The organism is Mycoplasma milvi (assembly GCF_048284715.1).
Lineage (GTDB): Bacteria > Bacillota_I > Bacilli_A > Mycoplasmatales > Metamycoplasmataceae > Mycoplasmopsis.
This window is the reverse complement of sequence record NZ_JBLWAH010000004.1, coordinates 1-57,671: the sequence shown is the minus strand read 5'-3', so window position 1 is coordinate 57,671 and position 57,671 is coordinate 1. Positions and strand designations below refer to the sequence as shown.

The following is a 57,671-nucleotide window of genomic DNA, read 5'->3' as shown; positions in this document are numbered from 1 at the left end:
GTACCTGATTTATATAATTTTTATAATTATCATCTTATGTTGTTAGATGATGAAAACGAAAACTTGGCCAAAAAAAGAATCAAGAATTTGCATCTATTTTTGTCAAAGGCATCAAAATTGAACACAAAATTTTTCTTTACCTTAGACTTTCATAGTATTGCATCTTTTTCAGACGTACTAAGCAGAGTTGATCTTAATAGCTTCGAAGTTAAAGAAAATATTGATAATCACTCGTCCCTAAAATATAATGATTTACTCTACACGCAAGTTATAAAAATTAAAAAAGATAATTCTGATAATGAACTATATAACCACATAAATAAAATTTATGCTAATTTATCAAAATATGTCGAAATTGAAGGCTTCTTTATTAGCAATTTATTTGATTTTTGTCAAAACAAACAAAACCAAGTATCTTCAGATGACTACAAATTTCTTGTAAGTACCTTTCAAAAAGTTATGAACACCATGCATATTGATATAAACATTTATGAATCAAATAATAAAGCTGCTTTATACTTACACAAGAGATTGCAACCATTAGAAGTTTATGCTGATGTAGTTTTAGCACCTCAATTTAGCGAAATCATAAAAAATATTGAGTCATTATATAAGAAAAATTTAAATGTGGTGTTTAACGCAAATAAGTTTTTATCAACACGAACTGGATCTTTATCTTATAAAGATACTCAAGTACGTATAATTCTTGAAAATCTCTCTGTCTCTTCAAAAAATTATTGTTATTATTTTGCATTTGAAAATAAAGAAGATGAATGAAAAGTAAACTTATTTGACTATCTATTATTGCAAGATAATATAAATAGTTATTTCATTTCAACTCTTTATAAGCGTAATGATATATTACATTATAATCGACCAGGTAATTTATCAAAAATAGTAACTTATTGTTTTAAAGCTAATACCTATAAGTATATTAGCACTAGCGACTCTGAATTCAAATTCAGCTTTAGATATCAAAATATTAGACAGCACATTAAAATCATGTGAAAAAAAATCCATAAGGAGGTTCATTCTTATGGATATAAATGAAATAAAATTAAATAATTTGAAGCGAGAACTCTATGTTCTCGTTATTTTTTTATCTTAAGTAAAATATTCAGATAAGTTCGTTGAATTCTGCTTCTAGTATATCTTTTTGAAATGCAGGCATCAATAAAACTGTAATAGTTATTATTTAATTCCACTTGTTTTTTAAACAGATTTTCAATGCCTTCATCTACAAGTTTATATTGAGCTAATTTACTTGCTGTTTGATTTTTTATTATTTTTTTAAATTTAGGATAAGTAACTGAAATATCTCTTTTCGAGTCATAAACTAACTGCATTGGAGTATAAGCTGAAATATCTTCATGTTGCTTGAGCATCTCTCTAATTTTAGAAGCACTAGCAAACGATGATCTTACCTCTTGCGCATGAAATTCTATTGTTCTCTCCATGCTAATAGGTTGAATTGGAAAATCGTTATCAATAATAGTTTTAACATATTCAAGTCCAAGAATATCATTTGGCATTTGTATATTTTGACCCATTAGTTCCTGAATTGCTAAGTTGTTTGCTTTTGGATAACTATTACCACCTGATTTTAAATATTTTTTTACTAAAGTATTATATTCAGGTCGATTTGACTTAATTGCTTTAGCAATACTAATTAATCTTTCAACATCATTGGTTTCTGATCCGAAAACTAAATAATCAATCTTTTGTTTTGCCAATAATTTAACACCTGATTGAGCAAAAATATGTGCTGCTTGAATTACATCTTTATCTTCCATCTTCACAACTTTATTTACTCCAAAAGCTTTTGCAGCTTTTTTACGTGAGCTAAAACTAGCGCAAGTAATTTCTCCTCTTTGAGTAAATTTATTTGACATAGCCACTATAATATAGGCATTTGGAATGTTATTTTTGATTCAATTAATTTGATAAATATGTCCATTATGAAATGGATTATATTCTGCAATTATTCCTACACGATTTTTCTTATTTTTTTTCACAAATAAATTATAATTAGATTACTTAAAATAAGTATGATATTTTTACAAAATTAATAACTATTTTTACTAATTAAATATTTTTAAATTTTAATTTTTATAATATAATAAATTAGCTTATTAATTAATACATACTTCAAAGGGGGTAAAATGGCTATTGTTCCAAAACGTAAAACGTCTAAACAACGTAAACACAAAAGAAACACTCACTCAGCTTTAGATACACCTAACCTTGTATCTTGCAAAAACTGCAGTCAAAAAATTGAACAACATGTTGTATGTCAATTTTGTGGATTTTACAAAGGTAAAAAAGTTGAAGGCTATGTTGCATTAAACGACAGAAATAAATAATAACTTTTTATTAATTAATCATTCTTATAAATAATTAAAGCACTGGAAATAGTGCTTTTTTGTTTACTTTTAGTTCTTTTCACCTTAAAAATAATTTAAATAATGAGAGATAAAAAGAAAGGTAAATAATGAAACTATATATTATTGGAGAAATTGTTTATAAAAACAAGAATAACATCATACTGGAATCACGTTCAGAAGGATATCTAATGACTGTAGCTGACGAGTCTAGATATGAAGTTGGACAAAAAGCTAAAATCTATTTATATGAACATAAAACAGAATATAATGAATGCACATATGCATTTAAAGATTTTAAAGAACGTTTATTGTTCATTGACTTAGTATCTGTTGAAAAGATCGGGCCTAAGATTGCAATGATTTTACTTGACAAAGGTTGAGAATACATTGCTCGTTTAATTGCACACAGCAATTATCAAGAATTGGCTTCTATTCAATTTATTAACGAAAAACTAGCAAATCTAATCTGTGTGCAATTATCTGAAAAATGATCAAAAATCATTTCAAATGCAGATAACAAGAAAGCTGAAAAATCACAACTACGTGAAGAATTAAATAAGACATTACAACAATTAGGCTTCCAAAAGAGTCAAATTGATTTAGCAATGAAAAAACTTAAATTCACAGATAACATAGATAATATGATTGAAGAAAGCATTAAACTCATAGCTAACGAAAGCAATGACGTATCTAGACTTGAGGCCTAATAAATTTAGTGAATTTATTGGGCAACATAAATTAGTCAAAACACTTCAAGCTATGATGCGAAGTGCTAAAATTCAAAACAAAATTCTAGATCATATATTACTTTATGGATCAACCGGGATGGGTAAAACTACATTAGCAACCTTGATTGCAAAAGAAAACCAATCTCGTATTCACTATATTCAAGGTGCTAATATTGAAAAGAAAGCTGACTTAATCAGTGTGCTTTCAGTCATTAACGAAGGTGATGTTGTATTCATTGATGAGATTCATAGTATAAATAAAAATGTTATTGAATTCTTATATGGTGCAATGGAAGATTTTGTTTTTGACTTAATAGTAGGTGCAGATGGCAACTCGCGCGCAGTAAGAATGAGAATTAAACCCTTTACATTAATTGGCGCTACAACTAAATTAAATGAAATCTCTCAACCACTTAAAGATCGCTTCGGTTTTGTTGGTAGAATTGTTAACTATACTCCTGAAGATATCTTTAAAATCCTAAGCATATCTAAAAATAAACTAGCCATTGATGTAACAGATGATATTTTAAAAATTGTTGCAAGTTACTCGCGCAGTACGCCTCGACTTGCTAATCACTTACTTGAACGAATAAATGATTTTGCTTTAGCACATAATAAAGGTCTAATTAATAAAAGAATAGTTAAGAAAACCTTTAAATATCTTGATCTTTATGAGTTTGGGTTAACTAAAGACCATATTGAGTACTTAGAAGTACTTAAAGAAGGATTTGAAGAGAAATATGTTGCTTTAGATACAATTACAGGCTTACTTTTACATACTAAGGAAAGCATAGTAAATGAAATTGAACCTCCTTTACTATTGTTAAAATTAGTTGAAAAAAGTTCCAAAGGCAGACGGATAACTTCTGAAGGAATTGACTATTTAATTAGGCAAAATTTATACTAAAATTTATAAAAAAGTCAAATATTGCTATATTTACTAGGTAATATTTGACTTTTTATAATTTTGAGAAATAAGATAAAAGAATATAATATAAAGAATTATGGGAATATTTAAATTACATGCAAATTATCAGCCAACAGGTGATCAACCTAAGGCAATTAAACAACTTGTTGATGGAATTAAGCATCATGACCGTGAACAAGTGCTTCAAGGGGTAACGGGTTCTGGAAAAACTTTTACAATAGCTAATGTAATCAAAGAATTTGATCGCCCAGTTATTGTTTTATCACATACAAAAACACTAGCTTCACAGCTATATAGTGAGCTAAAAAGTTTCTTTCCTGAAAATGCTGTAGAGTATTTTATTTCATATTTTGATTACTATAGACCAGAAGCATATATTCCTGCAACTGATGTTTATATTGATAAAGACTCAAAAACGAATGAACAAATCGAAATTCTTCGTCTCAGTGCTATTAATTCATTGCTTACTAGAAAAGATGTAATTATTGTGGCTAGTGTTAGTGCTATTTATGGTGCTCTTAATCCAGAAGTCTATAAGGATTCTTTCTTTAGATTCTACATACACCAGCCTATTTCTATTAAGGATTTTATTAATAAACTAATTCAGATTAAATATGATAGAAATGATACTGTTCAGGAAGCCGGTGACTTCACTGTTAAAGGTGATGCTATTTTTGTGCGCCCTGCTGATAATGAAGAAATAACTGTTAGAATAACCTTCTTTGGTGATGAAATTGAAGAAATAGCTGTTGTGGATCCACTAACAAAAGAAGTACAACAAAAACCTAAGATTTATGTACTTTCACCCGGTAATGCTTATGCAACAGAAAATTCAATTTATGATGTAATTATTCCTAAAATTCAAGCAGAATTAGAAAAAAGTATTGCCCAATTCCAAAAGGAGGGCAAAATATTAGAAGCTTCTCGCCTATCTCAAAGAATTCAAAATGACATGGATGATATGAAAGAATTTGGGATCTGTAAGGGCATTGAAAACTACTCAATGTACCTAGATGGTAGGGATTTTGGTCAAAGACCTTATACCATACTAGACTATTTCCCTAAGGATGCATTAATGTTTATTGATGAGTCACACAAATTAGTCCCACAAGTTGGTGGTATGTATGCTGGAGATCGAAGCAGAAAAGAAAACCTTGTAAATTATGGTTTTAGATTACCTTCAGCCCTAGAAAACAGACCTCTCAATTTTGAAGAATGAGAAGATAATTTTGATTTTTATAAAATTTATATTTCGGCCACACCTAGAGATTATGAATTAAATAAATCTGAAGGTAAAGTAGCTAAACTCTTTGTTCGTCCAACTGGGCTAGTTGACCCTGAAATTATTGTAAAGCCTACTCACAATCAAATTGAAGACATTTATGACACTTTAATTAAACAAAGAGAAACTAATTCACGTACATTGATTCTTACCTGATCTAAGAAGCAAGCTGAAACCTTATCAGCTTACTTACTTGAAAAAGGCATTAAGTCTGCTTACTTACACTCAGATTTTAATACATTTGTCAGAAATGAAATTTTAAGAAAACTTCGTAAAGGTACTTACGAAGTGGTTGTTGCTATCAACCTATTGCGTGAAGGTATGGATATTCCAGAAGTTTCTAAAGTTCTTGTTTTAGATGCCGATAAAGAAGGATTTATGCGTAATGCAGAAAGCTTAATCCAAATCACTGGACGGGCAGCAAGAAACGTCAATGGACAAGCTATTTTCTACGCAGATAAAATTACTCCAAGTATGCAAAAGTGCATTGAAGATAACTTAGAAAAGCGTACAATGCAACTAGAATACAATAAGATACACAATATTACACCTAAAACAATTATTAAGCCTATTCCCGAACCTATTCAAGGTCATGATATCAGCAACGCAATTGAAGCTATTATAACTAAGAGCCAAGCTAAGGGACGAGTAAGTAAAAAAGAAAAACAACAAGCTATTGATGAAATTCGCAAGCAAATGGAACAAGCTGCAAAAGAATTAGATTATGAACGTGCTATTGAATTGCGTGATATCTTGCTTGAATTGCAAGTAGATGAAAAACATAAAATTGAGGAGGAACAAAATGAGTAAAGAAGATAAATTAATTATTCAAGGGGCTAGAGAAAATAACTTAAAAAACGTAAATTTAACTATTCCTAAAAATCAACTAATAGTATTTACAGGACTAAGTGGTAGTGGTAAAAGTTCATTAGCTTTTAATACTATTTATGAAGAAGGGCGTCGTAGATATGTTGACTCTCTTTCATCATATGCTCGTATGTTTTTGGGAGGAACTAAAAAACCAGATGTAGATAAAATCGAAGGACTTTCTCCTTCTATTTCAATTGAACAAAAAACTGTACATAATAATCCAAGATCTACAGTTGGAACTGTAACTGAAATTTATGACTATTTCAGATTACTATTTGCTCGTATTGGTAAACCATTTTGTCCAAATCATAATATTGAAATTAATTCTCAAACTACAAAAGATATATTAAATTCAATTTATCAATTGCCTGAAAACTCAAAGCTAATTATTTATGCCCCACTAGTTGAGGGCGAAAAAGGAACCCATGCTAACTTGCTTGAAAAGTTACACAAAGATGGTTTTATTAGAGTTAAAATTGATGGTCAATTTTATTTACTAGATGATCAAATTGAACTTGCAAAAAATAATAAGCATGATATTGATTTAGTTATAACTCGTGTTGTGCTTAATGAAGAAAATTATGTCAGAATTGCTGAAGCTATTGACATAGCAGCAGAACATTCAAATGGATTAATCAAAATTGAAGATGTAGAAAATAATAAAATTTATTCATTTTCAAAAACACACTCATGTATATATAAAGACTTTAACATGCCTAAAATTGAAACTAGATTGTTTTCTTTCAACGCTCCTTACGGAATGTGTGAAAACTGTAAGGGCCTAGGTTTAGAGTTTAAAGCAGACTTTGATGCTATAGTTCCTGAACCTTGAAGAACAATTAATGAAGGCGCCATTAAATACTTTGAAAACACTATTAATACAGCAAATTTAGAATGACAAGAATTTGACCAACTCTTATTACACTATCACATAGATAAAAATACTCCAATTGATGAATTAACACAACAAGAACGTGACATTATTATGTATGGTTCAACTGAACCAATTGCTTATGCCTTAAAATCATCTTCAAACAACATAATTCGCCGTGATCGTCAAATTGAAGGTATAGTTACTAAAATTGAAAAACTTTACTATGAAACTTCTTCAGATCGTAGACGTGATTATTTAAATAAATACATGGGTTCTTTCACTTGTTCAGTTTGTTCAGGTTCTCGTTTAAACCAAGCAGCAAGAGCTGTACGTATTGATAATAAAAATATTTACGAATATACATTAATGTCAGTTGAACAATGTTTAGAAAGCGTTCAAAGTTTAGTAGGTAAATTAAGTGAACAAGAAATACAAATTTCAAACCTCATTACAAAAGAACTAATTGATCGTCTTTCATTCTTAAAAAACGTAGGATTGGATTATTTAACTCTTAACCGTAGTGCTGAAACACTAAGTGGAGGAGAAGCACAAAGAATTAGACTAGCAACTCAAATAGGTTCCAACTTAACAGGAGTATTATATGTGCTAGATGAGCCTTCTATTGGTCTACACCAAAAAGATAATTTAAAGCTTATTAATACACTTAGAAAAATGGTTGATATTGGTAACACACTAATTGTGGTTGAACATGATGAAGACACAATGTATTCAGCTGATTATATTGTTGATATTGGTCCTGAAGCCGGAATTCATGGTGGACAAGTTGTTGCTCAAGGACATTTGGAAGATATTATTTCAAATCCTAATTCAATTACCGGAAAATACCTATCTCATGAATGAAATATCCCAGTACCACTTAGTCGTAGAAAAGGCAATAAAACTGAAATTACAATTAAAGGGGCTAGAGAAAATAACTTAAAAAATATTGATGTTACTATACCTCTAGGTATGCTAGTTGGAATTACTGGAGTTTCTGGTTCTGGTAAAAGTACACTAATAAATGAAATCTTTGTTCGTGGTATTCAATATTCTTTAGGCCTACTGGATGGAATTAATCATAAAAAAGCTAAATTTAGTTCAATTCAAGGTTTAAGTAATATTGATAAAGTTATAGCTGTAAATCAATCTCCAATCGGAAGAACCCCAAGATCAAATCCAGCTACATATACTGGTGTTTTTGATGATATTCGTGACATTTTCGAAAATATTGAAGAATCTCGGGCACGTGGTTATACTAAATCACGTTTCAGTTTTAATGTGCCAGGCGGAAGATGTGAAAAATGTAGTGGTGATGGATTCATTAAAATCGAAATGCACTTTCTACCAGACGTTTTTGTACCATGTGATCAATGTGATGGTAAAAGATATAATCGTGAAACTCTTGAAATTAAATATCATAATAAAAACATTTCACAAATTTTAGATATGTCTGTTGAAGAAGCCTTTGAATTCTTTAAGCACAAGACAAAAATCACCGAAAAATTACAAATCTTAATTGATGTCGGGCTTGGATATATTCAACTTGGGCAAATGTCAACCACATTAAGTGGAGGAGAGGCACAAAGAGTTAAACTAGCGACTTATTTACAAAAGAAACCTACAGGTAAGACTGTCTACGTGCTTGATGAACCAACAACTGGTTTGCATACACATGATGTTAAAAAATTAATCACTATTTTAAATCGAATTGTGGATAATGGTGATACAGTAGTTGTTATTGAACATAATTTAGATGTAATCAAATCTTGCGACTATTTAATCGACCTAGGTCCAGATGGTGGAATTCATGGAGGACAAGTTGTTGCTCAAGGTACACCAGAACAAGTTGCTCAAAGTCCAAAAAGCTATACTGGAGAATTCTTAGCTAAAATTTTAAAAAATTAATTATCTTATTAAAAATAAGATAATAACTATATATAATTTAATAGATTTTATTTAAGGAAGTTTATGAGTAAAGATAAAAAGAAAATGAACGTCAAAAAAATTATTGAGTTTTTTGGCCTAAATATAGTTAATGGCAAAGATGTCGAACTTGAATATAATGATATTTATTTACCAGCAATTAAACGTGTTGGTTTAGAATTAGCAGAACACTTTGAAAATGATCGTATTTCTAAGAACGTTATTGCTTGAGGTACAGCGGAATCAACTTGATTTAGTTTGATAGGCAAGACCAAGTCTTATGAATCATTAGAATGAGTATTTTCTCGCAAGCCACCTATTGTCATTCTTTCAAAGGGATTTAACAAGCCAGCTATTAACTGAGTAATAGATGTTGCAAACAAATACAAAATACCTGTGGCATTGGCTCGCATGTCAACTTCATATATTTCAACCAACATTGGTTCATATTTAAATAATTATTTCGGTGAAGTTACACAAGTACATGGAACATTAGTTCTAATCGGTGGTACTGGGGTTCTTATCACTGGTGAATCTGGGATTGGAAAATCAGAAGCTGCATTACAATTAGTACAACAAGGTAGTGTGCTTATTTCAGATGATGCTGTGTTAATTAAAGACAATGGTAACATTTTTATTGGTTCTTCACCAGAAATGACTCGTAACTTCCTTGAAATTAGAGGGATTGGTCTAGTTGATATAACCCAACTATATGGAGTATCTTCAGTAGCTAAATCTTCAATTATTGATTTAGTTATTGAATTAGTGCGTCAAGAAGGCAAAAATGACTTTGATCGCTTAGGTACAGATTATTTAGAATATCCAATCTTTGGTAGATCAATTAAGAAAATGCAAATTCCAATTAAAGAAGGTGGCTCAGCTGCTTCCCTAATTAAAGCTGCTGTCAATACATATTTAGCTAGAAATGCTGGTATGAACGTAGTTGACATGTTATATGAAAGAGCAGAAAAGGAGAATAATGAATAGTAATTTACCTTCATTTTTACCTACAGCTGCAATCAGAGAAGGAACCCCTACAATCTTATTTAACATAGGTTCTTATCAAATGCACCTGTATTCTTTAATGATAATGTTTGGATTTTTATTTGCTATCCTTACAGTATTATTTTATTGGTATAAAGAACAATGAGATTTAAATATCTTATTTGTAGTTATCATCATCACAGTTCCTGCTGGAATCTTTGGAGGACGTCTTGGATTCATTATTGAACGTTTAATTTATGATCCAAGTAATCCCTTCCCTAACTCGCATTGATATGCTATTTGAGAAGGGGGCCTAAGTATTCAAGGGGGAGTTATTCTAGCTGCTCTTCTAGATATTGCTTACTTATATACAAAACGCCAATATGTTGATTTAAGAAAAGCTTTTAGCTACATTCTACCTGCTGTTTTAGTCGGGCAATTTGTTGGTCGTTTTGGTAACTATGCTAACCACGAAGTTTATGGAAGAATTGACTGAAGTGGTTATAGCGTAACATCTTTAGGTTCTACTTTTGCCTCAAACATGTATATTTCAGACGCTACAACTGATGCACTAGGACTTGAAGGAGCTTACAGATATCCACTCTTCTTATATGAAGGATTAGCTAACTTAGTTGGTTATATTCTTCTTTGTTGGGTATTTAACTATTTTGGTGTCTTTAAACCTGGGGCAACTGGGGCATTATACTTATTATGATATGGTGTAACTCGTGCAGCTATGGAACCTTTAAGAGAAGAATCATATAATCTTTACTCATATGTAGCATTAGTATTTATTATTTTAGGGGTAATTCTATTTATCTACTTCCAATTCTTCAGTTTAGTTAAATACAATAAAACTTTTGCTAAATATAAATGAACATATGAAATTAAAAATAAAGAACAATATAACAATTATGTATATAGAACAAGCTTTAAATACTTAGTATGTCAATTAAAAACAAAATTAGTTAATAAATAAAAACGCATTTATTTAAATGCTTTTTTTATAAGAAACAAAAAAGGAGTATATATGAATGAATCATATGATTTAGTAATTATTGGAGGCGGACCTGCTGGTTTAAATGCAGCTCTATACGCCTCTAGAGCAAACCTTTCTGTGGCTTTTGTTGAAAAAAGCACCCCAGGTGGGAAGCTTTCTGCCACAAGCAAGGTTGAAAACTGAATAGGTACAGAAATGATAGAAGGATGACAATTAGCTCAAGAATTCTTTGATCACTCACAAAAATATGGAGCTAAATACATCTATGGCGATGTAGTAGAAGTTAAAAACATAGATACTACTCACAAAGAAATTTATCTAGCTAGTGGACAAATGATACAAGCTAAAACTATCTTAATTGCTACCGGCATGAAAAATAAGGTACCAACCTTTATTAAGAACATAGATAAATTTATGAATAGAGGTGTTAGCTTTTGTGCCATCTGTGATGGTCCATTATTTGGAAAAAATCCAACTATGGTACTGGGGGCTGGAAACTCAGCTGTTGAAGAATCAGCTTATCTTTCAAGCATAGCTTCAGAAGTACACTTAGTAATAAAAGGTGGCGACTTTACAGCTGAAAGACGTCTTGTGCAAGACTTATATAAATTACCTAATGTTAAAATTCATCGTTTCTCACAAGTACTTGAGCTTAGAGGAGAAGATACAGTAGAAAGTGCTCTTATCAAGGACGAGGATGGAAATGAACAAGAAATTAAAATTTCTTCTTTCTTCCCATACATTGGTATGGAATCTACTGCCTGATTTTTACAAGATTTAGACATTCTTGATTCTAAAGGTTTTATTATAACTGATGAAAACATGCAAACTAAAGTTCCTGGCATCTTTGCTGCTGGAGATATTAGAGTTAAGGAAATACGTCAAATTGTAACAGCTGCAAGTGATGGTGCTATTGCAGCTAAGAAAATTGTTGACCTCGTAAATACTGAAAAATAAGGACTTTTTCTTTATTAAATACTGTAGGATAAAAACGCAATTTACCACTCTTTTAGACAAGTAAAAAGTGATATTTATTCAATATAAATGTCACTTTTTACTTGAGAACAATACTTTGTAACTAATTAAAATTTCTTGTATTGTTCTTTATATTTCTCCCATCATGTTCAATATTAATGATAATTCATTCATTTTTCCAATATATTTTTAAATTGTTCAAAAATGTTTTGTTTCTTTTGTCGAGAGTTTCAAGCTTTTTTGGCTGCTGATGTTTAAATATGTGAACTTTTTTATTTAATTTGTATTTTAATAATGTTTGGATTTTATGTATCTCTGTTTTTGAATTGATATAAATCTTATGCATTAACTACATACTCTTGGTGATGACAAAATAAATCTTATTTCTCACTATTGAAAAAATAAATTGCAAAGTGGCCTTATGGGCTACTTTTTGTATAATTTAACTAAGGAATAAAAATGAACAAAAAAGATTTAATAGCTAGATTATTAGGAATGATGGGAAAAGTCCTTTCTAACAAGATCGAAAGTGACAAAATCCAACTCCGTAGTGAAATAAGTTACAAATACTTAAATGGCTTGGAGCTAGATATAAATGAACTAACTAAACAACATTCGCCTAATGTTATATCACTTGATAAGCCTATACGTTATGTTGCATTAGGTGATTCAATTTCAGCAGGATTTGATGGTTTTATTGATAAAGATTACCCGGGACAATTTGTTGATGGTAAAGTTGTTAATGGTTGCTCACTTGGATCATATTTTGCTGAAATATTGGCTAAAACAAATAATTTAGTACATTTTGCAAATTATGCAGTTTCAGGTACCAGTATTACAGATTGAATAAAATATTTAGAAGATGATGAAAGTAAAATTGAACCAAATAATATTGTTCAAGATGCACTCGAAAGAGAAGGATATTCCCATAAGCAAGTTCTTTTAGACATTAAGCAAGCTAATTTAATTACCATTACAATAGGAGCTATGGACTTCTTTTATTTAGTATTTTGATACATTTTTAATAACAAAACTCAAGAACTCTTAGATAGTATTGAGTCTCAAGATGGATATGAACTCTTTAGCAATTATTTAAAAGATGGCTATGATAGCATTATGGATATAGCAACAAATTCGCTACAAGAATTTATCAACCGCATCAAAGAATTAGCAGCTTCAGATGCAAATATTAACATTATTGCTTATCCTGTACCATTTCTAATGCTACAAAACGCTCTACAAGAACATATCTTTAAGCTTGATAATATTTCCTCTTCAGGGACTAACGTGCTTGAAAGTCTAATTGGGCTTTTAAATAATAACTTAAAGACAATTAGCTATCGCTCAGGACTTAACTATGTTTCACTTTATAATAATGATTATTGACATGCGCATGCTAGTCAAATGAGTGCTATCTATTATGACATTCACCCAACTTATATTGCTTATAAAAAGATGGCTATGGATTTGTACATTAAACTATCTACACAACAAGTGACAATTCACAATTTAACGGAATATGACTTTAATAAAACTTATTGGCTATCAGATTATAGATTTTACCAATATCAACTTGAACAATATCCTAACTTATTAGATATTTTTGGACCTAGCACACAGGATTATTTAGACAATATTAATGAGTTTGATAAAAACATGATTCCACGTAGAAATTATAAAAATTATCCTTTACGTCTATCTCAATTTACAGGTTGAATCCTAGCTAGCTCAACTAAAATTTCACGTAACATATTTAATACTGATTTATACGCTAAATTAGATCCTGATAAACTACTAATTAAATATATTGAACAATATACAAATATAGATAGTTTAATTAATCAAATTATGCAATCGGGAATTAAATCAGACCTACTCTCTGATGCACTTAATAATCTGCAAGAAGGCTTAGATAATTTAATTCATACACAAACCATTACTAGTGATGATATATTAAAAGTTGTTTTTAGCATTTTTAGAAATAAAAATTTAATTCTCAAAGTCATTTATACATTGCTTAATTCAAGTCTAGTACAGTATGATAAGGAACAATTTATTAAAATTAATAAGGTTATTATTTATAACCTGGCCACCTATATTTCTCCAAAAGTAATTAACCTAATATCTAACTTAGCTATTTCAACATCCAAAGAATTTAATTGAAATTATGAAGCAGAAATAGCTCAATTGAAAAAAGAATTAAAAGAAGAACCACAAATTAATGTATTTACCAATGATATTCCAACCTTGATTCTGATTGTGCTAGAGCAACTAATAAGACACAGTAATCAATTAACATCATATGATAAATTACTGTATGTATTAACTAATAGTTCTAGCAATAAACACTATATGCGTTTATACACAGATTTATCATGATATATTTTAAAATGAATAAGATTATGATTTGCACAAAAACCTTTAAAGAAAATCACATTTACCTTGACTAATAAATGAGTACTCAATAGCACAAATGATAAAATTACTAGCATAGAATTTAATGAGCTATTTGAAAATGTTTTACACCTGATGCTGACTGATGAAAACTTATTAAAAGCTTTAACATTTATTAACTCTACTATTAAAGTTGTTTTTAAAGAGATCTTATGTAGTAAGGACTATCAACAATTTATCTCTAGTCTCAAACGTAAGCTTTTACATAATCATAAAATTAGAAGATACTTATTATTTATCTTTACCAAACTCAATTGGAAAGATAAGAAATCATTACTGAAAATTTTAAGATACATCAAATAACATCATCCAGTTAGTTTTGACTGGATTTTTGATTTATTTAAAAAATAGCCTGAAAAAAACTGTAAAATTCAAGTGAATTAAATTAAAGAGGTTTTAAATGAACAAAAAAGAAACTGTTATTTTTGGAATGAAAAATGCCCAAAAATTAGCACAAACAATTTCAGATCTAATCGAAATTCCACTATCTGAAATTAACCGTACAGTTTATGCTGACGGAGAAGTTATGATTGGGGCTGCTGACACTGTTAGAGACAAAGATGTTTTTATTATTGCTAGCACATCACGTCCTGTAAATGACAATATAATGGAATTATTATTATTTATTGATTCACTTAAACGTGCTAGTGCTAGAACTATTAATGTTTGTTTAAGTTACTACGGATATGCACGTCAAGATAGAAAAGTCAGTGGAAGACAACCAATTGGAGCTAAACTAGTAGCTGACTTATTACAAACTGCTGGTGTTACAAAATTAACTTGTGTCGACTTGCACAACCCTTCTATTCAAGGGTTCTTTGATATACCAGTTGATGACTTAAGGGGTCAATATCCTCTTGCCATGGCTCTTAAAAAGCTCAATACATCCTTTACAGTTGTTTCTCCAGACCATGGTGGAACAGTTAGAGCAAGAAAACTTGCTGAACTAATTGCAAATACAGTAAAAATTTGTATTATTGACAAAAGACGTACTGGTGTTAACCAAACAGAAGTTATGGGAATTATTGGTAACATAGAAGGTCAAAATGCTGTTATTGTTGATGATATCATAGATACCGGTGGTACAATCATTAAAGCAGCAGATACTTTAAAAGAACATGGTGCTAAACGTATCATTGTTATGGCAACTCATGGTATTTTCACTAAAGGATTTGATGTGTTTGAAAATAATCCTAATATAGAAAAAGTTATAGTTACTGATAGTATTGACAATGCTGAATTAGTTGAAAAATACACTAAGCTAGAAATTGTTTCACTTGGAGACTTTTTAGGAAGAGTAATTAATGCAACACTAGAAGGCAGTTCAATTACTAGTGTATATCAACAAATGAAAGAAGAAATAAATAAATATGGACAAAATGACTAAAAAAGAAAAAGTCCAACAATTATGTAATGAACATGGTTGGGAATTTACATTGTTTGAGCAATATGTAAATTTAATTGAAGAAAAAAATAAAGTTATGAATCTAACTGGGTTTACAGGAGATCGCTTGTGAGAAGAAGGAATCTTAGAATCACTTTATTTTATGGAAGAAATTACTAAAGGGCTACATAATGGACAAATTTTAGATATTGGTGCAGGAGCTGGTTTTCCATCAATACCTTATGTTCTTACTAAACCTGATAATCATGTAACTATCTATGAACCAATTGGAAAAAGAGTTAACTTTTTAAATGAAGTAATCAGCAAACTTAATTTACAAGACTATGTCACAGTCTTAAAAATGCGTTCAGAAGAACAAGAACAGAAGAATTTATTTGACCTTGTTACAGCTCGTGCTGTAGCTGACGTTAGAGCGCTATTAATGTCTTCATTCCATTTAGTAAAAGTTAAAGGTAATATGGCACTTCTAAAAGGAATAAAAGTTCATGATGAATTAAAAGAAGCTAGTGAAATTTTAAGCAAACTCGACTACACCATAGATTTAAAAGAATTCATTAAGCCTGATGTGAAACGCGATAATTTCATTCTTACAATTAAAAAACATCGTTCAACACCAAAAGAATTTCCTTATTTATGAAAAGATATAAAGAAAAAATAGAGGCTATCCTCTATTTTTTGTATTATTTTAAGCCATATTTACTTTGTTTACAAATTTTTCATTTGAAGTATCATTTACATTAGCAATAGTTTCTACTATAGCTTTGCGATCCTTACGATCAAGATCCGGAATTATAACTCTTAAATTAAGGCGTAAATCACCTTGTGATCCTTTATATCTAACACCTTTTTGAGGAATTTTAATAGTTTTCTCATCAGTGTAGCTCTTTTTCAGTTTGATTGAGACATCTCCTCAAGGAGTTGGAACTTTCGCACTATTTTCAAGCATTATATCAATAAATGAAACTGGAAAATCTAGTTCTAGATCAAGTCCTTCTCTGTGATAATATGGGTGTTCTTTTACTTGAACATGAATCATCATATCGCCAGGTTCTCCACCATTAGTTCCGGGAGCACCATATCCAGCAAGTTTTAATGTTAATCCAGAATCAGCGCCCTCAGGAACTTTTATTGTAACAGTCTTTTGAACTTTTAAGTATTTTTCCCCACGGCAGTGAGTACATTTATTTTTAATTATTTTTCCGGTTCCTGAACATGAACGACATGGTTCTTGAACCATTTGTTGCCCGAAGAAACCATTTACAACTTTTGTTGTGTAGCCTTGTCCCTTACAGTCATTACATGTTGTGATATCACTTGCACTTTCAGCACCACTTCCACCACAATGTAAGCATAAATCTCATTTATCAAGCTTTTGTTTTAATGTTGTTCCATGAATTGCATCCATGAATGAAACATTTAACACTGAATTATAATTGTCTCCTTTTTGTTTCATTGTGTAGGAAGAAGCTCTGCTTCTTCTTCCACCACCAAAGCCACCAAAAATGTTTTCAAAAATATCTTGAAAATCACCAGCATTAAATCCACCTGATTGATATTGACCATTGAATCCATTCGCTCCTGCATATCCTTTACCATTGGCTGCATCTGCACCATGCATATCATATATTTTTCTTTTTTCAGGATCAGAAAGAATTTGATAAGCTTCGTTTAATTCTTTCATTTTTTCATCACCAGTTCCATCTTTAAGTTTGTCAGGATGGTATTGCATAGCAAGCTTTCTGTATGCTGTTTTAATTTCTTTTTCAGTAGCTGTTTTTTCTACTCCAAGTATTTTGTAATAATCTTTTTCCATAATGTTTTATATTTTAGCATATTTTTACTTCAATTGCTAATTTTTTATAAAAATAAGTTTAATATAATGCTAAAAATAGAAAGTAGTATCTTATACTAAGGAAATAATTAAGCTAAGATAATGTTATTAATTTCATTATCTTAAGACTTTTTTGCTCGTTTCATTCCGCTAAGATATTTTAAATCATGCACTCATTTAATAATTAACTATTTTTTTCAAAAATATGTTAAAAATTTTTGCTTTAATATTAAAATTTATACAAAAGGAGCAAATATTTTATGGAATCAAATGAATACACATTAGAAATTAAGAATTTAAATAAATCCTTTAAAAAGAATAAGGCTTTAGACGATTTAAGTTTTAAGGTTAAAAAGGGAGAATTATTTGGATTTTTAGGACTAAATGGTGCTGGTAAAACTACTACATTAAGCATTATTTTGGGAATCATTAGCAAAGATTCAGGTCAAATTCTTGTTGATGGTTATGATCTGGATAGCTCTAATGCTCATGAAATTAATCGCAAGATAGGAATTGTATTTCAAGAATCTATTTTAGATGATAAACTCACAGTTTATGATAATTTAATGTCACGAGCAGCAATGTATAAAAAATATTTTAAAAATACTAAGATTGAAAATTTAGTTCAAGATGTGATTAATGATTTTCAATTACAAGATTTATTAAAGAAAAGCTATGCATCACTATCAGGAGGGCAAAGAAGAAGAGTTGATATCGCACGTTCACTTGTACATAAGCCCGAGATATTGTTTTTAGATGAACCGACTACTGGACTCGATCCTAATTCTCGGGAATTAGTTTGATCAATTTTAAAGAAAATTCAAGCTGAGAGACATTTAACTATTCTTCTAACTACTCACTATATGGAAGAAGCAAACTTCTGTAATTATGCCATCATACTACAAAAAGGTCGCAAGTTAGCTGAAGGTACTCCAGCTGAATTAAAAAATAAATATAGCAAAACTAAAGTTATTATTTATCAAGAGCCAAATTCAGTTTTAGAAAAATTAATTACAGACAATGGTGGTGTTGTATCATATATAAATAAAAGATATTTTGTAGAATTTGATTCAAACCTAGCAGCACAATCATTTATTTTAAAATATGGCCCAATCTTAAATGACTTTGAATTAATTAAAGGCTCTATGGATGATGTCTTCTTAAATGTAACTAAAGGCAAGAAGGAGGAAAAATAAATGTTTCAACTACATTGACTAGTCAAAAGAAACTTTTTACTCTTCTTTAAAGATCCGAGAAAAATTTTAACAACTTTTATTTCGCCAATTATTACTGTATTTTGTTTTATTTTATTTGGAAAATATCTATTTTCTCAACAAGTTGCATCACTACCTATTTCTGATTTAGAAAAAGCTAAGTTTGTTGATGCATCAATGCTAACTGGTTTATTGAGTTTATCAACTATCACAACTGCTTTATCATTAGCTGTCTTTATTGTACAAGATGCTGAAAAGAAAATTTTTAATGACCTAGCTATCACACCAATTAAGCCTTCACTTATTCGTTTTAGTTACTTAATGGTTAACATACTTTTAAATGTCTTAATTTGTATTGTTCTTTATATATTATTTATTATCTATATGGCAATAAATGGGACAATTAAATTATTTACACTTATTTCAGCATTTAATGTCTTCGGTATAGTTGTTTTAGGAGCTATTTTAAATTCAGCAATTTTCACATTTATCTTTAGTTTTGTGAAGAATGTTGCAATTTATTCAGCTTTAATGGGTATGATTTCCTCTATGTCAGGATTCTTTATTGGAGCTTTTATACCACTTGAACTATTTCCGACAAGTTTAAAGCATGTGCTATCTATTTTACCAGGCACACAAATCACAAACTTAATTAGATATTACGCAATGTCAGGAATGCCTTTTATGTCAAGTGCTCATTCTTACTATGACATTGCTTTAGTAGGGAAAGTAATTGAACCATGAATTGCATTTGTTTATGTTTCATCATTTGCAGTCCTTTCAATTGCTTTCTCATACATCTTTAGATTTAATGCTAAAAAAGCTAGATAAGAAAAAACAACAAGTAAAAACTTGTTGTTTTTTTAAAACACTCTTTATTTACGAATGTTTAAAGCTTCAATAACTTTGCTATATTCATCAAAGTCATTTTCTTTTAGGTGTTTTAATAACACTTTACGTTGAGAAATTTTAGCTAAGAACCCTCTTCTTGAGTGGTTGTCTTTAGGGTTGTTTAAGAAGTGAGGTTTTAATAACTCAATGTCTTCTGTTAAAATAGCAATTTGAACTGCTGTGTTCCCTGTGTCTTTAGCATTTTTTCCGAATTGTTTAACTAATTCTGCTTTTCTTTCTTTTGAAACCATAATATTCTCCTTTATTATGTTTTAAACCTAGCTGGTATTTTTATATCAACCAAGTTTAAAATTTATGTTTAATTAATAGTTTTAAGTATTATATAAGATATTTTCTTTTATATAAAATATTTTTATACTTAAAATATAAGAAAATAAAAACATTTTACCTCTTGTTACGAGCAAAATAATCTTTTGCTAGAACAATATCTTCTTCAGTGATCTTATCATCAAAGTTCGAGATAGCAACTCTAATCTTATGTTTTAGCTCACAAACCACAATAGTATCTTGCACCGAATCATTAAGTTGGTATCCGATCAAAAATACTTTTCTCAATCCATCTTTTGTTACATGCAAAATGCCATAGTAAACCAGCTCATTTATGTGGAATAATGCACAATATAAACCTGCGTGAATTTTAGCCATTTTTGGAATGACTTCAATAATATCATTTTTTAAAATACCTGAAAAAGAATAGTCATAAACTAACAGGGAATTAACCAAATCAATATCGCCAAATTCTAAACCTTCTTTTAACTTGGAAGTTGAAATTTTTGTACCTATATCTTGCATTAATTCAACCTCTTGCACTCTAAATAAATTTTCGCAATCAGATGTGCTAAAATCACTTAGCCTATAAGTTGCATTCACACCAAATTTAAAGTCTTCACCAGCTATAAAAGTTACATAATTTCCTTGTGATAGTTTAGCTAAAAATTCAATACCTTCATAATTTTTAACTTGATTAAAATCAAGTTGTACTATAGCATCTAAGGGCAAGCGAGCTAATTGTTCATATTTAGCATAATTATCAGTAAAAATGGAATCTTTAAATTTTGGCATACCCTTTTGAGCATTAAAACAAACCAGAATTGTTCTTCCCCCATTTGATTTAGCTTGCTTAAATAATTGATAATGCCCAAGATGAAATGATTCAAATGAGCCTAGAATAAAATTATCACCAGCTTGGGAGTAAAAGTCCTCTAACTCATAAACAATTAATTGATCCATTAAATTAATTTAAGTTCCTTTAGCTTTAAATACGCTCCATCATATTCACAATCAAGCGCAATATCTTTAGCAACTGATTTAATTCATTCATTTGCTCTTTCCATAGCTACACCGTAGTATGCATCACGTAACATTTCATAATCATTTGAACTATCACCAAATGCAATTAAGTTTTCACCAATTTTGTATCCTAACATATCACATAAAATGCTTAAAGTATGACTTTTAGATACATTTTTAGGTCCAATAAAAATTCCTCTTGATCATTTAGCAGATACTTCCATGTTTAAATTATGATCTAAAATATATTGTTCAACTTCTTTAGCAATTTCATCTGAACCATCAACATTTAATGTAATAACATATAAGTCATCCTTGCTTAATTCAGACTCATCAAAATTATAATAATTTGATACAAATGGACGTATAAATCATGAACTTAAATTCATTCCAGGTGTCTTAAACACTTTGTTAAAGTCAGTAACTGCAAATGCTGCAACTTTATCTTTAAAAGCATGATACATTTGGATTACTTCATCACGATTTAAGGTATTTTTATAGATAAATTCTTTTTTGCTGTTATCAAAAATAAACGCTCCATTTGCTCCAATAAAGTAGTCTACAGGTTCTAATTGATCAAGAAAGTCTCCAATAGTTGCAAATTCACGAGCTGATGAAATTACAGTAGTAATTCCATTCATTTTAAGAAGTGGAAAAATCTTTCTTGTATTAAGCGAAAATGTAGTGGTACCATTTGGCAAAATTGTTCCATCTACATCAAAGGCAGCAATCTTGATTAAATCTTTTAGCTGTTTCATTTTATATCCTTTCAAGTGCAACTTTTTTGGGCCAGAAAACATTATCTTTTACTTCCCCAATTGCACATATTAAATTATTTGCAGGATTTTGTAATAAATACATCCCGTCAGCAGTTACTATTTTAAATGAATTTCCATGTTCTATAGCTTTAATATTTTCATTTTTTAAAGTTAAAATTGGCAATGAAATCAGATTGCCTATTTCGATTGTTCCATATTCGTTAGCTTTTAAATTATCAAGTTTAATATTTCCAACTTGCACTCTTTTTAACCCAGTCATAATTGCATGTTTGTTTAAATAAGCTGCAGTATCAACTAAGATAGTTCTAATATAGGTCCCTTCTGAAACTGATAAAGAAACTTCAGCTTCTTGAGTTTGAAGATTAAAATCTAAAAGTTTGTATTCATCTATCTTGATTGCTTGTGGTTTAAGCTCAACTTCTTCATTATTGCGAGCATACTCATAAGCCTTCTTCCCATTTATCTTTTTAGCACTATAAATAGGAGGAATTTGACTAGTAGTTTGGCTTATATAATCAATAGCTTTATGTAACTGATCTAAAGTTATAGGATCCTCATTAGCTTTTTGAACATTGCCATCACTATCATAAGTATCTGAAAAATAGCCAAATTTAACTTTAGCAATGTAACTTTTATTTTTATTGTCAACATACTGCAGTAACTTTGTTTCAAAATCAGTAGCTACTATCATGAGCCCTTCTGCCAGTGGATCCAGTATCCCAATATGGCCTATTCTTTTGGCTTTTAGCTCTCTCTGCAAGGAGCGAACGGTTTTATTTGCAAACACTCCTGTTGGTTTATAAAACTTGTAAAACATATAACCTCTTTTAATATAAATATTAAAATAATTATAGCAATATAAAAATAAAATAATGTTATAATAACTTTAATTATGGATACAAAGAAGAGCCCAATTATTATTTTCACTGGACCAAGTGGCGTTGGTAAAGGAACTGTAGAAAGATTGCTTTTTGAATACGATGAGTTAAACCTATCGTTATCTTGTTCTGCGACTACTCGTCTGCCTCGCGAGGGGGAATTAGATGGTATCCATTACCACTTTATTGATGTTGATAGATTTAGAGACAAAATCAAAAGTCGTAAATTTATCGAATTCTCATATCATTTATCGAATTATTATGGAACACTTTATTCTGAATTAGACAAAATTCATGCAAAAAATAAAGTACCAATGTTAGAAATTGAAACTAATGGTGCAAAGCAAATTATCAAGAAATTCTCTTCAGATTCTAAAGAGGCTGAAAAATATAACTTAATTACTATTTTCTTAGCACCTCCATCTGTTTCTGATTTACGTGAACGTATTTTAAAACGTGGTTCAGAAAACAGCGAAACATTAAAACAAAGATTGAAGAAGGCTGAAGAAGAAATAGCTGATTCATATCTATTCAAGTACAAAATTATTAACGATGTGCCTGAGAGAGCAGCTGAAGAAATTCGTGCCATCCTTCACAAGGAGTTAGGCATTGAAGATTAATTATTACTTAGAATCCATGCAAGGAATCAGAGCTAAAAATGATGATCGAGCAAGTGTTTTTCAAAATGAAAAGGCAACGCTTGCTATTTTGTGTGATGGGATTGGTGGGCATTCTTTTGGCGATGAAGCTGCTCAAACTGTTATAGACACTTTTAAACAAGAGTTTATACACAATTTTTATGTTAAAAATAATCTAACTGCAAAGCAATGAGTCTTTTCAGTATTTGATAAAGCAAAAAGTATTTTAAAACAATTATCAACTACTCAAGTTGGAAAAGAATCTATGGGGACAACAGCTGTTGGTTGTCTTATTTTGCATGATACTCAAAATGTTATTATTTTTAATTCAGGTGATAGCAGATGTTATATTGCTAAGGAACATGAATTAGTTCAAGTAACAATTGATCATAATGTTGAAAATCAGCTCATTTCTGAAGGTGAAGATATTGAAAAATATAATCCAGAAATGCGTAAGTATTTGACAAGTGCAATTTTGCCAAACTATAATACTCTAATTGAAATTTTTGAGGTGTCTCCAAAAGGATTTCATAATATTAAAAAGATTTTATTAACTTCTGATGGTATTCATGGTTTTATGTCAAAAAGTGAACTAGAATATTTTATCTTACAAGATAAACCATTAAAAGAAATCGCAAAAGAAGTACTTGATTTAGCTATTGTCTCTGAATCTACAGATAATATGACATTAGTAATATTAGATGTTGAACAAGGAGGTAATAATGGCAACTAATTATAATGTTCCTTCAAGTTCACGTATTCACAATAAATACATAATCAAAGGTATCTTAGGTAGTGGTGGAATGGGCACTGTATTTTTAGTGTTACTAAAGTCGGATCCAAATAAAAAGTATGCACTAAAACTTATGACAAATGTTTATGATAAGGTAGCATACCAACGTTTTCATGATGAAGCTAGCTTACTTGGCAAAGTCCATTCTAAACATATTCCACAGCTTATTGAGTATTACGGAGATAATGTTGAACAATATTATGTTATGGAATACATTTCTGGTAATACTTTGTATAACATAATTCGTGCTAATGGATCATTAAATATTAAAAAGGCTAAAACTTATATCAATAAGATTGCTGAAGGTATTGGAGAACTGCATAATAATGGTGTTATACATCGTGATATCAAGAGCCAAAATATTATAATTGATGATTCACATAATGTAAAAATTATTGATCTTGGTATTAGTTTAACTCCAGAATCTCAACGTCTTACAAAAGTTAATGCTGTAGTTTGCAGTCCATATTACGCAGCACCTGAATATACAATTAAAGGCGCTCCAATAACTAAGGCTGTTGACATTTATGCCTTGGGGGTAGTTCTTTTCGAAATGCTCACAGGACAATATCCGTATGAGGGTGCTCGGGACCAAGACACAATTATGATGCATTATAAAAACACTTTTCCTTCACCAAAAGAATTTGTTGACATTCCACAAGCTATGTGTAACGTAGTAATTAAAGCTACTGCTAAAAGACCAGAAGATCGTTACCAAAGTGTGCATGAATTTCAACAAGATCTCAAGACTTGTTTAAGTCCAGAACGTCGTTTTGAAGCACCATTAAGTCCAAAAACCTTAAAGAAAAAACGCAAGGTAGCAGATATTATTAATTCAAATGCTTTCTTAATAACTGCTTTATGTTTTATTGCAATATTAATTATTGCAGTCACAGTCACCTTAGTAGTATTGGAGTACATTTAATGAAATATAAAGTTACTAAAATAGTTTCAGGCATTTATACCGTGTCAAATGGTACTGAAATTCTACAAATACCAGCAGCTGGTAAGCTTAGATATTTTGAGCAATCCCCAGTTGTTGGCGATGATGTAATTGTAACAAATGGTGTCATTACTGAAATATTACCTCAAAAGAATAGTTTTATTCGCCCGAAAGTGGCTAATATTGATCAAATGATTGTTTTTATGTCAATTGAACAACCTAAATTTCAACCATTCCTAGTAGATAAGTACTTTGCTATTATAGAAAGCAAAAATATTGTCCCAGTATTATTTATTACAAAAACTGACTTAAATCCAGAATATGCAGCTGAAATTGCTTCTCTTTATCAAGATATGCAATATCGTGTCGAGCTAATAGATAATACTAATCCAGATAATTATTTACCACATTTAGAAAACTTATTTGATGGTAAATATTCTGTCTTTATGGGGCAAAGTGGTGTAGGCAAGACCACTACTTTAAATGCTCTGGGTGAACATAATTTTTTAACCCAAGAAATTTCTAAGGCTTTAGGGAGAGGAAAACATACTACTAGAGTTGTATCTATTATCAACTTTAAGGATGGTTATTTAATTGATACTCCTGGCTTTTCTTCACTAACATTAGACATGGATAAAGAAGAGTTAGCAAAAAGCTTTAAAGTATTTCGCAAGCTAAGCAATTACTGTAAGTTTCGTAATTGTTTGCACCTCAATGAAAGTTTGCAAGATTGTGCAATAAAACAACAAGTTGGAAGCAAATTAATACCTCAAATAAGATATAATAACTATATTAAATTATTAGACGAAATTACAAATGGAAGGAAATAATATATGCAAAAATATGTTACACCAAGTTTATTAAATGTTGAAGCTGATAAGAGACTTCAAATGGCTAATACACTTGTTGAAAATGGAATTAAATGAATCCACTATGATGTAATGGATGGTAAATTTGTCCCAAACACAGCTATTCAAATTGATGAAATAGCAAATATTGCTCACAATGGAAAACCACACATTAAGGATGCTCACTTAATGGTTGTTAATCCATATGACTATGTAGAGAAAGTCAAAGATATTGTAGATATCATTACATTCCACTATGAAGCTATTGAAGATGATTTAGAACATTTTGAAGAATTCTTAGCTAATAACCATCATGATTTAAAAATTGGATTAGCTATTAAACCAGCTACACCTGTAGCAGCTTTAAAACCATTTTTAGATCGCTTAGCATTAGTTTTAGTTATGTCAGTTGAACCTGGAGCAGGTGGGCAAAAATTCATGCCAGCAGCTTTAGACAAAATCGCTGAATTAAAGCATTTAAGAGACGATAATAGTTATGACTACCTAATTCAAGTTGATGGTGGAATCAACGCTGCAACAGGCCCAGAAAGCTTCATGGCAGGTGCTGATGCTTGCGTAGCTGGAACTTATATTGTTGTTGAGCCAACAAAAGAACGTATTGCAACAGTTTTAGGTAAATTTGCAAAATAAGGCTTAGGCCTTTTTTTCTTTTAAATTACAATTAATTTAAAAATAAATTAAAACTCTATGCCTTAAAAATATAGACATAGAGTTTTTGTGTTGCACTGTACATAAGAATACAGGAAATTAATGATGATTAATTTTATTATTTCGATGGAAATGTTCTGGTAGTTTTTTAAATAACTTACGTTGTTTTACTGCTGTAATACCAGAAGTTGATGGTAATGTTTCTGACTCAATTACTCATATATGATACATTATACGTGCGTATTTGATATTACAGAAGACAACTAGAGCTAATGAAGTAAAAAATAAGAACAATCCAATAATAAATAGTACATAGTAGACACCTAAATATGTATATTCATTTGTTGAGTTATTAAAGAAATATTCATCAAACTTAATTGTACCAGTTGCAGATACTGCTGCAGGGAAAGTTAAAGAAGTTCATGTCATTGAATATTTCTTTAAAATTAAAGACTTAACTAAGATAGCATAATATAATGCAACTGATACAGCTCCGAAGCAAAACAAAATAATTGATATCACTTGGAAAAATAATTGATCATTAAGTATGGTTTGTTCAAGTCCGTATTGTGCATTTCTATGTGGATTAAATGAAACTAGAAAACCTACTGCAAGCATATTTGCTGGGGAAGCAAAAATTGCCATTGAAGGAATATTTTCTTCCTTGCTATGTGGTTTAAATAAGAATTTGTAGAAAACAAATGGATACATAATTATAAATATGATGAATCCAACAAATCAAATACCTTGTCAATAGTATAATGGTAATACATCACCTAAGTTGTCTGCATAAGCTGCAGAAATAGCTAGCCCAACAAGAGGAACGAATCATGAAGCATAAGCTTCACCTTTGAAAGTTTCTTTTTTAAATAAAACAATTTTTAAAAAGAAACCTAAATAAATAAATTGACATGTGACAGCTAGAAATACTACTATGCTAGGTGCAATTAAGAGTTTGAATTTAAGAGATGGATTATTGGTAACAAATGTTGATACTATTCAACCACAGGAATTTCCAAGCAAGCAGAAGCAAAGGAATAGAACACCAATCATTCCAGCTACGTGAGGAAGTTTAATTTCTTCTCAAATAACTTTTGGTTGTAAACTATATCTAATAATTGTTAATGATATATAGAAAATACAAATACTCATGCATAGGATTTGCAATGCTAATCCAAATCAGTTAATTGCTTGATTATCTTTAATATAACTTAATAAAAATGTCCCAGTAGTTGCAATTCCCATCGTACCTAAGGCTACTCCATTGACTCCAAGGGGTGTTTTAATTAATTTATCTCTTAAATTTTTCATATTGCAATTTTAGAACTTTTTTAATTCCATATCACAAAAAATATTTTTTATTTTCAAAAATTAAGCATAAAAAATAGCACTTATTGTGCTATTAAAATATTATTTAACAATTTCTTGGAAGTCTTTTTCAAGTTTTTCTGCTAATTCTGGGTTAATGTCGCTTAAGATTAATGACATTCTTAATGATGAAATTACAAATTCATGTGCAGCTTCTTGTGAGAATCCAAATGTAACGAATTTCTTAGTAAATTCATTAATTTGTTCTGCTGTAGCATTAACATGGTATTTTTCAACTAATGATCTGTAAGCTTCAGCTTTTGAAACTTGGTCAAGAGCTTGTTTCTTGAATTCTTCTTCTAAGTCTTTTTCTGTTGATTTGATTAAGTTTAAGTATTCTTGTTTCTTGATTCCGTATTGTTTTAATGAATTTTCAAATTCTTTTTTGCTGTTTTCTACATGAGCAACAACTAATGATTCATGGATAACTGGTTTAGCTTTTTCAATAATTTGCTTTACAAGTTCTTCATAAAAGTTTACATTTGCTTCAACAAATTTTCTAACTCTTAAGTTTCCTTTTAAAACATTTTCTAATGATTTTAAATCAGTTACATTAGGGTCTTGGAACATTTTAACATTTTCATCTGTTAACTTAAATAATTTTAATCTCTTAACAGAATTAATTGTTACTTGGAATACTGCTTCTTTGTTTTGGTATTCTTTTACAAAGTAATCACTAGGGAATTTAACAGTTACATCACCTTTGTATCCAATTTTCTTATCAACAAGTTGATCTTCAAATCCAGGAATAAATGTGTTTGATCCTAATTTTAAATCGTATCCTTTAGCTTCTCCACCTTCAAATGGTTCATTATCAATAAATCCTTTAAAATCAATATTAACTGTATCACCTAATTTAGTTGTAGCATCTGTGTCTTCAACAGCTTCTTCAACTGACATGTTTTCTTCAAGTTCTTTGATAGTTTCTTCAACATCTTTTTTAGCAATCTTAATCGCTGCATATTTAACTTTTAATTCTTTCATGTCTACATCGAAGTTTGGTTGAAGTACAAATTTATATTCTAATACTAAACCATCTTTGTTTAAATCATATGATAATAAAGGTTGTGAATAGCTTTTAATGTTGTTTTTGATTGTGTATTCAATAACTTCACCAAAGTGTTGACCATTAAAGTGTTTAACTGTTTCACCAAGTACAACTTGAGGGTCTAAATGAGCTCTTAATTTTTCTTCAGGAGCTTTACCTGGTCTATATCCTTTAACTTTTACACTTTTCATTAATTTGTTTGAAACTTCATCTAGTTTCTTTTGAAATTCTGAAGCATCAACAGTAAGTGTAACAACTACTTGTGCTTTATCTTTTTCTTCTATGTGTTTAATCATTATTTCTCCTATTAATGTACTTTAAATATTAATACCTATATTTTACATTGTTTTTAGTTTTTTTAGAATTGTTTAGGTTTAAAAAAATCTAATATATCTTGCTCCGATTTCCCTTCAAATAAAATGCTAATAATGTTTTGTAAGAATGGTATATTAGCAATTTGATACTCAGCAATTAGTTTTTGTAATGTCTTTGCTGTATCATACCCTTCAATAGTAAGCTGTTGCTCTGCTAGAGCTTTATTAACTCCTACTTCAGCTATTTTAGCTCCAAATGAAAAGTTGCGGCTTGAAGGTGATGAACATGTTAAAAAGATATCACCGAATGATGAAAAATTATAACCTATTGTATTTTCACCATGTGGATACATAGCTTTATAAACATTAAATATTTCTCCTGTTCCCATAGTTAGTAATCCTGCATGAGAATTTTGACCCGGATATAAAACCGAAGTTATTCCGAGTCCAATGGCTAAAACATTTTTAAATGCAGAAAATAGTTCTGCTCCTTTAATTTCACTAAATGGCTTTACGTAGAAATGTGAATTATTGAAATATTGAGCTATCTTTGTATTGAATTCTAAATTTACCCCAACAATGTTTACCATAGTTAGCTTGCCAGCAAAAACCTCAGCAGCAAATGAAGGCCCCATTATTGATGAAAAGTTAGCAATATTGTCTCCATAATTTTCTTTAATATATTGCGAGAAAAATTGTTTTGTATTTGGTTCTAGGCCTTTTGATAAATTAATTAAATTAATCTTTCTGTTGCCTAGAATTGTGGATACATTTGTTAGTAAAGAACCAACTGCAACAGAAGGCACAGCAAGAATGGCTGTATCAATTTGATCTAAGAAGAAGTCTAGATTATCTGTTGCTGAAATTAACTCAGGATTGCTGAATTTTACTTCACCAAAATATTTTGAGTTAAGCCCATTATTGATATCTGCAATTTCAGATTCTGAAATTCCATACATTACAACTTTGTTTCCGTTTTCTACCAGTATGTTTGCAAGTGCAGAACCAAATGCTCCAGTTCCTAAAACACCGAATTTTAATTTGTTTTCTTTCATATGTGTAATAATTTTACTTTATTATCAAAAAAAGAGTATAAAAAAATGGCAGGAGTAGCAGGATTCGAACCCACAACACACGGGGTTGAAGCCCGTTGTTCTACCGTTGAACTATACTCCTAGCGCATTAGAATTATACTATAAAAATTAATTAGAAAAAATAGAAATTATATCCTTTACAGTTTCAACATTTCTTAATTGTTCATCAGAAATCTCGATACCAAATTTAGCTTCTGCTTCAAATAAAAGTTCAGCTAAATCTAAAGAATCAATTCCTATTTCTTTAATATTATCTTCTTCTGAAATGTTCTTTTTCTTTGATAGCTTTTTTAACTCTAATAAAATGATTTCTTTTTTATTGTCCATATTTATATTATAGCTAATCAATAAGAATCTCAAAAGATTTTTCATCCATTGATGTTTTATTTTTTGCAATATATAAGAAGTCTATAATGGCATGTTTTTGTGATAGTAATTTATAATCAAAATAAAGCTTACCATCATTTTTTCTTAACCTTCTTACTACATCTTTTACAATTTCTTGAATAACAGTCTCATCCATAAATTTGTTATTTTTTTGATCTGTTTTTACAAACTTCTCAAAAAATCTTGGCTCTAAGTTGGGTATAAAATTTTCTTTTTTATATTGAGAAAAGTGTCTTTTATCCTTATATATAGAACTGTCTAGCGATTCACCATCACTTTTTGTGGTTTTATTAATTTTTCAAGAATAAATATAATAACTACTTGTGCCAATCAAACTAGCTACACCAATTAAAATAGCAACCAAAAGAAATGGTTTAATTCAAACGCTTACGTTTTTTGTTTTCTTCAATTATTAAATAGTCCTGTATTTTAAATTCATCACTTATCACATTTATATAGTCTGCTTCTAAATTAATAAGATATTTATATTTAATTTCCTTTTGAGGTTCTATTTCAATTATCTTCAATTTCTTGTTAAATTGTTCATCATGTTCATTTGTTCCTACAACATTAAAGTTTTTAATTGCTTGTATTTTTCCGTAGGCATAATCAATGTCATATATTACGTCAAATGTTCCATCATACTTATATGGTATTTTAAGTGCGTACGATCCTTGAGATAGATTGCTTTTCGTTATTGTTTGTTCCACTTCATTTGTATATATCAGCTCAGCCAAGTGAGCATTATATGCTATGCCTGTTTTGTAATATATGTCATTATTTAACATAATGTTGTTTTTGTATTCATTTTGTGTTGAAAGTTTGATTTTTTCACCATTAAACTGAGTTAATAGTATTGAGTCAAATGTTATCGGGATATACTCATTAAAATTTAACTCACCAGGAAATCGTAGCAGCTTTTTATCATTATATTCGTAACCTGAAATAATATTGTTGTGATATCCTTTATTATCTAATTGCTCAAAATTTAGAATAATATTGTGATAATACAATTCTTTCCAATATTTCTTGTTACTTTCAAAATTTATATTATATGAAAATGGAACCTTTAGTTTTGCTGTATTTGAATAAGGGTTAATTACAATTTTCTCGTTTTTATCTTTTTCTAGAATTAACTGATATTCTTTTAATAAGGTTCTCTGGTCACTAAAAGCTTTTTCAGTTCAAAATTGGATGACTATATTATCAACATCACTGAATTTTTGATTTAACGTGGAATACGGAACACGTTTGACTTGTTTTTTAAATGTACCATTATATGTGCTAAATTCCACGAATAATTTTTTATTTATGTAGACTGAGGCATGAACGTCAAGACTATGCTTAATGATACTGTCCCTAATCAACTTTACTACATTAGGAGGGATTATACTCTCTGCGATTAATGTATTAACATCGGTACTATTAATTAAATCTTTACGCCACTCGTATAGGCTATCTTCAAACCCGAATGTTATATCCGCTAAGCCATTTGACGCAATTCGATCTATTGTTACTGCAAATCTTGCATTAAAACCACTTATAGCTTGATCAGAAACTAACGTATTAACTTTAATCCGTCTTTCATTAACTATATAGGTATCATTTTGATTAATGTAATCTATATTAATCATAATCTAATTGCAAGAGAAATTTTCCAAACTCTAATATAGCACTATGCTTCTTTTTGTAAAACGTAGTTTTTGAGAAATGTTCGAGATATCAATGCTTATTGTCTTTTGTCTCAGGATCAATATATGTTTTATGTATGATTCATGAGTTTTCAGCACTCATCATTGCCAAGATATAACTAAAAATGCTGTTGGTTCTTTTTAGTCCTTGTTCCATTTCGTCAATGGTTTCTTTAATTTGTTCATCTTTTGTAGTCATATATTGAATTCACAACAATGCTAATCTCTTCTTATTTTTTGACTCTGTTTCTTTATGAGCTGTAATAATATATTTAATTACATTTTCTATTGCATCATAAAGACTTTTTAAATTAAGACCATTTGAGTCATAAATATTCTTTAAAGCATCAATATTACCCGTTTTAGCATATTCTTTTATATCTTGAGCTTCTTTATCTAGCGCAGCATTAAGATTCTTAATAACTTCTTTATAGCCACGAGCTAAAGTCGCTTTATGGGTCTTTTCTTTTTTGTCCATAATTCTCCTTTCTCACTTAATACATTAATTTTTTTATTTTTTGCATGTTTTTTTTCGAAAAATTTTTTTATTTAGGCAATTTTTAATGATTTTTACTAAAAAACGAGCAGTTTTTGGCCCTAAATGTAAATTTGATCAAAAAAAAGTAGCAAAAAAGCCACTTTCATTAATATGCTTTAGCAAAAACTACATAACGATTTGTTTCATTATTGCATTCTGGATTAATACATTTAACATTTTTATTTGGTTTGTTAAGTGACATTGGAATACATCTTGCTGTTGCACCTGTTTCATCTTTAATTTTTTGTTCTACTTCACCGCCACAGCAAAATGGAGCCACAACAAATTTGTGATTTGCAATCTCAAATTTAAAGTCATCATAATTGTAAACATATACTCTATTATGAATAAGTCTTTGTTCAGCTTGTTCATATAAATTGTCATGAATATCTGTTAGTAACTTATTAATATGTTTTTTAACATCAGCGATTTTAACTTGAACTTTTTCAAGAGTATCTCTACGAACTATAGTAACACAATCGTTTTCAACATCTTTAGGCCCAATCTCAATTCTCACAGGAACACCTTGGATTTCTGAGTTAGAAGCTTTAAATCCGGGATTTTTATCTGAACTATCTAATCTAACACGATATTTTCTTGATAGGTTTTTATATAGTTCTTGCGCAACTTGTGATACTTTTGGTTCTTTATTTGCAAATAGTTCTAATATGTCTACTTGTACTGGCGCAACAAAAGGTGGAATAATGATACCACGATTGTCACCATGTGTCATGATAAGTGCACCAATTAATCTTGTAGTAACACCTCATGATGTTTGATATGCATAATCAAATTCATTATCTTCGTTTTTAAATGTGATTTCAAATGGTTTTGAAAAGTTTTGAGCTAAATAGTGACTAGTTCCAGCTTGTAATGCTTGCCCGTCTTTCATCATAGCTTCAATTGTTCATGTAGTACATGCTCCAGCAAATTTTTCATTAGGAGTTTTCTTCCCAATAATTGTTGGTATAGCTAAATATTTTTTTAAGAATTTAGCATATAGTTTAATCATATCCTTTGTTAATGCGCGTGCTTCTTTAGGATCAGCATGAACTGTGTGACCTTCTTGTCATAGGAATTCACGAGATCTTAAAAAAGGTCTAGTTGTTTTTTCTCATCTAACAACATTTACTCATTGGTTATATATAATTGGAAGGTCCTTATATGAATTAATAGAATTTTTATATAAATGAGCAAATAATACTTCAGAAGTAGGACGTACAAAAAGTTTTTCATCTAACTTTTTATCACCCACCATAGTAACAGTAACTAGCTCAGGATTAAATCCTTCTATGTGTTCTTTTTCTTTATTAAATAATGATTCTGGAATTAAAAGAGGTAGGTTTACATTTTGCACACCTTTTTCTTTAAAAGCTTCATTTAATCCAGCTTGGATTAATTCTCAAATACCATAAGCATTTGGTAATAAAATCATTGTTCCTTTTGCAGGACCATACATCATTAATTTTCCGTTTTGGACAACATCTGTATATCATTGTGAGAAATCTTGTTCTAATGGAGTAATTTTTTCTAATTTTCTATCTATTTTCATAATCAGGTATATTATAAAACAAAAACCCTTATTTTTGTTTTAAAATTGCATAAAAAAACACCTTTTTTCAAGGTGATATGGCTGCCCCAGTTAGATTCGAACTAACGCATCGCGGAACCAAAACCCGCTGCCTTACCGCTTGGCTATGGGGCAATTAATGGTGGGGGGAGAGGGATTCGAACCCCCGAATCCTAAGAAAGTGGGTTACAGCCACCCGCATTTGGCCGCTTTGCTATCCCCCCATTTGAATTGCTATATTATTATATAGCAACTTTTTAAAAAATATAGAATTTTTTTATTTTTTTATTTTGTACCAAAGATGCGATCTCCAGCATCCCCAAGTCCAGGTCTAATATAATTGTTTTCATCTAAGTAATCATCTTGTGCAGCTAAAAAGATATCAACATTTGGGTGCATTGATTGAATTTTCTTAATACCTTTTTCAACTCCTACTAAACAAACTAGAGTAATGTCTTTAAAACCTTGTGATTCTAGTTTAGTAATTGCATCTGAAGCTGATGTTCCAGTAGCTAGCATAGGATCAACAACTATCATTTTGCTATCCAGGCTTACATTTGGAATCTTATAAAAGTATTCAGTTACTTGTTCAGTCCCTTCATTACGGTACATTCCAATGTGTCCAACTCTGGCTTGAGGGATTAAATTCACAATCCCATCAACCATTCCAAGCCCAGCTCGTAAAATAGGAATAATAACTATTTCTTTATCATAAGCATAGCCAATATATTCACTTTTAAGTGCAGTGGTAATTTTAATATTTCTAGGCTGATAATTGCGCATGATTTCATACACCATCAAAGATGCAATCTCATTTAAATTGCTTCTAAATTCGCTATGTGTAGTGTTTTCTTGGCGCATTTTTGTAAGTTTGATATTAATCAAAGGGTGATTAATTACTGTGATCATATTACCTCGTTAATTTCTTTTTATTATACACAATCTCGCGCGTTATTTTAAAATAAAAAACCAAGCTTTTGCTTGGCTTGAAATGATTATTATAGTTCGTTGATTGTTCCACCAACTTTAGCGAATGCTTCTTTAGCAGAAGCAGAAGCCTTGTGAACATAGATTGTTAATTTCTTTGTTAATTCACCATTACCTAAAAGTTTAACAGGCATTTGTCTTTTGATTAAGTTTGTATCAAATAATGTTTCTAATGTGATTGTGTCACCATCGTTGAATTTTGCTTCTAAGTCAGATAAGTTGATAATTTGATATTCAATGTGGTTAACGTTTGTAAATCCACGTTTACCAATTCTACGGAATCAAGGAGTTTGTCCCCCTTCGAATCCTAGTCTGTGACCTTTACGTTTGTTTTGTCCTGATTGTCCTTTACCAGCTTGTTTACCTTTACCAGCTGCATGACCTCTACCTTTACGGTGCTTGTCAGGTCTTGAACCTTCAGAAAATTTTAAATTATTTAATTTTATAGCCATATCTTATTGAAAATCCTTTACTTGTTTATCTCTGATTTCTGCAATTTCTTCAACTGTTCTTAAGTTTTGTAATGCTTTTACTGTTGCTTTAACTACGTTAGATTTTGAACGTGACCCGTATGTTTTTGTTACGATGTCTGTGTAACCAGCTAGTTCTACAACTGCACGAACTGTACCTGAAGCGATAAGTCCTTTTCCTTTAGGAGCTGGTTTTAATAATACACGTGAAGCTAAGAATTTAGCATCGATTTCGTGTGGTAATGTTCCATTTACAACTGGAACTGATACAAGGTTGTTTTGAGCGTCTTTGATAGCTTTTCTAATAGCATCTGGAACTTCGTTAGCCTTACCGTGTCCAAATCCTACTAGACCCTTTTTGTTTCCTACAACAACGAATGCTGAGAAACTAAATCTTCTTCCACCTTTAACAACTTTTGTAACACGAGCGATGTCAACAACTTTTTCACTAAATTCTGATTCGAATCTTTGTGCACGTGGTTTTCTAGCTGCACCAGCGTTACGACGTGGACGTTGTTGTTCTGCTTCATTAGCTTTTCTTGGAGCTCTAGGAGCTCTTTTAGCTACAACTTCTTGTGTACCTGCAACTTCTGTTGCTTTAACTTCTTTATTGTTTTCCATAATTAGAATTTAACTCCTTGTTCTCTAACTGCGTCTGCAAAAGCTTTTACTCTACCGTGGTATAGGTATCCACCACGATCAAATACAACTTCTTTGATACCTAATTTAACCATTTCTTGACCCATTCTTTTACCTAATTCAGCTGCTGATGCAATGTTACCTGCATAAACACCTTTTTGAAGTGTTGTAGCTGATAATAATGTAACACCTTTAGTGTCATCAATAACTTGAGCGTAAAAGTTTTGGTGTGATTTAAACACATTTAAACGTGGTCTTAAAGCTGTACCACTAATGTGTTGACGTAAACGAACATGTTTAACTTTTCTAGCTGCGTTTCTTGATTTTGCTTTCATAATTGTAACCTAACAACCTCTAAATTATTTAGAAGCTGTTTTCCCTTCTTTACGTCTAATTTTTTCGCCTTTGTATGAAATACCTTTACCTGAGTAAACATTAGGTTTTCTAATAGCTCTAACTACAGCAGCAAATTGTCCAACGATTTCTTTATCGTTTCCGAATACAGAAATTTCTGTTGGTTTAGCAACTGTAACCTTTAATTCAGCTGGTATCTTTTTAGATACTGGGTGTGAATATCCAGCATTAACAACGATTTCATTTCCTCTAAGTTCAGCTTTGTACCCAACCCCTTTAATTTCAAGGTCGATTTGGAATCCTTCTGTAACTCCTTTGATCATGTTTGAAATTAATGAGTTTGTTGTACCGTGTAATTGTTTGGTGTGTTTTTCTTCGTTTGCACGAACTGTTGTAACTTGGTTGTTTTCTACATTGATTGTGATTAAAGGACTGAATTCTCTAACAAGAGATCCGTGTTTTCCAGAAACAGTAACTTTGTTTCCTTCAACAGTAATAGTTGTTCCAGCAGGAACGTTGATAACACGATTTCCAACACGAGACATACTAATTACCTATTATCAAATGTAAGCGATAACTTCACCACCTACATTTTCCTTTCTAGCTTCTTTTCCTGTCATAAGTCCTTTTGATGTAGAAATAATAACTGTACCAAATCCTGAAATAACACTTGGAATTTCTTCGGCTTTAACGTAAACTCTAAGACCTGGTTTTGAAACTCTCTTAAAGTCAACGATAGCTGATTTATTTTTCTTGTATTTTAATGTAACAACAATATTTTTATCTACGCCTTCACCTTCGACTGCGTATGATGCAATGTACCCTTCATCTAAAATAAGCTTAACGATAGCTTCTTTTTGCTTTGAATAAGGAATTGTAACTGTTTTATGTTTTCTAATGTTAGCGTTCTTAATACGAACAACTAAATCTGCAATTGGATCTGTAATAAACATAATTATCAACTCGCTTTCTTCATACCTGGAATCTTACCTTCGTGAGCAAGATTTCTAAAACAGATACGACATACTTTATATTTTCTTAATACTGAGTGTGGACGTCCACATAATTCACAACGTGTGTATGCACGTGATGAGAATTTTGGTTGACGTTTTGCTTTCTCGATTAATGCTTTTCTAGCCATTATTTAGCTCCTTTTTTGTCAAATGGTACACCGATTGATTCAAGTAATGTTCTTGCTTCTGCATCAGTTTTTGCGTTTGTTACAATAATAACGTCTAGTCCTTTGATTCTACGAATTTTGTCAAATTCGATTTCTGGGAAGATGATTTCTTCCTTAATTCCAAGGTTGTAGTTTCCTCTTCCGTCAAATGCTTTAGGATTTGCACCACGGAAGTCACGAATACGAGGCATTGCCACGTTAATTAATTTGTCTAAGAAATCTCACATTCTGTCTCTACGAAGTGTAACTTTTCCACCCATAGGCATTCCTTCACGTAATTTTCATGAAGCGTTTGATTTTTTAGCTGTTGTTTGATATGGTTTTTGTGATGAAATTAATGTTAATTCATTTAAAACTTCTTCGATTGCTTTTGAATTATTAATTTCTTTTCCAGCAGTCATGTTTAATACAACTTTTTCAATTCTAGGAACTTCCATTGATGATTTGTAATTGTATTTTTCTTTTAAAGCAGGAACTGCTTTTTCTAAATAAACATTTTTAAGCATATTAGATTTCCTTTCCTGTCTTTCTTGCTACTCTTACTTTGTTTCCTTTAGCATCAATTTTGTATCCTAATTTTGATGATTGGTGTGGTTTGTCTTTTGTTGCTTTTTTTACTAATAATTGCACGTTTGAAACATGAATTGGAGCTTCTTTTTCTGTAATTGAACCATCTTGGTTTTGTTGTGAAGGTTTGTTGTGTTTCTTGATAAAGTTTAATCCTTTAACAATAACTCTGTTTTCGTTGTGTAATACTTTTTCAATTGTTCCTGTTTGACCTTTTTCTTTACCGGCAATAACGATTACTTCGTCATTTTTTCTAAGTTTAATTTTGTTCATAATTTGTTTTCCTTAAATCCTATAATACTTCTGGTGCAAGTGAAACAATTTTAGGGAATTTTTCACGTAATTCACGAGCAACTGGTCCGAATACACGTGTTCCACGTGGTGTTAAATCTTCCTTAAGTAATACTACAGCGTTGTCGTCAAAACGAATGTATGAACCGTTGTCACGGTGTATTCCGTATGATGATCTAACAACAACTGCTTTAACAACTTGACCTTCTTTTACCATCCCATTAGGAATAGCTTTTTTAACTGAACATACAATAATATCACCAATGTTTGCTACTTTCTTTCTTGACCCACCTAAGATACGGATAACTCCGATTTCTTTAGCACCTGAGTTATCAGCAACGTTTGCTTTTGATAATTCTTGTAACATTAGTTTTGCCCTTCTGTAGCTGCTTGTTTAACTTCAACTAGTCTAAAGTGTTTTGTTCTTGAAAGTGGTCTAGTTTCCATGATTAAAACGATATCACCTAGTTGAGCAACTTGATTTTCATCGTGTACTGCAAATCTCTTTGTAGATTTGAAACGTTTTGAATATAATGGGTGTGTTTTGTATGTGTCAACTGCAACAATAATTGTTTTAGCTGATTTACCAGCAGAAACAACTGTACCAACAAGTGTTTTTCTTGTGTTTCTTTCCATAATTATTTAGCTCCTTTTTTTTCATTTAAAGCTGTAAGAGCTTTAGCAATGTCTTTTCTAATAAGTGCAATTTTGTGTGTTTCTTTTAAATCACCTGTAACATTTCTGTATCTTAAAGTAAATAATTCTGCTTTAAGTTGAGCTACAAGAGTTTGTAATTCTTCAACTGATTTTTCTTTTAATTCTTTGTAAAGCATTATTTATCTCCTTCTTCTTTTTTAACGATTCTTCATTTAACAGGCAATTTGTGTCCAGCTAGACGTAAAGCATCACGTGCAATATCTTCTGGAACTCCACCAACTTCAAACATCATTGTGTCTACTTTAACTGCTGTATATCATAATTCTGGTGTACCTTTACCTGAACCCATACGAACTCCGATAGGTTTAGATGTTTTGGCAAAGTGTGGGAATATACGGATAATAACTTGTCCTTCACGACCCATTCTACGTGTAGCAGCAATACGAGCTGACTCGATTTGACGAGCTGTTACTCATGCTGATGTTGTAGCTTGTAATCCGAATTCACCAAATGCTACTGTGTTTCCTTTTGTAGCTCTACGTTTGTCGTGTTTAACAACAAATGGTTTTCTGTATTTTGTTCTTTTTGGTTGAAGCATTATTTATTTTCCCCTTCCAAAATTTCACCTAATGATACTCACACTTTAACACCAATAGCACCGTATGTTGTTCTAGCTGTTGCTGTAGCATAGTCAACATTTTGTCTTAATGTATGTAATTTCATTTCACCTTCAGAATATCCTTCTGTACGAGCCATATCAACACCGTTAAGACGTCCACTAACTGATGTCTTAATTCCTTTTGCTCCAGCACGCATTGCATTTCTAATAGCAATTTTTTGTGCTGAACGGAAACTTTCACGGTTTTCTAATTTTGTAGCAATCATTTCTGCAAGTAATCTTGCATTTAAATCAGGGTTTTTAAGTTCAACAACTTGAATGTTTACATTTAAGTTCTTGTTCTTTAAATTCTTTTGTAATTGAACTGTTAATTCTTGAACATTTTTACCTTCTGTTCCAAGAATTGCTGCTGGTTTAGCTGTGTGAAGTACAACTGTAACTTTATTATCTCTGTTACGTTTAACTTCTACTTGACCAATTTGGTATTGACGTACTAATTTATCGAAAAATTTGTAGATTTTAGCATCTTCAACTAAATATGTTCCAAAGTTATCTTTGTCTGCAAATCATGTTGAGTTGTGTGCTTTTGTAACACCATAACGGAATCCATTTGGATTAACTTTTTGTCCCATATTAATTTCTCTCCTCTAATACTACTGATAAATTAGATGTACGTTTTAAGATTGAGTAAGCACGTCCTTGACTTCTTGGTTGGAATCTCTTAAGAGTAGGACCTTCATTTACATAAACTTCTTTTACATATAATTTAGTTGCATCCATACCATGGTTGTGTGTAGCATTTGCAACTGCTGATTCTAATAACTTGATAAAAATAGGAGCTGATTTTTTGTTAACATTGTGTAGAAGTCCTAACGCATCTGTAACATCTTTTCCTCTGAAAAGGTTTGCTACTAATTTTGCTTTAGAAACACTAACTCTTTGTAATTTAACGTGTGCTTTTGCTTGTTGTGCCATTATTTCTTCTTACCTTTATCTGCACCATGACCCGAGAATGTTCTTGTTGGTGCGAATTCTCCTAATTTGTGTCCTACCATATCATCTGTTACATAAACTTCTAAGAATTGTTTTCCGTTGTGTACTGCGAATGTTAATCCTACGAAGCTTGGGAAGATTGTAGAACGTCTTGATCAAGTTTTAATTGGTTTTTTTGGTGCATTTCCTTCAACGATTGCATCTACTTTTTTAAGTAAGTGTTCGTCAGCAAATGGACCTTTTTTAAGACTACGTGCCATTATTTAGAATCCTTTCTTCTTCTTAAAATAAGTTTATTTGAAGATTTCTTAGTTTTTCTTGTCTTAACTCCAAGAGCTTTTTTACCTCAAGGTGTAAGTGGAGCTTTACGTCCAACTGGTTGCTTACCTTCCCCTCCACCATGTGGGTGGTCTACAGGGTTCATAACTGATCCACGTACTGTTGGTCTAATACCTTTGTGTCTGTTGATTCCAGCTTTACCAACATTAACAAGTAAGTGTTCTTCGTTTCCTACAACACCAATTGTTGCACGACAACGTGATAAAATACGACGTGTTTCACCTGATTTTAATCTTAACACTACATATTTACCATCTTCATCTTTACCTAAGATTTGTGCAGAAGTTCCAGCTGAACGAGCTATAACCCCTCCACCTCCAGGTTGCATTTCAATGTTGTGTACGAATGTACCTTCAGGAATATTTGCAAGTGGTAGTGAGTTACCAACCATAATATCTGCTTGTGGTCCTGAAACTACGATTTGTCCTAATTTAATACCCTTAGGAGCAAGGATGTATCTTTTTTCACCATCTGCATATGCTAATAAACAAATATTTGCTGATCTGTTTGGATCGTATTCGATTGTTTTAACAATAGCAGGGATGTTGTCTTTGTTACGTTTAAAGTCTACAATTCTGTAGAATCTTTTAACACGCCCTCCGTGATGTCTAACAGTAATCTTACCTTGGTTGTTACGTCCAGCATTGTTTTTTAAATTCACTAAAAGTGATTTTTCTGGAGCATGACCTGATAAGTTTGTTCTGTAGTCAAGAGAAGACATGTTTCTACGACCATTTGTCGTTGGCTTATAATGTTTAATCGCCATTGTGTCTTTTCTCCTTTTGCTTAAAAATAGTTGGGGGTCTGTCTTTTAAGCAAGCTTTTTAACCCCATTAAATTAAATTGTTTTCCGAAAGTTCATCGGAGTATTATTATTCTCCACCAACTTTACGTTTTGTAGTAGCTTTTTTAGCAACTGTTTTTGTTGCTTTTGTAGCTGTTGATTTTTTAGCAGCTAATTTAGCAGCAGCTTTCTTTTCAACATCAGCGCTTTTAGCAGCTTTGTCGGCTTTTGCAGCTTCTTTTGCTTTAGTTTCTTCAGCAACTAATGTTGCTTCTTCTTCATCAGCTGGTAAGTAGTTCATATTTGAACCAGCTTTTAAAGTAACCATAGCTTTCTTGTAACGGTTTGTAAATCCGTGGAAACGTCCAACATTTTTAGGTTGTTTTTCAACTTTGATTGTTCTAACTGATTCAACTTTTACATTGAAAATTGTTTCAATAGCTTCGGCAATTTGATGTTTGTTAGCTTTGTAATCTACTTTGAAAGTGTAAACACCATTAGCTCTTTGAATATCTGATTTTTCAGTAAGAACTGGTGCAATGATAACTCTTGTTAATTCCATTATTTAACTTTCCCTTCTAATAGTTTTAAGCTTTCATTTGAAATAACCATAACATCTGCTCCGATTAATCTTTCAACTGTTAATGAGTTAGCTTTTGATAAAACAACATTTGAAATGTTTCTTGCTGATTTGTAAACTGCTTCACTTTCAGTAACGATTAATACGTTTCTTAAGTTGCTTAAGTTTAATTCAGCTAATTTAGCAGCCATTGCTTTTGTTGATACTGCTTCTAAAGCAAGATCATCTACCAATACTGCATTGTCTTGTGCTAATAATGTTAATGCTGATACAAATGCAGCAAGTTTAACTTTCTTATTAACTTTTAATGAGTAGTTTCTGTTAGCTGTAGGACCAAATGCTCTACCACCACCAACTCAGATAGGTGTACGTGTAGAACTTGTTCTTGCACGTCCTGTACCTTTTTGTCTTCATGGTTTTTTACCTGAACCAGAAACTTCTGCACGTGATTTAACTTTGTGTGTTCCTTGTCTTCTTGAAGCTCTTTCTGAAAGAATAGAGTCGAAAATTGCTTGTTCGTAAATTTTTTCGCTTGCGAATAATTTAGCAGGTAATTCAGCTTTGAATGCAGCTTTAGTAGCATTTTTGTCTTTAGCAACTGTTACTTTAGCTGATTTAGGAGCAGTAGCTTTTTTAGCTGTTGTTGGTTTTGTTGATTTTTTAACTGTTTCAGCCATAACTATTTATCTCCTTTTTCTTCTGCTTCTTGAATTAATGCTGATAATTCAGTTGAATTCATTCCAACTGTAACTTCAATATTGAATTTCTTAGCTTTTTCAATTAATTCATTCATTAACATAACTTCTTCAATGTCAACAAGTTTGATTCCTTCACGGTTTGGAAGACCTTTAACTGCTTCCTTAACTACTACGAAAGATTTTTTAGGTCCTGGAATTGAACCTTTAATTAAAAGTAAATTGTTTTTCACATCAACTTTAACGATTTCAAGGTTTTGAACTGTTGTTTTAACATTTCCAAGTTGCCCTGGCATTGTCATACCTTTAAACACTCTGTTACCTGAGATATCCCCAAGTGATCCAGTTTGTCTAACAGGTTGAGATCCTCCACCTCCACCGTGAGATTTAGGTCCGATGTGTTGATTGTGTCTTTTAATTGTTCCGGCGAATCCTTTTCCTTTTGATGTTCCTGTAACATCTACTAATTCACCTGATGTAAATATGTCAGCTTTGATTTCACTTCCAAGTTCATAACCTGACATATCACGAACTTCTTTAACGAAGCGCTTAGGTGTTGTATCAGCTTTTTTAAAGTGACCTAATTCAGGTTTGTTAACACGACTTGCTTTTTTATCAAATACAGCAAGTTGAGTAGCAACGTAACCATTTTTGTCAGCTGTTAAAACTTTTGACACAACATTTGGTTGTACTTCTATTACAGTAACTGGAACGCTTTTTCCAGATTCTGTAAAAATTTGAGTCATACCAACTTTACGTCCTAAGATTCCTTTCATTTGTTCTCCTTAAATTGGGTATTAATTTATTTTACTTTAACTTGAATATCCACACCAGCTGGTAATTCAAGTCTGTTTAATTTATCTTGTGTTTCAGCAGAAGGATTGGTAATTACAACTAATCTTTGGTGTGTTCTGCTTTCGAATTGTTCACGTGATTTTTTGTTAATGTGAACAGATCTTAAGATAGTAACTTCATCTCTTTTTGTAGGTAAAGGAATTGGTCCACTAACTTTTTCAGCACCAGCTGATTTTGCCACTGTAAAAATTTTCTTAGCAGCTTGATCAACTAATGAGTGGTCAAACCCTTTAACTTTGATATTTAGTTTACTCATGTGTTGTCTCCTTTTGTTCTTTTGAACAATAGCTCCTTTTAAAAAACCTAACTTGTCCTCGACAACTGAATCTTGGCAAGCTAGCAACCTTTAAAAATCATAGCTATAGTTGCTTTTGTATTATATTGAAAAAATAAAAAAACAGAAGGGATTTTCTGCTTATTTTTTTCAGCAACTGCTCTTGGTGTATCAATGAGCATTTTATGAGATTTTTTTGCTAATTCAGTTGCTCAAAATCTGCATAGGCATATACTCGTAACCACGTTCTAAAATTTCATCACCTTGAAGTAAAAGCATAGTTGGAACCTTAAGAATTTTTCATTTATTATCGTGTTCTCTAAAAAGCTTAGCCTCTTCAGCATCAATATTAATAAAAGTAATTTTATCGTTGTTCTTGTATTCATTTGCAACTGATTCAACAATTGGTTTCATCATCTTGCAATCTCCACATCAAGTGGTTGTGAAATTAAGAAATAAAAGATGGTCTGCTGGATTATTTTCTATTACAGCTTGGGCATCTTTTCATGTCATTTGTTTAAACATATTTTTCTCCTTTATAAATAAAAACACATTTATCTGTATTATTTTACAGCATAAATGTGTTTTTTTATTATTAAATTGTAGTTAATGTTAATGCCACCATAGGATCTTTATCTTTTAATTTGAAAATCTTCTTACGAATAGTTTTTCTTAGTTTTTCGTTAACTTCTCTCATTGATGTAAATGTTTTAGTCTTAAATACTTCAACAATTAAATCTGTAATTAATGCATTGGTTTCTTCGATTTCGCTTTCATCAATTACGCCAATATAGCTTATATGCAACTGTCCAATAATTTTCTTAGTCTTAGGTGAATAAAGACCATTAATAACTATAACACCTTCTCTTCCTAAAGCCTCTCTTTCGGCAATAACTTCTGAAGAAATATCACCTACTCCAAAACCATCAATAATAGTATTTCCAACTTCCTTAATCTTACCATTATGACTAAATAACTTTTCACCTTGAAAGTGTGCTATTTTACCGTTCAACAGCACAATTGGATCAATATTTTGTTTCTTACTTAGTTCATCACAAATAAATTCACTTGCGCCTACTAAATAACGATATAAACCTTGAGTCGGGATAAAGTAACTTGGTTTAAGGTGTTTTACTAAGTTTAATAAGTCTTCTTTAGTTGGGCGTAAATAGAAATAATCATTATCTAATATTTCATAAATATTAGGGGTGATTTTGGCGACTAAGTCCATCATTTCAGCATACTTAGATTCGAGCCCATTTACCGGAGGCGCCATAAGGATCATAGTATCGTCATTATTAAGCTTTAAGTAAACATCTTTTTCTGATGCGATTCTTTCAAAACGATTATATAAGCGCTCTGTGGCTGCTGTAACCAAAATAACTGCATTATCATATTTAGCTATTGATTTATAATCAACCACTTCAGGCAACTTAACATTATCAGTAAATTTAGAAATTAAATAAAGTAAGTCAGCATATGTTTTTCCATAAGGAATAATTGGTCGATTATATTTGATTGCTAAATCAATTACTTGTTGAATTGAAACCATTTCTTCACCATAAGCACCTACAATAATTCTCTTATCTTTAGCAGTATTTTCAAATGCAGTAGTAAGCTTAAGATTTGATTTATATTTTTCAATTGCTCGTCCAGTAACATTGCTGCGTCCTGCGTCTGTTACTAAAGCAATAACTGGCTTGTGGCTAAAATAGTTAGCTAGTGATTTAAAATTAGTTCTACCATAGATTCCTAAATCACCTTCTACATAATTAAACATAAATAGATAGTCACCTGCAGCAGTAGAAAAGTTGAACCCAGTATTCCCTGGCATTGAACCGGTTAAATTGAATGGAATAACATCTACTGATCCAATTTTAGTTTTTCCTCTTAAGGTATTGATTTTAAAACTTTTTTGATCAATTCCATATTTAGAAATTCTTTCAAGCACCATAACTTTATTAAAAGCTGAAGTATAAATTTGTAAGTTAGGAATTTTCATTAATAGTCAAGGTAAAGCTGAGAATGATTCGTTCTTAATATCAGTAATAAAGACACCTTTAATTTTGTCTTTATTTTTAACTAAATAACTAAAGTCAGGAATTAAAGTATCTACTCCATTGTTTGCATCAATTGGGACTTTTACACCTGCATTAATTACATAAATATCATTATTATGTTCAAAAATATAGCAGTTTTTACCATTTTCATCTTGCCCACCTAGAGCAAAAATATTAACATTATTCATTGTTTTCTCCTGTTGAATTATTTTGTGATTCCATGAAAATTAATAATTATTTATTAACTAGCTTAATTATAACATTAAAGCAAAAAAATATCCGCTACAATTAGCGAATATTTAAATAGTTAATTATTTAACAACGTGTTCTGTAATAACATCGTTTTCAACAACTAAGAATTGGTCACCTTTTTGAATTCCGTATGGTTCAAGAGCTGTAACAGCATTTTCGTGATCTTTCTTAATTAATGGGAATAAAGCTTCAGAATCAACAGATGTTCAAACACTTGAATATGATCCAAAAGCGTTTACTAATAATGGGTTGTTAACTACACCAATGATTGTTGAATTTGGTCTAAATTTAGCAACTTCTTTTAATAATGTTCCAGTTCTAGATAATGTAACAACAAATTTGTATTTTCCATCTTTTGTTTTTTCAGCAATTTTGTAAGCGATTTGTGAACGTTTGTTTGATTGGTCTGAGTTTGCTCAAACTTTTTCAAGTTGCACATCGTAGTAGTTTCTTGCGTAGAATTCTTTTTCTGCTCTTCTTGAGATAGCAGCCATTGTTTTAACAGCTTCAAGTGGGAATAATCCGTTTGCACTTTCTCCTGAAAGCATTGTTGAGTCAGCACCTAATTCAACTGCATAGTAAACATCTGTTACTTCTGCACGTGTTGGGTGAGGTGAGTTTTCCATTGAGTCTAACATTTGTGTTGCTACGATAACTGGTTTACCAGCTTCACGACATTTTCTGATCATCATTTTTTCATAGTAAGGAACGTCGTAGTAAGGGATTTCAAGTCCTAAGTCTCCACGAGCAACCATGATACCATCTGACGCTTCAATAATTTCATCGATGTTTACACATCCTAAGTGAGATTCAATTTTTGAGAAAATTTGAATGTGGCTTCCACCATTTTCGTCAAGTAATTTTCTTAATTCTTTAACATTACGTGCTGAGTTAACAAATGAAGCAGCAACGTAGTTAATTCCGTTTTCAATTCCGAATTTAACATCATTGATATCTTTTTCAGCTAAGAATGGTAATGAGAAATCAACACCTGGTAAGTTAACACGTTTATTAGTCTTTAATTTGTGTGTGTTTTCAGCCTTAACTTTAACGTATCCTTTACCTACTTCTGTAACAACTGTTGATAATTTACCATCATCAATTAAAACTTGGTTTCCCACAGCTAAATCTTGTGCCATATCATAAGCAACTGTGATTTCTGTAGATGTTCCTTCTAAAGTTTGGTATTTTTCACTTGTTGTGTGAATTAAAACTTCAGAACCTGATTGCACTACTTGAGCACCATCTTTCATTTTTCCAATACGAATTTCTGGTCCTTTTGTATCTAACATTAATGAAACAGGGATTTTGAGTTCTTGTGAAACTCTTTTTCCTAATTTAAATTTGTTTAATTGTTCTTCGTGTGAACCATGGCTAAAGTTAGCTCTAATTGTTGTAACACCATTTTCCACAAGTGAAAGTAACATGTCGTAGTTATCACTTGATGGACCGATAGTAGCTACTAATTTAGTTCTTTTATCAGTAATTTTCATAATACTCCTATAAGTAATTTTTATATATGTATTTTATCACTAATAACAACAATTTAAAAAATTTATTTCTTACCTATTTTTAGGACTTAAAGTTTTTAAAAAATGCATTCTTGTGCCTTTATATCAATGCACAAGGCATAGAAAAAACCTTGTTAATTTAAAAATTAACAAGGAATGTTATTAAGCAGTAACTTTTTCTTCTGCTTTAAAAATATTATTAAAGGTTTGGATACCTTGAGCATCATTTTGTGGGTAAAAACTTTCCACTTTACTTAGGTCACTTTTACTTGCTGCAAGCACTTGGTAACCATAAGTATAATGAATTTCAACAGTATCATTTTGGAATTCTAAAGTAACTTTATTTCAATCAATTGCTGTTACAGAAGCTAAGTTAAAGTCAAAATATTTCTTAAATCAAGTTTCACGGTCCATGCTAGCTTGGCTAGATTTTGCTATATCTGCTAGCATTTGATCATAACTTGCTTTAAATTTAGTAATTGAATCAAAATCATGTTTAATATCAGATTCCTTAGCAGTAATCGAAATAGTATTATTTAATTGATATGGGTTAAATTCAGGGAACTTTTTAAAACCTGAAAGTGTGTATACTTTAGTTACATTGTCTTGTAATGAAGCATCTTGTTCTTTCATAGTGCTTGTAACAGGGTAAGTTACTTCAAGATATAAAACACCCTCAAAATCGTTAGCATATGACTTAAATTTAATTAATGAATAGTCATCCTTATTAAAAATTGCTGCTAATGGTTTAGATTTATCATATAGATAAAATTCTACCCTTGGTTTTTTGCCATCATTATCAACTACTGCTTTTTGAGTTAATAATTCAACTATTTTTAACTCTTTACTTCAAGCATCACTGTCTCACTTTTCTCTTGTTACTTGAAGTGGGTTACTTGCGTATTGTGATGCTAAAACATCTTGGTTTAAACTGGAAGTTTTTTGTAATTGATACTTATCTAATTCTTGTACTAAAGTTAATTTCTTTTGTTGCTGTGCAATAGAAATAGAGGTTCCAATTATTCCACCAAGTGCAAAAGCTCCAATTATTCCATAGGCTATAAATAGCTTATTACTTTTCTTCATAATTTTCTCCCGATAAGGTATCGTTAATATCATTAATTAAGTCATTAATTCCAATTTTAGTTTCACTTGAGACAATAAAATATTGAAATGGTCCATATAGCTGACGAGCAGCTTGAATATCCTTTAATAATTGATGTTTTTCCTTTTGCTTTAATTTATCTGCTTTAGTATAAACAATTTTAAAAGGAACACCAACTCGAGTTAAAAACTCAATTGGTTCAACATCAGTTTTAGTAATCCCATGTCTTGCATCAATTAATAAATATAAGCATTTTAGATTGCCACGATTAATAATATATTCATCAATCATTTTATTCATTTCAACTAAGATAGAATTTGATACTTTAGCATATCCATAACCAGGCAAATCAACAAAGACAGCTCCATACTCGTTTTGAAAGAAGTTCAAAAGTTGTGTTCTTCCTGGTGTTTTGGATACTTTGGCTAGCTTTTTATTTGAAACAATAGTGTTAATTAATGAGCTTTTGCCTACATTTGAACGCCCTCAAAATGCAATCTCATTATAGGGATGCTCATATCAATTTTCTTTTTTAGTAGCTGATTTTACGAATTTAAACATTGAATTTTTCCTTATGTCTGATTAATCTAGATTGATATTTAATATCTTGGCAATCTGGGACTATTAATATAGTTTCTAGCTTAGGATTTAATTCTTTATTTCCACAGGCTAATTCTAATTCATATCCATAATCGCTATTGTTTCTGGCACTACGAATTAGTCATTGAACACCTAGATCATCAGCTAGATGTGCAGTTAATTTAGTTGTATTTTGTAGTACAATCACCCTAGGGTCATCTTGATAAAAGTCTTTTATAATTTGGTAGTTTTTACTAACTCGCGAGCAATTATCCTTATCGGGATTTCATGTTACTACAAGATAAATTAAATCAAACAATTGCAACGCTTTGGCCACAATTGCTTGGTGTCCTGGATGAAACGGATCAAACGATCCAGCATACAAGGCATTTTTATTATTTAGCATAAATTTCTAATGCATTACGTGCAATAACTAATTCTTCATTAGTACGGATAACAAAAACTTTAACTTCGCTATCTGGTGCAGAAATTAATGCATATTCATCAAATGGAGCAGTATTTGCTTCATGATCAAGCTTAATGTTTTTGAAAAATAGCTTGTCAATTACCATTTGTCTAATTAATGCTACGTTTTCACCAATTCCAGCAGTAAATACTATAGCGTCTGGATTTCCACCAATTTTGTTTGCATATAGAGCTGTATAGTCAGCGATTTTTTGTGCATATAATTCTAAAGCAAAAGCTGCGTCTTCATTTCCGTTACGAGCAGCAGCTGTAATATCACGCATATCGCTTGAAACTGTTGATACTCCATATAGACCACTTTGTTTGTTTAGCACATTAGTAAATTCTTCAATACCCATACCTGTTTGTTTACATACAAATTCATGAATTGAAGGATCTATATCACCACTTCTAGTCCCCATCATGATTCCTGCTAGTGGTGTTAATCCCATTGAGGTATCAAATGATTTAGAGTCTTTGATAGCACATAAACTACCACCATTTCCTAAGTGTAAGTTAACAAATGTTACAGTTTCTTTGCCTAGTATTTGAGCTAGTTTTTCTGAGATATATTGGTGTGAAATTCCGTGAGCACCATAACGTTTGATTTTATATTGTTCAGTTATTTTTTTAGGAATTGCATATGTTGCATTAACTTTATCAATTGTTGTATGGAATGCTGTGTCAAAATCAGCAGATAATTTAGCATGTGGAAAAACTTTTCTAAATCCTAAGATTGCTTGAACTGCTCCTGGGTTATGTAAAGGTGCATACATTGAGCATTCATCAATTAAAGCAATTTCTTTATCGGTTACTTTAGTTGTACGATCGAAATATGTTCCACCTTGGACAATTCTAAATCCAATGTTAGAGATTTCATCAGGGTTAGAAATTAAGTTAATTTCTTGCATTAACTTATATAGTTCATTAACTGCTTCTTCATGTGTAGGCATAGCTACAACTCTTTCATATTTTTGACCATTGTATTTTAAAACGATATTTCCTTCTGGTAAGGTAATTCTTTCAGCAATACCACTAGCAATTAGTTCTAAAGTTTGTTTATCAAATAAACTTAATTTAATTGAACTGCTTCCAGCGTTGATAACTAAAACTTTTTGATTCATTTCTTTCTCCTTTATTAGCTTTAATAAGCACTTGCTTATTTCAAATTTACAAGCTTTTTAAAATAGCTATTAATTAATAGCTAAATTATACCAATTATTCAAGTTTTTAGCATAGTATAAAGCTATAAAAAAGTACTTACCTTATTATCCGGTAAGTACCTAATTGCGTGTAATTAAAATTGTAAAATTAAACTAATTCAATAATTGCCATACGTGTTGAATCACCTTGACGACGAGGTAATTTAATAATTCTTGTGTATCCACCATTTCTTTCAGTATATTTTGGTGCAATATCTTCGAATAAGTATTTTAATACTTCTTTTCCATCTTTTGTTTGGATTGGACGTAAATAAGCAGCAACAGCACGTCTGTTAGCTAATGTTGGGTTTTTAGCCTTTTGAATCATTCTTTCAGCATGTCTTCTTACTTCTTTTGCTCTTGTTAAAGTTGTTACGATTCTACCGTTAACATATAATTCGCTCACTAATGAACGCATTACACCATTTCTTCATTTTGTATCACGTGAATAAATTTGAGTTGGATTTGCCATATTACTCATCTCCTTCTTTTAATTCGTAACCATATTCTTTTAATTTGTCTATGATTTCTTGAATTGATTTTTTACCTAAGTTCTTTGTTTGTTCAAGTTGATTCAATGTAAGTTCTCTAATTTGAGATAATTTAGTTCTTTTGATTCTCTTAAGAGCGTTTGCTGAACGAACTGAAAGTCCCATTTGAGCAATATCTAAATCATCTTCTTCTTTTTCTTCAACTTTTGGTGCTTCTTCTTCAAAAATATCAAGTTTCATATCCTCTACTGATCCAATTACTTGGAATAATCCCATTAGGATTTCAGCAGCTGATTTAATAGCATCTTTTGCTTTTACAGTTCCATCTGTATGAATTGTAAAGTCTAATTTTTCTTCTAGTTTTGGTGATGATGAGTTTAATTCAGAAACTGAATATGCAACTTTTGTAATTGGAGAGAAGTTTGAATCAATAGCAATAAAGTTAGCCTTTTTAATGTCTGTTAAAGCTGCTAATTCTGCTTCTCTTCTTGACACATAAGCTTTGTTTTCATCAAATGACATATATCCACGTCCAGGACGTAAATATAATTCTAGATTTAATGCATTTTCACTTGAAACTGTTGCTAGATACACATTGTGATCTAAAACTTGTACACTTGGATTATTAACAACTTTTAATGATCTAGCTGTCACAGGTCCAATTGCATTTGAAGATAAAGTCACCTTAATAATTTCATTATCTGAAACTTCATTGGCATCATATGTGAATCTAACTTTTCTTAGGTTCATAAATAAACTTGGTACATCTTCGACTACATCTTTAATAGTTTGGAATTCATGTGTAACACCTTCGACTCTAACACAGAATGGTGCTAGTGCTGTAACACTTGAAAGAAGTGTACGTCTAAGAGCAACTCCCAAAGTGTTAGCATAGCCTCTTTCTAAACCTTGTAAAGAAAATGTAGTTTCATATTCACTAGTTTCTCTAATTTGTGGTTTTTCTAAATAATTTGGTTTTTTAAATTTTTCCATTGTTTGTACCTTCCTATATGTTTACGAATTATTTCTTCATACGTTCACGTTTTAAAATACGTTTTGGAGGTCTTGTTCCGTTGTGTGGAACTGGTGTAACGTCCTTGATTTCTGTAACTGTAATTCCGCTAACTTCGATTTGTTTTCTTGCAGCGTCTTTACCAGCTCCAAGTCCTTTTAATTCAACTTTAACTGTTTTGATTCCGTGTTCTTTAGCAGCTTCTGCAGCAGCTTGTGCAGCTAATCCAGCAGCATATGGAGTCTTTTTCTTTGTACCTTTGTATCCAATTGCTCCAGCTGATGATCAAGCAATAACATTACCATTTTCATCTGCAAATGTAACAATTGTATTTTGGTTTGTTGAGTGGATGTGTGCAACACCACTTGTAATGTTCTTTTTCTTTGTCTTACGTGCCATGATTATTTACCTTTCTTTCCAGCAACTGTTTTTCTAGGTCCTTTACGTGTACGAGCATTTTTCTTAGTGCTTTGTCCACGTACAGGTAATCCTTTACGGTGTCTCATTCCACGGTAACATTTAATTTCCATTAAACGTTTAATGTTTAAACTTACTTCTCTACGTAAGTCACCTTCAGTTGTATATTCTTTAGCAATTTCACGGATTCTTGATAATTCTTCTTCTGATAAATCTTTTACACGAGCATCTTCGCTGATGTTTGCTTTAGCACAGATTTCTTTTGCTAATGAGTTTCCAATTCCATAAATGTATGTTAATGAAATAACAACACGTTTATTGTTAGGAATTTCAACGTTTAAAATTCTAGCCATTTAATTTCCCTTCTTATCCTTGTCTTTGTTTGTGCTTTGGTTGTTCACAAATAACACGGATAATTCCTTTACGTTTGATAATTTTACAGTCTTTACACATTTTTTTAACACTTGCTCTAACTTTCATTAGTTCTCCTTTATTTGTGTCTGTATGTAATACGTCCTTGAGTTAAATCATAAGGACTTACTTCCACATCTACTGCATCTCCAGGTAAGATTCTAATGTGATTTACTCTCATTTTACCTGAGATATGCGCTTTAATTACTACGCCATTTTCTAATTCCACAGAATAATCATCTGTTGAATATGCCTCTTTAACAATGCCTGTTAGTTTAATTGCGTCTTTAGCCAATTAAATTCCTTTCGTTAGAATGACACCCTTGCCATTCTTGATTAATACTGTATGTTCATAATGTGAATTATTACTTCCATCAGCACTAATTACAGTTCATCCATCCTTAAGAGTTTTAATCTTAGGACATTGCGTAATCATTGGTTCAATACAGATTACCATGCCATCCCTAAGCAATGGTCCTGTACCTTTTACACCATCATTTGGAACATAAGGATCTTCATGTAACTTACGTCCAATTCCGTGGCCACAGAATTCAGCTGGTGTATAAAATCCATTTTCTTTAATACACTTACCAATGGCATAAGAGATGTCTCCAACTCTTGCACCTTTTTTTATAGCTTTAAATCCAGCATAAAATGACTCTTTTGCTATATCAATTAATTTTTGATCAGCTGCTGATATTTTGCCAACTCCCTTAGTAAATGCACTATCACTATTATATCCTTCTCAAATGCAACCTAAGTCAACACTGACTAAGTCACCTTCTTTAAGGACATAATCACTTGGTATACCATGTATCAATTGTTCATTTACAGATATACATGCTGTAGCAGGAAAGCCATATAAACCTTTGAATGCAGGTTTTGCTCCCCTTTTTATTATTTCTTTAAAAGCCAATTGATCAATATCTTTTAAAGAAACACCTGGTCTTACAAAGTCCCAAATAACTTGTTTGACTTCTGCCAAGATTTTGCAAGATTTAGAAATTTTTTCGATTTCTGTTGGATTTTTAATAGTTATCATAGTAAAAATCCTTTCTACTTTATTCTAAAGTTTTTATATTTTATCATTTTTTTCAATTAATTTAAGAACTTTATCTGCCACTAAATCAGGGGTTTGTGAAGCATCTATCACATTTAATTCGTTTAAATTAGCATAATAGTCTAATAATGGTTTAGTTTGTTCTTCATATAAATCTAATCTATGTGCGATTCTTTCTTCTGTGTCGTCTTGTCTTTGAATTAGTTCCCCACCACATAAATCACATGTACGATTGTCTTTTGAAGGCTTGCATTTTACGTGGTAACTCTCAGCACATTTTGAACAAGTTCTTCTTCCACTTAAACGATCTAAAATAATTGCTTTATCAACTTTTAGTTCAACAACCACAAATTTAAAGTCAGTTAATGTTTTTAAAAATTCTGCTTGAGCTATTGTTCGAGGGAATCCATCAAGTATAAAATATTTATTTTCTTTCTTTAGTTTTTCTAGTGAATTTTTAACGATTGCATTAGTAATTTCATCAGGTACATATCCACCTGTTGTAACAATATTTTTTACTTTTAATCCTAATTCTGTTTGTTCTTCAATTTCTTTTCTAAATATATTTCCTGTAGAAACATGGATTAAATTGCTTTTACTTGCAATTAATGAGGCTACAGTTCCTTTTCCAGCTCCTGGTTGCCCCATGAAAATAATGTTAGTTTTTAAATTGTTTATCATAATAGTCCTTCGACGCTGTTAGCTTCATAGTTTTCAATATTTTTCATTGATTCTCTCTTAGCTTTAGCTAATCTATATGTCTTTCTGCGAGCTTGCAATTGGCTCACTGTTTCAAGTGATACACTAACTAAAATCATTAATCCTGTACCACCAAATGAAATTACGCTTGGTAAAATTCCTGCCATAATTTCAACAAATTGCATTCCACCTAATATTAGTAAATAAATAGATGAGAAAACACTTAATCTAAACACAATAGCAATTAAATAATCTTGTGTTTCTTCTCCTGGTCTAACCCCTGGAATAAATGTTGAGTTTTTTGCGAAGTCTTCAGCAATTTTATCAACCTTAGATTGTTGAATTCCCATTACTAAAGAGAAAGCAAAAATAATAACCAATAAAAGTGTAAATCCAATAGGTTGTGTAAATTGTAAGTTTTGATTAATTCATTGTTTAGAAGCATTGGTATCTGGAAGTATATTAGCAATCATTGTAGGGAATGATAATACCATCATAGCAAAAATAATAGGCATAATCCCACCTGGGTTTAATTTAATAGGTAAATTACCCATATCTTTTTTATTTTTTGATCTACCAGCTCCAATTTGTTGAATAGGTATATGTCTTTCAGCTGTATATACAATTGCTATAATCATAATAATTACTAAATACACTAGGATGTATGTTGTAAAGTTTACTATTCCAACCAATGAACTAGAAAGTTTTGAAGGTTCTAATCCAATGTAGTGGATAAATGCTTCTTTAAACTGGAATGGAAGTCTAGCTGCAATACCTGTAAAAATAATTAAGCTAGTTCCATTTCCAACACCTTTATTTGTAATTTGTTCAGAAATAAAAAGAGCAAATAATGAAGTAGCAGTAAGAATAACTGGAAGTATAAAATAAGCCATTGTAGCTTCAGATATTCCTGTTCCTGCTAAATCAAATCCAATAAATGAATTTCTTCCTCCAGCTGTTAAAGTCTTAAGTAAGAATACAGCTTGAGGATATGAGATAATAAGAGTAAGAAATCTTGTGATTACATTTATCTTTCTTCTTCCTTGAGGTCCACTTTGGCTCAATTTATGAATGGGAGGAAAGATTTTGGATTGAAGGATCATCATTATCAATGAAGCATTGATGAATGGGCTGATTCCTAAGGCAAATAATGAAAATTGTCTTAATCCACCACCGCCAATTAAATTAAGGGTGTTTAAAAATGAGTTATTACCAATCTCATCTGCATTAACTAGTCTTACAAATGGAACAGTAATTGTGGTACCCATAATATAAATTATTAAAAGGAATGAGGTAAAAATAACCTTCTTGGTTAATTCTTTATTGCTTCAGAAATTATTTCATTGGTTCTTTATTTTAAATATTAAAGTGCGCAAAATTTCCCCTTTTTTTGTATTACAGCGTAATTATATCTTATTTTTGAAAATAAAAAAACGCCTTTAGCGTTATTTATATATTCTTTGGAAACTGAATAGTAATTAAATAATTCATTAAAATGTCTGAATACATTA

At 30.9% G+C, this 57,671-nt stretch carries 69 protein-coding genes, 3 tRNA genes and 1 pseudogene (1 of these 73 running past the window's edge); 19 read left to right on the top strand and 54 right to left on the bottom strand.

The window, feature by feature from the left end:
- Window positions 1–1,065 carry the 3' portion of a hypothetical protein gene (locus tag ACNQ13_RS02550; RefSeq protein ID WP_418027869.1) on the top strand. It extends 177 nt beyond the left edge of the window, so only the last 1,065 of its 1,242 coding nucleotides appear in the window; its start codon lies off the left edge, out of view; the stop codon is at window positions 1,063–1,065.
- 26 nt (window positions 1,066–1,091) lie between these two features.
- On the opposite strand, the gene ACNQ13_RS02545 is transcribed toward ACNQ13_RS02550, so the two are convergent.
- Window positions 1,092–2,015, bottom strand: a complete 924-nt coding sequence (locus ACNQ13_RS02545; RefSeq protein ID WP_418035589.1) for a nucleotidyltransferase — start codon at window positions 2,013–2,015, stop codon at window positions 1,092–1,094.
- A gap of 147 nt (window positions 2,016–2,162) precedes the next feature.
- On the opposite strand from ACNQ13_RS02545, the gene rpmF reads away from it, so the two are divergent.
- The 11 genes from rpmF (at window position 2,163) to rsmG (ending at window position 16,465) form a co-directional block, all read left to right on the top strand.
- Window positions 2,163–2,363: a 50S ribosomal protein L32 gene (rpmF, locus tag ACNQ13_RS02540; protein WP_416741824.1), complete on the top strand. Its 201-nt coding sequence runs from the start codon at window positions 2,163–2,165 to the stop codon at window positions 2,361–2,363.
- Window positions 2,364–2,491: 128 nt separating this feature from the next.
- Window positions 2,492–3,091 (top strand): Holliday junction branch migration protein RuvA, encoded by a 600-nt coding sequence (ruvA, locus tag ACNQ13_RS02535; protein WP_416741823.1) that lies wholly within the window; start codon window positions 2,492–2,494, stop codon window positions 3,089–3,091.
- Window positions 3,066–4,019, top strand: a complete 954-nt coding sequence (ruvB, locus tag ACNQ13_RS02530) for a Holliday junction branch migration DNA helicase RuvB (RefSeq protein WP_418035588.1) — start codon at window positions 3,066–3,068, stop codon at window positions 4,017–4,019. Before ruvA ends, ruvB begins: the two co-directional genes overlap by 26 nt.
- A 97-nt stretch (window positions 4,020–4,116) precedes the next feature.
- Window positions 4,117–6,132, top strand: coding sequence for an excinuclease ABC subunit UvrB (gene uvrB / locus ACNQ13_RS02525; protein WP_416741821.1), 2,016 nt, complete (start codon window positions 4,117–4,119; stop codon window positions 6,130–6,132).
- Complete coding sequence (gene uvrA / locus ACNQ13_RS02520) at window positions 6,125–8,971, top strand: excinuclease ABC subunit UvrA (RefSeq protein WP_418035587.1); 2,847 nt, start codon at window positions 6,125–6,127, stop codon at window positions 8,969–8,971. The genes uvrB and uvrA overlap by 8 nt, the downstream gene beginning before the upstream one ends.
- A 63-nt stretch (window positions 8,972–9,034) precedes the next feature.
- Window positions 9,035–9,976 carry an HPr(Ser) kinase/phosphatase gene (hprK, locus tag ACNQ13_RS02515; protein ID WP_416741819.1) on the top strand — a complete coding sequence of 314 codons (942 nt, stop codon included), beginning with the start codon at window positions 9,035–9,037 and terminating at the stop codon, window positions 9,974–9,976.
- Window positions 9,969–10,952: a prolipoprotein diacylglyceryl transferase gene (gene lgt / locus ACNQ13_RS02510; protein WP_416741818.1), complete on the top strand. Its 984-nt coding sequence runs from the start codon at window positions 9,969–9,971 to the stop codon at window positions 10,950–10,952. Before hprK ends, lgt begins: the two co-directional genes overlap by 8 nt.
- A gap of 51 nt (window positions 10,953–11,003) precedes the next feature.
- The gene (locus ACNQ13_RS02505; RefSeq protein WP_418024476.1) at window positions 11,004–11,930 is read left to right on the top strand and encodes an NAD(P)/FAD-dependent oxidoreductase; all 927 of its coding nucleotides are present in this window, start codon (window positions 11,004–11,006) and stop codon (window positions 11,928–11,930) included.
- Between the two features lie 477 nt (window positions 11,931–12,407).
- A complete protein-coding gene (locus tag ACNQ13_RS02500; RefSeq protein WP_418035586.1) occupies window positions 12,408–14,705 on the top strand; it encodes an SGNH/GDSL hydrolase family protein in 2,298 nt (765 codons plus the stop codon).
- Between the two features lie 97 nt (window positions 14,706–14,802).
- The gene (locus ACNQ13_RS02495) at window positions 14,803–15,789 is read left to right on the top strand and encodes a ribose-phosphate pyrophosphokinase (RefSeq protein ID WP_416741815.1); all 987 of its coding nucleotides are present in this window, start codon (window positions 14,803–14,805) and stop codon (window positions 15,787–15,789) included.
- Entirely contained in the window at window positions 15,773–16,465 is a 693-nt protein-coding gene (rsmG, locus tag ACNQ13_RS02490) for a 16S rRNA (guanine(527)-N(7))-methyltransferase RsmG (RefSeq protein ID WP_418035585.1), read from the top strand. The genes ACNQ13_RS02495 and rsmG overlap by 17 nt, the downstream gene beginning before the upstream one ends.
- A gap of 27 nt (window positions 16,466–16,492) precedes the next feature.
- On the opposite strand, the gene ACNQ13_RS02485 is transcribed toward rsmG, so the two are convergent.
- A complete protein-coding gene (locus tag ACNQ13_RS02485; RefSeq protein WP_416741813.1) occupies window positions 16,493–17,620 on the bottom strand; it encodes a DnaJ C-terminal domain-containing protein in 1,128 nt (375 codons plus the stop codon).
- A 278-nt stretch (window positions 17,621–17,898) separates the two neighbouring features.
- On the opposite strand from ACNQ13_RS02485, the gene ACNQ13_RS02480 reads away from it, so the two are divergent.
- Together ACNQ13_RS02480 and ACNQ13_RS02475 are read left to right on the top strand one after the other, a co-directional pair.
- Window positions 17,899–18,834: an ABC transporter ATP-binding protein gene (locus tag ACNQ13_RS02480; RefSeq protein WP_416741812.1), complete on the top strand. Its 936-nt coding sequence runs from the start codon at window positions 17,899–17,901 to the stop codon at window positions 18,832–18,834.
- A complete protein-coding gene (locus tag ACNQ13_RS02475) occupies window positions 18,835–19,683 on the top strand; it encodes an ABC transporter permease (RefSeq protein WP_418035584.1) in 849 nt (282 codons plus the stop codon).
- A 44-nt stretch (window positions 19,684–19,727) separates the two neighbouring features.
- On the opposite strand, the gene rpsO is transcribed toward ACNQ13_RS02475, so the two are convergent.
- From rpsO to truB, 4 genes are all read right to left on the bottom strand, one after another.
- A complete protein-coding gene (gene rpsO, locus ACNQ13_RS02470; protein ID WP_416741809.1) occupies window positions 19,728–19,994 on the bottom strand; it encodes a 30S ribosomal protein S15 in 267 nt (88 codons plus the stop codon).
- Window positions 19,995–20,148: 154 nt separating this feature from the next.
- Window positions 20,149–20,994 carry an FAD synthase gene (locus tag ACNQ13_RS02465; protein ID WP_418035583.1) on the bottom strand — a complete coding sequence of 282 codons (846 nt, stop codon included), beginning with the start codon at window positions 20,992–20,994 and terminating at the stop codon, window positions 20,149–20,151.
- A complete protein-coding gene (locus ACNQ13_RS02460; protein WP_416741807.1) occupies window positions 20,994–21,812 on the bottom strand; it encodes a YcsE-related riboflavin metabolism phosphatase in 819 nt (272 codons plus the stop codon). Before ACNQ13_RS02460 ends, ACNQ13_RS02465 begins: the two co-directional genes overlap by 1 nt.
- 1 nt (window position 21,813) lies before the next feature.
- A complete protein-coding gene (gene truB, locus ACNQ13_RS02455; RefSeq protein WP_418024469.1) occupies window positions 21,814–22,650 on the bottom strand; it encodes a tRNA pseudouridine(55) synthase TruB in 837 nt (278 codons plus the stop codon).
- A 75-nt stretch (window positions 22,651–22,725) separates the two neighbouring features.
- Here truB and gmk point away from each other — a divergent pair, with 75 nt between their 5' ends.
- The 5 genes from gmk to ACNQ13_RS02430 are packed head-to-tail and all read left to right on the top strand — an operon-like array spanning window position 22,726 to window position 26,584.
- On the top strand, window positions 22,726–23,331 hold the full coding sequence (gene gmk / locus ACNQ13_RS02450; protein ID WP_416741805.1) for a guanylate kinase: 606 nt from the start codon (window positions 22,726–22,728) through the stop codon (window positions 23,329–23,331).
- Entirely contained in the window at window positions 23,321–24,082 is a 762-nt protein-coding gene (locus ACNQ13_RS02445) for a PP2C family protein-serine/threonine phosphatase (RefSeq protein WP_418033877.1), read from the top strand. Before gmk ends, ACNQ13_RS02445 begins: the two co-directional genes overlap by 11 nt.
- A complete protein-coding gene (locus ACNQ13_RS02440; protein ID WP_416741803.1) occupies window positions 24,072–25,067 on the top strand; it encodes a serine/threonine protein kinase in 996 nt (331 codons plus the stop codon). Before ACNQ13_RS02445 ends, ACNQ13_RS02440 begins: the two co-directional genes overlap by 11 nt.
- A complete protein-coding gene (gene rsgA / locus ACNQ13_RS02435; RefSeq protein WP_416741802.1) occupies window positions 25,067–25,915 on the top strand; it encodes a ribosome small subunit-dependent GTPase A in 849 nt (282 codons plus the stop codon). Before ACNQ13_RS02440 ends, rsgA begins: the two co-directional genes overlap by 1 nt.
- A 3-nt stretch (window positions 25,916–25,918) precedes the next feature.
- Entirely contained in the window at window positions 25,919–26,584 is a 666-nt protein-coding gene (locus tag ACNQ13_RS02430) for a ribulose-phosphate 3-epimerase (RefSeq protein ID WP_418018810.1), read from the top strand.
- A gap of 117 nt (window positions 26,585–26,701) precedes the next feature.
- On the opposite strand, the gene ACNQ13_RS02425 is transcribed toward ACNQ13_RS02430, so the two are convergent.
- The 48 genes and pseudogenes from ACNQ13_RS02425 to secY all read right to left on the bottom strand — a co-directional run bounded on the left by ACNQ13_RS02425 (window position 26,702) and on the right by secY (window position 57,536).
- Window positions 26,702–27,913, bottom strand: coding sequence for an SLAC1 family transporter (locus ACNQ13_RS02425; RefSeq protein WP_416741800.1), 1,212 nt, complete (start codon window positions 27,911–27,913; stop codon window positions 26,702–26,704).
- A gap of 99 nt (window positions 27,914–28,012) precedes the next feature.
- The gene (gene tig, locus ACNQ13_RS02420) at window positions 28,013–29,314 is read right to left on the bottom strand and encodes a trigger factor (protein ID WP_418035582.1); all 1,302 of its coding nucleotides are present in this window, start codon (window positions 29,312–29,314) and stop codon (window positions 28,013–28,015) included.
- Window positions 29,315–29,376: 62 nt separating this feature from the next.
- Window positions 29,377–30,387 (bottom strand): NAD(P)H-dependent glycerol-3-phosphate dehydrogenase, encoded by a 1,011-nt coding sequence (locus tag ACNQ13_RS02415; protein ID WP_416741798.1) that lies wholly within the window; start codon window positions 30,385–30,387, stop codon window positions 29,377–29,379.
- Between the two features lie 46 nt (window positions 30,388–30,433).
- Window positions 30,434–30,508 (bottom strand) — tRNA-Trp (locus ACNQ13_RS02410).
- Window positions 30,509–30,534: 26 nt separating this feature from the next.
- Window positions 30,535–30,753 carry an acyl carrier protein gene (locus ACNQ13_RS02405; protein WP_418018813.1) on the bottom strand — a complete coding sequence of 73 codons (219 nt, stop codon included), beginning with the start codon at window positions 30,751–30,753 and terminating at the stop codon, window positions 30,535–30,537.
- Between the two features lie 13 nt (window positions 30,754–30,766).
- Window positions 30,767–31,222, bottom strand: a complete 456-nt coding sequence (locus ACNQ13_RS02400) for an MHO_1590 family protein (protein WP_416741796.1) — start codon at window positions 31,220–31,222, stop codon at window positions 30,767–30,769.
- Window positions 31,188–32,447 (bottom strand): MHO_1580 family protein, encoded by a 1,260-nt coding sequence (locus ACNQ13_RS02395; RefSeq protein ID WP_418027884.1) that lies wholly within the window; start codon window positions 32,445–32,447, stop codon window positions 31,188–31,190. Before ACNQ13_RS02395 ends, ACNQ13_RS02400 begins: the two co-directional genes overlap by 35 nt.
- A complete protein-coding gene (locus tag ACNQ13_RS02390) occupies window positions 32,440–32,982 on the bottom strand; it encodes an MG284/MPN403 family protein (protein ID WP_418035581.1) in 543 nt (180 codons plus the stop codon). Before ACNQ13_RS02390 ends, ACNQ13_RS02395 begins: the two co-directional genes overlap by 8 nt.
- Window positions 32,983–33,148: 166 nt before the next feature.
- A complete protein-coding gene (gene proS / locus ACNQ13_RS02385) occupies window positions 33,149–34,594 on the bottom strand; it encodes a proline--tRNA ligase (protein WP_416741793.1) in 1,446 nt (481 codons plus the stop codon).
- Window positions 34,595–34,672: 78 nt separating this feature from the next.
- Window positions 34,673–34,747 (bottom strand) — tRNA-Gln (locus ACNQ13_RS02380).
- A 5-nt stretch (window positions 34,748–34,752) separates the two neighbouring features.
- A tRNA-Tyr gene (locus ACNQ13_RS02375) sits at window positions 34,753–34,836 on the bottom strand.
- Between the two features lie 61 nt (window positions 34,837–34,897).
- Complete coding sequence (upp, locus tag ACNQ13_RS02370) at window positions 34,898–35,521, bottom strand: uracil phosphoribosyltransferase (RefSeq protein WP_416741792.1); 624 nt, start codon at window positions 35,519–35,521, stop codon at window positions 34,898–34,900.
- 89 nt (window positions 35,522–35,610) lie between these two features.
- Window positions 35,611–36,051, bottom strand: a complete 441-nt coding sequence (rplO, locus tag ACNQ13_RS02365) for a 50S ribosomal protein L15 (protein ID WP_474623435.1) — start codon at window positions 36,049–36,051, stop codon at window positions 35,611–35,613.
- Window positions 36,052–36,054: 3 nt separating this feature from the next.
- On the bottom strand, window positions 36,055–36,690 hold the full coding sequence (gene rpsE / locus ACNQ13_RS02360) for a 30S ribosomal protein S5 (protein WP_416741791.1): 636 nt from the start codon (window positions 36,688–36,690) through the stop codon (window positions 36,055–36,057).
- A gap of 2 nt (window positions 36,691–36,692) precedes the next feature.
- Window positions 36,693–37,043: a 50S ribosomal protein L18 gene (gene rplR / locus ACNQ13_RS02355; protein ID WP_416741790.1), complete on the bottom strand. Its 351-nt coding sequence runs from the start codon at window positions 37,041–37,043 to the stop codon at window positions 36,693–36,695.
- Window positions 37,044–37,067: 24 nt separating this feature from the next.
- Window positions 37,068–37,607: a 50S ribosomal protein L6 gene (rplF, locus tag ACNQ13_RS02350; RefSeq protein WP_416741789.1), complete on the bottom strand. Its 540-nt coding sequence runs from the start codon at window positions 37,605–37,607 to the stop codon at window positions 37,068–37,070.
- A 12-nt stretch (window positions 37,608–37,619) separates the two neighbouring features.
- Window positions 37,620–38,015 carry a 30S ribosomal protein S8 gene (rpsH, locus tag ACNQ13_RS02345; RefSeq protein WP_416741788.1) on the bottom strand — a complete coding sequence of 132 codons (396 nt, stop codon included), beginning with the start codon at window positions 38,013–38,015 and terminating at the stop codon, window positions 37,620–37,622.
- A 2-nt stretch (window positions 38,016–38,017) separates the two neighbouring features.
- Window positions 38,018–38,203, bottom strand: a complete 186-nt coding sequence (locus ACNQ13_RS02340) for a type Z 30S ribosomal protein S14 (protein ID WP_416738625.1) — start codon at window positions 38,201–38,203, stop codon at window positions 38,018–38,020.
- Window positions 38,203–38,748 (bottom strand): 50S ribosomal protein L5, encoded by a 546-nt coding sequence (gene rplE / locus ACNQ13_RS02335; RefSeq protein ID WP_416741787.1) that lies wholly within the window; start codon window positions 38,746–38,748, stop codon window positions 38,203–38,205. Before rplE ends, ACNQ13_RS02340 begins: the two co-directional genes overlap by 1 nt.
- A gap of 1 nt (window position 38,749) precedes the next feature.
- Window positions 38,750–39,082: a 50S ribosomal protein L24 gene (rplX, locus tag ACNQ13_RS02330; RefSeq protein ID WP_416741786.1), complete on the bottom strand. Its 333-nt coding sequence runs from the start codon at window positions 39,080–39,082 to the stop codon at window positions 38,750–38,752.
- Between the two features lie 19 nt (window positions 39,083–39,101).
- Window positions 39,102–39,467, bottom strand: coding sequence for a 50S ribosomal protein L14 (rplN, locus tag ACNQ13_RS02325; RefSeq protein ID WP_416741785.1), 366 nt, complete (start codon window positions 39,465–39,467; stop codon window positions 39,102–39,104).
- Entirely contained in the window at window positions 39,467–39,736 is a 270-nt protein-coding gene (gene rpsQ, locus ACNQ13_RS02320) for a 30S ribosomal protein S17 (protein WP_416741784.1), read from the bottom strand. Before rpsQ ends, rplN begins: the two co-directional genes overlap by 1 nt.
- A 2-nt stretch (window positions 39,737–39,738) precedes the next feature.
- Entirely contained in the window at window positions 39,739–39,933 is a 195-nt protein-coding gene (gene rpmC, locus ACNQ13_RS02315; RefSeq protein WP_416741783.1) for a 50S ribosomal protein L29, read from the bottom strand.
- Window positions 39,933–40,355 (bottom strand): 50S ribosomal protein L16, encoded by a 423-nt coding sequence (gene rplP, locus ACNQ13_RS02310; protein ID WP_416741782.1) that lies wholly within the window; start codon window positions 40,353–40,355, stop codon window positions 39,933–39,935. Before rplP ends, rpmC begins: the two co-directional genes overlap by 1 nt.
- On the bottom strand, window positions 40,355–41,008 hold the full coding sequence (rpsC, locus tag ACNQ13_RS02305; protein WP_416741781.1) for a 30S ribosomal protein S3: 654 nt from the start codon (window positions 41,006–41,008) through the stop codon (window positions 40,355–40,357). Before rpsC ends, rplP begins: the two co-directional genes overlap by 1 nt.
- 1 nt (window position 41,009) lies before the next feature.
- Complete coding sequence (rplV, locus tag ACNQ13_RS02300) at window positions 41,010–41,351, bottom strand: 50S ribosomal protein L22 (RefSeq protein WP_416741780.1); 342 nt, start codon at window positions 41,349–41,351, stop codon at window positions 41,010–41,012.
- Window positions 41,351–41,629, bottom strand: a complete 279-nt coding sequence (gene rpsS, locus ACNQ13_RS02295) for a 30S ribosomal protein S19 (protein ID WP_416738616.1) — start codon at window positions 41,627–41,629, stop codon at window positions 41,351–41,353. Before rpsS ends, rplV begins: the two co-directional genes overlap by 1 nt.
- The gene (gene rplB / locus ACNQ13_RS02290; protein WP_416741779.1) at window positions 41,629–42,474 is read right to left on the bottom strand and encodes a 50S ribosomal protein L2; all 846 of its coding nucleotides are present in this window, start codon (window positions 42,472–42,474) and stop codon (window positions 41,629–41,631) included. Before rplB ends, rpsS begins: the two co-directional genes overlap by 1 nt.
- A gap of 106 nt (window positions 42,475–42,580) precedes the next feature.
- Window positions 42,581–43,054, bottom strand: coding sequence for a 50S ribosomal protein L23 (gene rplW / locus ACNQ13_RS02285; RefSeq protein ID WP_416741778.1), 474 nt, complete (start codon window positions 43,052–43,054; stop codon window positions 42,581–42,583).
- Entirely contained in the window at window positions 43,054–43,749 is a 696-nt protein-coding gene (gene rplD / locus ACNQ13_RS02280) for a 50S ribosomal protein L4 (protein WP_416741777.1), read from the bottom strand. Before rplD ends, rplW begins: the two co-directional genes overlap by 1 nt.
- Window positions 43,750–43,883: 134 nt before the next feature.
- Window positions 43,884–44,543: pseudogene (gene rplC / locus ACNQ13_RS02275) on the bottom strand (50S ribosomal protein L3); the annotation flags it as partial.
- Between the two features lie 26 nt (window positions 44,544–44,569).
- Window positions 44,570–44,878, bottom strand: a complete 309-nt coding sequence (gene rpsJ / locus ACNQ13_RS02270; RefSeq protein WP_416741776.1) for a 30S ribosomal protein S10 — start codon at window positions 44,876–44,878, stop codon at window positions 44,570–44,572.
- A 201-nt stretch (window positions 44,879–45,079) separates the two neighbouring features.
- A complete protein-coding gene (locus ACNQ13_RS02265) occupies window positions 45,080–45,421 on the bottom strand; it encodes a thioredoxin family protein (RefSeq protein WP_416741775.1) in 342 nt (113 codons plus the stop codon).
- Between the two features lie 70 nt (window positions 45,422–45,491).
- Complete coding sequence (locus ACNQ13_RS02260; RefSeq protein WP_418035580.1) at window positions 45,492–47,144, bottom strand: ribonuclease J; 1,653 nt, start codon at window positions 47,142–47,144, stop codon at window positions 45,492–45,494.
- Window positions 47,145–47,267: 123 nt separating this feature from the next.
- Window positions 47,268–48,701 (bottom strand): pyruvate kinase, encoded by a 1,434-nt coding sequence (pyk, locus tag ACNQ13_RS02255; protein WP_418018817.1) that lies wholly within the window; start codon window positions 48,699–48,701, stop codon window positions 47,268–47,270.
- A 180-nt stretch (window positions 48,702–48,881) separates the two neighbouring features.
- Window positions 48,882–49,805: an MAG1430 family protein gene (locus ACNQ13_RS02250; RefSeq protein ID WP_418027886.1), complete on the bottom strand. Its 924-nt coding sequence runs from the start codon at window positions 49,803–49,805 to the stop codon at window positions 48,882–48,884.
- Entirely contained in the window at window positions 49,792–50,385 is a 594-nt protein-coding gene (gene yihA, locus ACNQ13_RS02245; RefSeq protein ID WP_418027887.1) for a ribosome biogenesis GTP-binding protein YihA/YsxC, read from the bottom strand. The genes ACNQ13_RS02250 and yihA overlap by 14 nt, the downstream gene beginning before the upstream one ends.
- Window positions 50,378–50,809 carry an adenylyltransferase/cytidyltransferase family protein gene (locus ACNQ13_RS02240; RefSeq protein WP_416741770.1) on the bottom strand — a complete coding sequence of 144 codons (432 nt, stop codon included), beginning with the start codon at window positions 50,807–50,809 and terminating at the stop codon, window positions 50,378–50,380. Before ACNQ13_RS02240 ends, yihA begins: the two co-directional genes overlap by 8 nt.
- Window positions 50,799–51,992 carry an acetate/propionate family kinase gene (locus tag ACNQ13_RS02235; RefSeq protein ID WP_416741769.1) on the bottom strand — a complete coding sequence of 398 codons (1,194 nt, stop codon included), beginning with the start codon at window positions 51,990–51,992 and terminating at the stop codon, window positions 50,799–50,801. Before ACNQ13_RS02235 ends, ACNQ13_RS02240 begins: the two co-directional genes overlap by 11 nt.
- 187 nt (window positions 51,993–52,179) lie before the next feature.
- The gene (gene rplQ, locus ACNQ13_RS02230; RefSeq protein ID WP_418018820.1) at window positions 52,180–52,542 is read right to left on the bottom strand and encodes a 50S ribosomal protein L17; all 363 of its coding nucleotides are present in this window, start codon (window positions 52,540–52,542) and stop codon (window positions 52,180–52,182) included.
- A gap of 1 nt (window position 52,543) precedes the next feature.
- The gene (locus ACNQ13_RS02225; RefSeq protein ID WP_416741767.1) at window positions 52,544–53,554 is read right to left on the bottom strand and encodes a DNA-directed RNA polymerase subunit alpha; all 1,011 of its coding nucleotides are present in this window, start codon (window positions 53,552–53,554) and stop codon (window positions 52,544–52,546) included.
- 28 nt (window positions 53,555–53,582) lie between these two features.
- A complete protein-coding gene (gene rpsK, locus ACNQ13_RS02220) occupies window positions 53,583–53,972 on the bottom strand; it encodes a 30S ribosomal protein S11 (RefSeq protein ID WP_257089267.1) in 390 nt (129 codons plus the stop codon).
- A 2-nt stretch (window positions 53,973–53,974) separates the two neighbouring features.
- Window positions 53,975–54,343 (bottom strand): 30S ribosomal protein S13, encoded by a 369-nt coding sequence (rpsM, locus tag ACNQ13_RS02215; RefSeq protein WP_416738602.1) that lies wholly within the window; start codon window positions 54,341–54,343, stop codon window positions 53,975–53,977.
- A 13-nt stretch (window positions 54,344–54,356) separates the two neighbouring features.
- Entirely contained in the window at window positions 54,357–54,470 is a 114-nt protein-coding gene (rpmJ, locus tag ACNQ13_RS02210; protein WP_078746966.1) for a 50S ribosomal protein L36, read from the bottom strand.
- Window positions 54,471–54,480: 10 nt separating this feature from the next.
- Window positions 54,481–54,681, bottom strand: coding sequence for a translation initiation factor IF-1 (gene infA, locus ACNQ13_RS02205; RefSeq protein ID WP_465223544.1), 201 nt, complete (start codon window positions 54,679–54,681; stop codon window positions 54,481–54,483).
- Between the two features lie 15 nt (window positions 54,682–54,696).
- Entirely contained in the window at window positions 54,697–55,443 is a 747-nt protein-coding gene (map, locus tag ACNQ13_RS02200) for a type I methionyl aminopeptidase (RefSeq protein ID WP_416741765.1), read from the bottom strand.
- A 33-nt stretch (window positions 55,444–55,476) separates the two neighbouring features.
- Entirely contained in the window at window positions 55,477–56,142 is a 666-nt protein-coding gene (locus tag ACNQ13_RS02195; RefSeq protein ID WP_418035579.1) for an adenylate kinase family protein, read from the bottom strand.
- Window positions 56,136–57,536 (bottom strand): preprotein translocase subunit SecY, encoded by a 1,401-nt coding sequence (gene secY / locus ACNQ13_RS02190; protein WP_416741763.1) that lies wholly within the window; start codon window positions 57,534–57,536, stop codon window positions 56,136–56,138. Before secY ends, ACNQ13_RS02195 begins: the two co-directional genes overlap by 7 nt.
- Between the last annotated feature and the right edge of the window lie 135 nt (window positions 57,537–57,671).